Below are 56,274 nucleotides of genomic sequence, written 5' to 3'. Positions count from 1 at the left end.
AAACCGCAATATTCTGGTGCAAAAACGGCCTCCGGGCAAGCCGATGGCTGGGCTTTGGGAATTCCCCGGCGGTAAGGTCGAATCGGGTGAAACGCCGGAAAAGGCGCTTGTGCGGGAATTAAAAGAAGAGTTGGGACTGGCAATAGAGACTGACGCTTTGAAACCTGTCGCCTTTGCCAGTGAAGCTTTGGGGGAGAAGCATCTGCTGCTGCTATTGTATACGTGTCATGATTGGACGGGTGAAGCGCAAAACTTGGAATCGTCTGATATGAAATGGGTGCCCCTGCCGGAATTGCAGCATCTGGATATGCCGCCAGCCGATATACCCCTGGTGGCACAATTGATGACTGTCCTTTAGCCTCGTTTCAGTCCGAAGCGGGTTTGTTGAGAGCGTCCTTCAACGACATCTGGCCACTGCCACGGCGTGCCGGGACTGGCTGATCGGGGTGGGGTGCCCATCCGCATAGGTAGATGATTTCGATATGCTCGGTTGTCTTGCCGCCGTCTGCTGCGCCGTTTTCAAAATTCAGCTTGGCTTGTTCATAAACATTTCGAGGCAGTGAGCGAATCTGGTCTTTCAGGATATTGGTGCCGCCCATATCCCTGATATCGCTGACGAGCTTTTCCAACGCGCTGTAGCGCAGGCGCAGACCGTCGCTATCGATCACGGGTAGTGCAAATCCAATGCGAGACATCAAGTCGCCAGCCGTGCGGATATCAATTTGCGGATGGATGTGGACGGATACGCGGTCGCCCTCAGCCTTCATCAATAATGATTTGAGAGTTGTGAAACTTTCAGCGCCAACGAAAGACGCGAGAAATAATCCATCCGGTCTCAATATCCGTCGGGTAAGAGCCAGAGCGCCCGGCAGGTCGTTCACGCTATCCAGTGTTGCGACATTGATGACCAGGTCAAAGCTGTAATCGGCAAAGGGCAGGCGGTCTTCATCGCATTGGACGCCGCCAAAGGCAGCTGCGGCTAAAAAGCTGGCATCTGCGGCAATAGTTTCGATGCCCATATCGTTAAGCTGAGAACGCAGGCCATTAGCTGGTTGACCGATGATCAGGCATTTTTTGAAATCCCGCTTCACTAATGATAGCCGGTCCAGAATTTCTTCTGACATTATCTGGCCCAAGAAGTCCTTGCCTTCAGATCGGTCGTAAGCGCGATCACGGATCCGCCGTCTACGCTCGCGATCAAATATTTCCTTTGGTCCGTCGGTATTGCTCATACGGCCTTGTGCCCACCCCTTTAACGAGCGACAAGGGCAAATGGAAATTTTGTCGACCTTGCTCAAACCGGTTGTCGATTTTGCACTGCCGCCGCGTTGTCCAATCTGCGGCGTTACGGTTGAAGCAGATAACCGTTTCTGTTTGTCCTGTTGGAATAGTCTGAATTTTCTGACTGAGCCTTGGTGTGCATCTTGCGGGAGGCCTTTTGCTTTTGAGCAGGCGGAAGGAGCGCAGTGCGCAGCCTGTCTCAAAAAGCCGCCTGATCATGACGGGGTCCGGGCTGTTGTGGCTTATGACGACAATAGCAGCTTACTGCCGATGCGTCTTAAATATGGGGGGCGTCTGGGTTTTGCCGAATTAATTGCCGGTCAACTGGAACGTTTTTTGGGAGAAATTCCTTCGGATGCCTTGATCGTCCCGGTGCCACTTCACCGTTGGCGCTTATGGTCCCGCGGGTTCAACCAATCCGTGCTGATCGGTCGGGCCCTATCCGAGCGCAGCGGAATTGCGATGGAAACGGGCGTGCTCGCTCGCAAAGACGCAACACCGCCGCTCCGTTCGATGTCGGCAAAAGAGCGACGCAGACTTGTAAAGAACGCATTCGCGGTATCGCATGATGCACAGTCAAAACTAAAGGGAAGAGCAGTCATTCTGATTGATGATGTGTACACGACCGGCTCCACCGCCAATGCCTGCGCGAGAATATTAAAAGCGTCCGGTGCAGATCAGGTGACGGTTTTCTGTTGGGCGAGAGTATTGACCGAATATGAGCAGAGTTGAATTAGCAGGGCATAAGGTCCATCTGCATGGGTAATCGAAACATATTGGAAAGCTGTTATGGCAAAAGTCGAAATTTATACCAAATTCACATGCGGATATTGCTTTCGGGCAAAGGGCTTGCTGAAGAGCAAAGATGTCGCTTTTGAAGAGACGGACATTACCATGGGCGGTCCAAAGCGCGAGGAAATGATCCAGCGTTCGGGCGGCCGTACGACCGTGCCTCAGATTTTCATCAATGATCAGCATATTGGCGGTTCCGATGATCTTGCAGCTTTGGAAGATGCAGGGAAATTAGACGCATTGCTGGCGGCCTGATCGCAGATGCGTGTTGCCTTGGCCCAGATGTGCAGTGGTATCGATCCCGCTACCAATGCGAAAGCAATGCGCGCGCATATCGGTGAAGCGGCGGCCCAAGGTGCTGATATTCTGTTTACGCCGGAAATGACCGGTCTCGTTGACCGCGATCGAAACCGGGCAGCTGCCAATATCCATACAGAGCAGAAGGATCCGGTTCTGCAAGAAGCCTGCACTTCTGCCAAGAATGAAGAAATCTGGGTTGCACTTGGTTCGCTGGCGATAAAGCCAAGTGATTCAGACGCCGGTAAATGGCTAAATAGATCCTTTCTGATCGACCCATCGGGGACAATAGTGGCCCGCTATGACAAGATCCATCTTTTCGATGTTGATCTGGACACTGGCGAAAGCTGGCGGGAATCTTCTGCCTATCAGGGCGGAGCAGAAGCCGTTACGGCGCCTGTGAAAGAAGCTACACTTGGTCTTTCGGTTTGTTATGACCTGCGTTTTCCCGCATTATACGGAGCGCTGACCAACGCTGGAGCCGATATATTGTCGGTACCCGCTGCCTTTACTGTGCCGACAGGCGAGGCGCATTGGGAGATATTGCTGCGGGCGCGGGCAATTGAAGCCGGCGTTTTTGTGGTCGCGGCTGCCCAATCCGGCTTGCACGACGATGGTCGCACGACCTACGGGCATTCAATGGTGATCGATCCATGGGGGCACGTACTGTTGGACATGGATGCGGATACAGGCGTCGCGACATGCGATATTGACTTGGATGATATTGCGAAGGTACGCAGCCGCATTCCAGCGATCACCAATCGCCGGACTTTTGCGTCACCAAAAGGTGCTTTATGATTGTGTTTGATCTTATATGCCGCGACGGCGGCCATCAATTTGAGGGCTGGTTCGGTTCTTCAGGCGACTACGCTGAGCAGCAAGCTGCAGGACTGATCGATTGTCCCAGTTGCGGTTGTAACACTGTCGACAAAGCGGTGATGGCCCCCAATGTCGGTATTAAGGGCAACCAGCGCTCTGGTGTGAAGCCGGTCTCCGAATCGGTCGAATCGGGGCCTACTGAAATGGGCGCTTCCAAAGAAAACGAGCAATCAATGGCGAAAGCGGTCACACTCCCGGCCGAGGTTCAGGAAATGGTTGGCAAGCTGGTCAAAGCACAAGCGGAAATGTTGGAGCAATCAGAGTGGGTTGGCGGCGATTTTCCGGAGGAAGCCCGGGCGATCCACTATGGCGAAAAAGATGCAGCGCCTATCCACGGGACAGCATCTCCAGATGATGTCGCCGAGCTTGAAGAAGAAGGCATTGATGTTGTGCCACTGCCTTTGCCTGTGACGCCGCCCGAAGCACAAAATTGAAGCTGGTCTATCCGACCTGCACCCGTTAAATGACGGGCAAGCGCCCGTAGCTCAGGTGGATAGAGCATCAGATTCCTAATCTGGGGGCCACAGGTTCGAATCCTGTCGGGCGCACCAGTTTTTTCCGATTGATGTTGTTTAAAGGTCGAATGTCGTCCGAGACATTATTTCGACGGTTTTGTTTTCAAACACCGCGTCGCCGAGTTCCGCTTTCTTTTCCGCTAGCAGTTTGTCGCGTTCGTGCAGCATATCGATGATGGGATCATGAAAAACTTCCACAGCGGCAGTAAGCCAGTCGTTGACGAGCGGATCACCAGGAGCCTTTTTCATGGAAAAAAGCTTGAGCCGCGATGCAATGGCATCGGCGGGCATGAAATATTCGTAAGTGACCCAATAGTTGGTTGTGAACCAGCTCAATGGCATGCCATCCAGGCCAAAACTCAGTGCGCCGAAATGAACGACGCCTTGTGTTGGCTTGCCATTGGGAAGTTTTTTGGGAGGTTCGTAAAGCGCGTTTACGCCTTTGAACATCTCGAGCGGCAGAAACATGTGGAAATGGCCATGCTCGCCTTCTTCGCGTTCCTTGGGCTTGTGGGCATGGTAGAACCAGCGAGACTTGTTGCCGGGTGCAACACAGTCGCCCTTCGGATAATGTTCATATTGAACGAAAGGGGCGTCTGCCGGTACCACTCTGGGTACTAGCGAGACGCCCTCTTTAGCTATCTGGCCTGTTAGCTCAAACAGCTTTTCTATTGCATTTTCCAATGCGCTTTACTGATATTACTCAGTAGCGGCACATGCAGCGGCACACGCAGCATCACCAGCGGCACATGCAGCGGCTTCAGCAGCACAACCAGCAGCGTCAGCAGCACAACCAGCGGCACATGCAGCAGCACAACCAGCTTCTTCAGCAGCACAGCCAGCGGCACATGCAGCTTCTTCAGCGGCACATGCAGCACATTCAGCGGCACATTCTGCAGCTGCAGCAGCATCTTCAGCTTGCTCAGCACATGCTGAAAGAGCAGGAACTGCAAGAGCAAGACCACCAGCTACTGCCAGCATTTTGCGGAAACTTGTTTCGTTAGACATTTAAAATATCCCCTTTGGAATGAACTAGACTTTCCCCTCTATCTGCAAAGATATAGGCATGGCAAGCCTATTTGTGCGATATCCTAGAAAATGGCTGAAATTGTCGCTTTTTTGGGCATTCAAATAGTTAATTGCACAGAAATCAGGCGGTTAATCTGCCCGATTCTTCGTCTATTCACTTCTGATTTCTCGGCCTATTTCTCCACACCTCGGATTTTTCCCCATTGCCGCGCCATAGTGTAGCCAAGATAGCCGGTGCCAAATAAGGCGTATAGGGGCTCTGGAATACCAGTAAGATAAGCGTTCATGCCATTGGCGATATCATGGGCCGCTTGCGGCCTGACTGCCGCGATTAAACCCATGGGTAATGACCAGAGCAGCAATATATACATGACGTAGAGAAAGCTGGGCCGCGCGCGACTGGTCCAAGGGTCGGGAGATCCGGCCTCGGCTAGTATCGCCGACATCTGGATGCGAAGCTGCTCCATCTCCTGGCTGCCTTCAAGTTTGAGCAGCTCCAGCATTGCGCGATCACGGGCACCTTTGTCGGGAATGATCTTGTCGATAATTTTTGAAATGGGACCGACGAGGGTCGAGAGTAAAGACATGGTTCTGATTCCTTATATTGCAGAAGGGGAGGCCGGCCGGGTTTTCAACCCATGCGATGGGAGAGCCAGCCATAGAGAAATGCTTCATTGGCCGGGCGCTGTTCAGCCAGTTTTATGTAGCGTGCGCCCTGCAAAGCCTCGACGGCTTTCAATAGAACCGCCTCGCCGCCATCGGCGCGCTTCGCCAGGAATTTCTGTAGGGCGCCGATTGTCCTCGGACCGATTTGGCCGTCGGTTGCGATATCGGCAAAATCCTGGCCGTTGCGGTTTAGCGCATTAAGCGCCCGCTGCAGGAAACGGGCTGCAATCTCGGGCCCCATATTAATGCCGGTATCGAACAGTTCCCCGGCCAGTCGCGGGGCCAGTGCGCTGACTCTGTCAAATGACGGACGCAGCCAGTATCTGCGTTTATATATGGCGACGGCTTCGTCGTAGGGAAAATGCCGCATGTCACCAGCATAACCGTGGCTGCGCGCGACCGCTTCAGTGACGCCCCAGCGGGTGGGGCCCCCGCGGTCAGCGGGATGATTGGAATAATCGCCTTCTATGGCAATGACGTCGTCGATCAATGTGTCGATATCCATGGCAGCATCTTTCTTTCCAGAGGTTGAGCGCAAGAAATAACCTATTTGGTTATTTGTAGGAAAGAGCAAAATTTTGGCTATGGAATTTAATTGACTGATTAATTTCGATCAGGCCTATTCGGACAATTAGCTAGAGCAGTGATTCGTTAGATGATTTGCTGTGTCTGTTCGCCGCGAAAATAAGTTTTAAGGAGCTGGTAGATTGAACTTTGATTTCTCCGATGATCAGAAATTCCTGCGTGATGAAGCGCGCAAATTTCTTGAGGCCCAGTGCACCAGCGCCCATGTGCGCGCTGTGCTGGATGATGACGATGTCAGCCATAATGACGAGGTTTGGCAGAAAATTGTTGAAATGGGCTGGCTCGGTGCCGCCATTCCAGAGGAATTTGGCGGGCTTGGCCTGGGCATGCTGGAACTCTGTGTGATTGCGGAAGAGCTGGGCCGTGTGTTGGCGCCGGTGCCGTTCGGATCGTCTGCCTATTTCTTTGCCGAGGTGATCAAGCTGGCCGGAACCGACGAGCAGAAAGCCGAGTTTTTGCCGAAAGTGGCAGACGGCAGCATTGTCGGATGTCTGGCGACCACGGAAGGCCCCGGTGCTCTCTCCGCCTCATCGGTCCAAACAACTGCCAAGGATGGCACACTGTCCGGGACGAAAGTACCGGTGACCGATGGCGATGTTGCGACTCATGCCGTGGTGCTGGCGAAAGAAGGAAGCGGCACTGGCTTATACATAGTAGCGCTGGATCAGAACGGGGTTTCCCGCAATGCGCTCAAGACGATTGAGCCAACCCGCAGCCATGCCGAGATTAAACTGGATGGTGCCACTGGAGCTCGATTGGGCCATGAAAGCGGCAACGGCATGACGGTTCTCGATCAGGTGATGAACCGGGCGGCGGTGTTGTTGGCCTTTGAACAGTTAGGCGGCGCATCACGCTGCCTGGAAATGGCGACCGAATATGCCAAGGAACGCCATGCCTTTGGTCGTCCGATTGGCGGCAACCAGGCGATCAAGCATAAGCTGGCCGATATTTACGTGAAAAATGAAGTGGCACGCTCCAATGCCTATTATGGGGCATGGGCGCTGTCTACCGATGCGGCAGAATTGCCGGAAGCTGCGGCTGCGGCGCGGGTGGCTGCATCAGAAGCCTTCTGGTTTGCCAGCAAAGAGAATATCCAGACCCATGGCGGCATGGGCTTTACCTGGGAGGTGGATTGCCACCTCTATTATCGCCGCGCCAAACTGCTGGCGGTGCAGGCGGGCAGCCCGGCGGTATGGAAAGAGAAACTGGTTTCCGCGCTCGAAGCGAAAAACGCGGCTTAGTAGACAATATCCCGAGAAGGACAAGAAGATGGATTTTACAGATACAACAGAAGAAGCGGCATTCCGGGCCGAGGCCAACGCGTTTCTCAGCCAGCATCTTGAACCCAAAAAAGCAGCCGCGATCCGTTCCGGCCGGCGTGAAGACTATCTGAAGCGTGCGAAGGACTGGCAAAAGGTCAAAGCCGAGAACCAGTTTGCCCAGATTACGTGGCCGAAGGAAATTGGCGGTCGCGGAGGATCGCCAATGCAACAGGTCATCTGGAATCAGGAAGAATCCAAATTTGATGCACCAATTGGGCCCTTTGCCATCGGTCTTGGCATGTGTGTTCCGACCGTGATTGCTTTCGGTTCGGATGAACATAAACAGCGCTATGTTCAAAAGGCGTTGTTCGGCGAGGAAATCTGGTGCCAGCTTTTCTCCGAACCCGCTGCCGGATCCGACGTCGCTGGCCTGAAAACCAAAGCAGTCAAGGATGGCGATGATTGGTTGATTAATGGCCAGAAGGTCTGGACCTCTGGCGCGCATTATTCGGACTATGGCATCCTGTTGGTGCGGACCGATCCCGATGTGCCCAAGCACAAGGGCCTGACGATGTTCATCGTCGACATGAAGCAGGAAGGCGTCGATGTGCGCCCGATCCATCAGGCATCAGGCGGCAGCGAATTTAACGAGGTCTATTTCACCGACGTTCGTATTCCCGACAGCGACCGGCTAGGCGAACCGGGAATGGGCTGGAAAGTCGCTTTGGTGACGCTGATGAACGAGCGGCTTGCAGTTGGCGGTTCACCGGGACCGGATTGGGCTGAGATTATGGACTATGCCCGGTCATCCGGATCGATGAGTGATCAGGCTTTCCGCGCGAAATTGGCTGACTGGTATGTTGCGGCGCAGGGTTATAAGCTGACCAAATTCCGTACGCAGACAGCTCTGTCCAAGGGCGAAACACCGGGGCCGGAAAACTCCATCGGCAAGGTGATCACAGCGAACCATTTGCAGGATATCTGTAACAGCGCGATCGAGATGCAGGATCATTATGGAATTATCTCCGACAAGGATCATGCGCCAGCAGATGCAATTTTTCAGGAAAGCTTCATGTGGGCACCTGGCCTGCGGATTGCGGGCGGCACCGACGAGATCCTGAAAAATATCATCGCGGAGCGGGTGCTTGGACTGCCGCAGGATGTGCGGGTCGACAAGGACAAGCCTTTCTCGGCTTTCTAGGCGGCGATCAGGTCGCGGACTTGGGCGGCCAGTCCATAGGACTTCTCGCGAGCGGCTTGATCGAAGATCGAGCCGCAGACGATCAGCTCGTCCGCCTGTGTCCGATCGAGAAACGCCCGGACGCCACTTAATACAGCATCAGGTGCGCCAACTGCGCTGCCCTGCATGATCTGGGCGAGCATCGATTGAGCCTGGGGTGGCAGGCTTTCGCGATAGCCCTCGACCGGCGGCGGGAGTTTGCCCGGATTGCCGGTGCGCAGTGCTACAAAACTCTGCATCATCGAGGTTGCCAGATGCTCTGCTTCGTCATCCGTGTCGGCGGCAAAGATATTGAAACCGCACATCGCATAAGGTTCCGCCAACTGCGCGGATGGTTTGAAATCTCGGCGATAAATGGCGAGCGCCTCGTCCAGCGCTTGCGGTGCAAAATGAGACGCAAAGGCATAGGGCAGGCCGAGGGCCGCTGCGAGCTGCGCACCAAACAGACTGCTGCCCAATATATAAAGCGGGATTTTCGCGCCTGCACCGGGAGTTGCCTGAATGCCGAGTGCCGGGTCTCCTTCAAGCAGCGCTTGGAGTTCGACGACGTCGCGCGGAAATTGATTTGGGTCGGTGTTGAGATTGCGCCGCATGGCTTGCGCTACCCGCAGGTCGGAACCCGGTGCGCGGCCAAGGCCGAGATCGACCCGGCCGGGGAACAGTGCCTCCAACGTTCCGAATTGTTCGGCAATCACCATCGGCGCGTGATTGGGCAGCATGATCCCGCCGGCGCCGATGCGGATAGTCTTTGTGCCTGCGCCAATATGGGAGAGTGCAACCGAAGTCGCCGCGCTGGCAATCCCGGCCATGCCGTGATGTTCCGCCATCCAGAACCGTTCAAAGCCAAGCGCTTCACCATGCTGTGCCAGCGCAAGCGAGCGATCCAGTGCGGTTTTGACATCCGCCCCTTGCGGCACCGGCGATAGATCAAGAATCGAAAATTTCACGGCTTTGTTCATCACTTACCTCTTTTGCCCCAGCTGCCCGGCCACTTTAATCGCATAGCCGCTTGGGACTTTTCGAAAACCCAACGTTGGCAGTAACAACGTCCAAGCGCGGTCATTCCCATTTAGGAATAGTCGCGCGGTATAAAAGCCATTGCCCTCAAGCTTCATCGTCAATTCTTCCATGCCCGATCCGCTGGTAAGCGGCAGGACGAGCACGCCGTCCTCGCACATCGCATTGCCGAGCAGACCCTGTTTTAAATCCAGTCCCGGAATATTCGCATCAAGCGACAGCCGCACCTTGCCGCTGGCCGACTGACAGCGGCCACCGGCAAAGGCGACGCTGATATTATCCAGCGAGATATCGGAAGCGGGCAGGGGCGCGAGTGTTTCTCCGACGCGTAAGATCGTCGTGGCATTTTCCACCAGCAGCGCTGAACCCTGTTTCCCGATCGTAGCCGTAAGCCCGGTGTCTCCGGCAGTGGCAGGGCGTTCCAGATTCAGTTTTATCTTGCCGGTAAGCAGGGGGAAAAATTGCACGCCTGCGTCGAGATCACCCAATGCAAGCGGACCAAGCCGTGCCTGTTCGATGCGACCGTTCCAGATACTGCCGCTAATCTCCCGCGCCGAAAATTTCGATCCCTCCAATCCCGCCATGCTGACCGCGAGCTTCAGCGGCATGAAGATGAGAGCCAATAGGATCAGCCCGATTACAATAAAAATATAGATCAACGCGCGCGGCACCTGTTTTCCCATTTATCTCTGATTCACTATCACAGTTCGGGCGTAAACTGATCAAAATAAGAGAAGATTTCTTCTTCATCGCGGCTAGCAGCGTTTCGCCAAGTGGGTGCGGATTTCGGATTGAGCAAAGCGCCTTGTGAAGAGAGGACCAGCACGGTTGGGGTGCCTTTGATCTTTTCAATGCCAAATCGCTGGGCAATGTCGATATTGCGATCACGATGGCCGACATCGACATAGACGACTTCATATTTGGTTTTCAGCATTTCGGCAAAGCGCGGCTGTTCAAACCATCCGGCAAGCCCGCGACTATCGTGGCACCAGTTCGCACCCATGACGAGCAGCACACGCTTGTCTGCCGCCACGGCGCGGGCAAGGGCGGCATCGACATCTTGCGATGCCTTGGCGTTCTTTTCATATGGCTTGGCTTCAGGATGCTCTGCCACAGAACCATCCGCACTCGGCGCAGCAAGACCGGGAGCTGCCAACGATAGTCCGACAGCAAAGAAAAAATGTCTCAACATCTTATCCATCTGCCTGAGCCATGAGTTTCGGCAGGTTGCCCATCGCGGCCATGGCATTGGTCCTGAACTCGCCCAATATCGCCATTTTTTCTTCATCATCGGGGGACACGCCGAAAATCATTTTGCCGAAACCGTCGAGCCGGCTCTGGGTAATCCATTTGTTGACGACCTTGTCCTGCGACCATTGAAACTGGTTCATCATATTGACCATCGTCGCGGCGGGATAGGTATCAATGCCATCGGGCAGGGGGATCGGCTGTCCCAAACGGTTTTTAGTCTCGTCATCATCATAAGTGACTTCGAGAAACGCAGACAGCGCCGCACTGAAAGCCGGTTGCGGTACGCGGATCATCTGTAATGTGATGAGCCCCTCTTGGAATTGCGGTACAACGGGGCGACGTTCGACAGCAGTGGCGGTGCAATCAATGTAAAGGGTTTCTGCCGGCATCGGATAGTCGCCCTCTTTCAGATGCATACCGCCCTGATCGATGGTCTCGACATGACCCATGCGGACGACGTTCTTAATCTGCCGCAGGATATCGACCTCACCCTGCGAGATGGTGGCATAGTGGAACATGCTTGGCTTGGCTTCCGAATCGATCCGTAGCATCACGCCGCAGGCCTCGAGACGCAGGAACAGATCGTCGGCGGTTTCTGCCGCCGCCAGAGCGGCCATCAAATCTCTTTGACCGCCAATTGTTTGGTGGAAAAATTCCTGACCGGGCTGGGTATTGTTGCGATTGAGCAACCAGCTATCGCGCGGACAGACCCAGACGATATCATCCGCGTTCGCGCCGGAGCGCAGTAACCAGACGCCGACATCCATTGCGGTTTTGCCAGCGCCCAGGATGACGAATTTCTTGGGCAGTGGCCCTGCGCTCTGCCAAAGCTGGGGCAAGGCGTTGGGCGGGATCATCTTGGCGCCATCCTTCACCTCGAATTTCGGTGTGTGGGTGGATGGCACGGTGGTGCCATAATAGGTCGCGTCTACCGTTTTCTTTCGGATATTGATCTGGGTTTCCTTGCCCGACAGCAAGGACACAAATTTACCATCTCCCAGATAGTCGGACATTGGATGATAGCTTACCCGTCCGCTGGGCAGGAATCTCTGATGCATGACTTTTTCGAAATAGCTGTTCACCTCAGCGCCGGTCGCCAGCTCATAATAGCCTTTGTTGAGGCCGGTCGTATCGATTTCACCGCTGCCTAGCTGGGTCGAGTTCACCCCGTAAAAGGCGGATGGCTGGTGCAAGGACACGAACGGATAAGCGTCATTCCAATGTCCCCCCGGTTTTCCGTGCCGATCGACAATGGTGATATGCGCGTCGCTTTCTTCAAGCAATGTATCGGCAAAGGCCATGCCAACAGCACCGCTGCCGATAATCAGATAATCCGTTTCGGCCTGCGCCATATGAAAGTCCCTTCGCTGGATTCATCCAATTTCTTAGGGACTAAAGAGCAGGAGGGCAATCAAACTTCCAGCGGCGTGAGGGAGCATGCGGTCGTGAGGCCAAGACCGCGCTTCATGGCCGGATAAGCCCTGACCATCGCCGCAGCCATGGCAAGCTCCCGCCGGACGCCGCGCCCGAATTGCTGTTCGATGCGTAGCCCAAGCTCATCCGCCTCCGCAGATTGCCGCGCAATGGCCTGACCGAAATCAAAAGCCAGCTTGTTTTCACCGGACAGCTTGCCGGAGAGCATGGCGTTGACCTGATCTCTCGGCAATCCTTCCGCCAATGCCCCTTGCGCAGCGGTAATTGCGCAGGGTCCGCAATCCTCAACCAGAACCGCACCAATTCGAGTGGCAGATAACAGGTCTGCACTGGCTTCATAACGGTGATTGCTTGCGGGCATGAAATGTTTGAACTTCTCAAGCATGTGTCCGGGCGCACTGGCGACCTCGTGGATATAGGCGCTTTCGCCGGGGGATATCCGATCTACCATCGCCAAAAAGAGACGGTCGGGCACGCCTGCTGGCACGATGCGCTGACGAAAGAATAGAATAGCGACTGCGATCAACACGAGCAGCGGCGGACCCAGTACACCGGGAGCGTCAGCCCAGAAAATCGCGGGCGAACAGATGCCGACTGACACCTCGTATATATGTAGAACGCCATGCAAGGAGAGCCACAAGGCCCCGGCCAGCGCGCCGAGCCAGCGCATGTGCAAACTGGCCCCAGCATAGAGCAAGATGATTCCACAGGCCGCATAGGCAATCCCGATATCGCGAATGAAATGCTTGTTCGGCGGGCCAGTGGTGATGACGGTAGGGATCGCGGTGTACCAGTCGAGCGGACTGATGATCATGAACATCCCGAAAAACAATGAGCCTATGCCAACGGTGAGGACCAGTAGTTGCGCTAGCCTGTCGAGAAAGTCGGGTTTTCCGGTTTGCATGACAAATTCCCTATCTGAGTCTTTTTAATTCAGATAATAAATATCCGAATAAGAAATATTGTCAATATGAAGCCGGGAAATTGCCGCGGGGATCTTATTCGGATATGAAGTATCGGAATAAGGGAAGAAAACAGGTAGACGATGCAGATTTCCAAGGGTGTTGAATGGGCGGCGCACGCCGCCGCGTTGCTAAATGGCCTTCCCCCCGGTCGCGGTCTGAAGGCGGAAGCCCTGGCGCGCTATCATGGAGTGCCAGCGCCCTATTTGGCGAAGCAGCTACAAGCCTTAAGCAAGGCCGGGATCACGCAAACATCACGCGGCGCGCATGGCGGCTATCGCCTCGCCAAACCGGCTGACGAGATTACGCTATGGGATATTACCGCCGCAGTTGATGGGAAAGGTCCAGCATTCCGGTGCACCGAAATTCGTCAAAACGGCCCATGTGGTCTGAAACCCGAAGACTGCAAACGGCCCTGTCAGATCGCCGCTGCCTTTGCTTCTGCAGAGCAGGCGTTTCGAGACAGTTTGGCCGCAGTGTCGCTGGCTGATCTGGCGGGGCAGGTCGTTAACGACTCTCAGCCGGAACATCTCTTGGACATTGTGAGTTGGCTAACTGCAGAGGCCGAACCGCTGAGCGAGAAAAGCGCCTAGCCAGTCACATAAGCTTGATCATCGTTTCAAACCGCAAAGGCTCGGCCAGCCAATTATCATAATTATCCATCACCGCCTTGGTATATGGCTTGCTATGATGCTCTTTCAGGGCTGCTTCATTCTGCCATTCTTCATAGAGGAAGATGTGTCCCTGATCTGCATCCGTTAGAACGGTAAATTCGATGCATCCGAGTTCTGCACGAGTTTCCTCAACAATGGCCAGGATAGCATTCTGCGCGTCGGCACGGTGTTCGGATTTTGGGGTGATTTTGGCGAAGCCGAATAGGGTGTTCGTCATAGGTTCCAGACTTAATAATTGATTGGCCCCCTGTGTCAGTTATTTTCAACCTCTTCACGTATCGTTGCAAGCCAAAAGCCACTTGAACTAGAAATAAATAACAATATGTTATAACATAACATTTAGCAGGGGGTGCCTATGATTAATCCAAGCAACGCTCCAACATCTCGATTTTTGCGCGATGCCGGTTTGAAACCGGGCATGCGGGTTCTTGACATCGGCTGCGCGAATGGCCTTTTAACGCGCGAACTGGCTGAGTTGGTCGGGAAGAATGGTCATGCTCTTGGAGTTGACAGCAGTGAGGATCGGCTAGCAGAAGCAAAAGATCAGCCCGCTGAACCAGGCCAAGTCGACATCGCTTATGAGAATGTTGATCTTTCCGGCAGCCTGCCGGACTGGGAGCCGTTCGATGCCATAGTCGGTCGCCGGATATTAATGTATTTGCCGGACGCAGAAGAAACGCTCACGCGATTGGCTGCTTTGCTCAAACCGGATGGGTTGATGATCTTTCAGGAACATAGTGCGACCGGTATGCCCTTTGCGGCGGGGCCGATACCCCAGCATCGACAGGCTCATGACTGGCTTTGGCGTATGATTGCAGCAGAAAAGGGAACGATCACGATGGGTCTCGACCTTCCGAAACTTTTCGATCTAGTGGGTCTTGGTGTTGATCATTATCGCGCCGAGATGATCATGCTGGGTTCGGCGAGAGATCAAGGGATTGAAGATCTCGCAGATCATTTGGTGGCGAGGGTGGTCGATGCCGGTGTTGCGGACCGGGAAACGATCCAGCCCGAGGGTCTAAAGGAGCGCCTTGTTGCCGAGCGTCAGAAATCTAGCCCGATCGCTTGGGACATGGCGTATCTGATCAGCGGGAAAAAGCGGGCTTGAGTCTCAAGTAGCGAGAGCCGGTGTTTACTCCGCCGCTTCCACCTGTTCCGTCGCCGCTTCGATCTCGGCCGCTTTGGCTTCGACCAGCTTCACGATATGGTCGACCATATCGCCATCAGCGACATGATGATCGGTCACGCCGGACAGATACACCATATGTTTGCCCGCGCCGCCGCCGGTTATGCCGATATCGGTCTCGCGCGCTTCGCCGGGGCCGTTGACGACGCAGCCGAGAACGGAGAGCGACAAAGGAGTGCGGATATGCTGCAGGCGTTCTTCCAAAGTCTGGACAGTGCGGATCACATCAAAGCCTTGCCGCGCACAGCTGGGGCAGCTCACGACACGGACGCCGCGGGTGCGTAGGCCCAGCGCTTTGAGCATTTCATAGCCGACTCGAACTTCCTCTTCCGGTTCGGCCGACAGGCTCACCCGGATCGTGTCGCCAATACCGGCCCAGAGCAAGTTGCCCATGCCGATCGAACTTTTGACCGTTCCGCCAATCAGGCCGCCTGCCTCGGTAATGCCCAGATGCAGCGGACAATCCACCGCATCAGCTAGCTGCGAATAGGCGGCGACGGCTAAAAACACGTCTGACGCTTTGACCGCAACCTTACATTCGTGAAAATCATGATCCTGCAAAATCTTGATATGATCGAGCGCGCTTTCGACCAGCGCCTCAGGACAAGGCTCGCCGTATTTTTCGAGCAGGTCCTTTTCCAGACTGCCGGCATTGACCCCGATCCGGATCGCGCAACCGTTGGCCTTTGCCGCATCGACCACCTCTTTGACCCGTTCCGCGCTGCCGATATTGCCAGGATTGATCCGCAGGCAGGCGGCGCCCGCCTCGGCGGCTTCGATGCCGCGCTTATAATGAAAGTGAATATCCGCCACAATCGGCACCCGGCTGGCGCGGACAATCTGTTTCAGCGCGGTCGTGCTCTCGACATCGGGGCAGGACACACGAATGATATCGACGCCCGCCTCTTCGCAACGGCGGATCTGATCAATCGTCGCCTTGGGATCGCTCGTCAGCGTATTCGTCATGGTCTGCACGGTAATCGGCGCGTCCCCGCCCACCGGTACGTCACCGACCATGATCTGGCGGCTCTTGCGGCGCTCTATATCGCGCCACGGACGCAGGGAGGGATTATCGGCTGTCATGATGATGGGAACCTGTCACAATATTGCTCGTTCCATGCTATATAGCGGTTTCATACCGCTGGTGCGAGGGGCGATTGCGTCTTCATCCCAAAAAAGCACAATATTATAGAGGAAATAATCATGGGAACTGTTCTGATAACCGGCGCCAATCGCGGCATTGGGCTGGAAATGGCCAAACAATATGCAGACAATGGATGGGACGTCATCGGCACGGCGCGCGAACCGGAAAAAGCCACAGAGCTGAACGCGATCAACAATGCAAAGACGATGCAACTGGATGCGGCAGATGACGATAGTGTCGCAAGTTTCATGAACCAACTCGGCGACCAGCCGGTTGACCTTTACATTAACAATGCCGGTATTTTCGGTCCGCAGGAATTTGATCGCGATGGCTGGTTGGAGCTATTCAACGTCAATGTCGTCGCGCCGGTAAAGCTTGCCAATGCGCTCAAAGACAATGTTGCCAAGTCAAATGACAAGAAGATGGTCGTGATCTCCAGCCAGGTCGGCAGTATTGCTGAAAATGACAGCGGTGAGATGATGTATTATCGTTCCAGCAAGGCGGCGGTGAACCAGGCATGGAAGTCGCTTTCCAACCAGTGGAAGGACGAAGGACTGACCCTCACCATGATGCATCCTGGCTGGGTCCAGACCGATATGGGTGGTCCTCATGCCGACTTGACCCCACAGGAAAGTGTGAGCGGAATGCGCGAGGTAATCGATAATCTTGATCATGCGCAGACGGGAATGTTTCATGATTATAGCGGGCGCGAAATACCATGGTAATTTTTGGTGGCGCATTGACCATATCACAATGGTTGCGGCTCTGATTATTGGTGCTAAACCTTTGCCAAAAGGAACCGCATCATGTTCAAATTCGCAATTATCGCACCGGTTTTAACGATGGCCGCGCTGGCCCTCAGCAACAGTGCGTCAGCCCAAACGGATCGGGAAGTAAACTGGTCCATTGCCATTCATGGCGGTGCCGGGACGATTGAGCGTGAAAAGATCACACCTGAAAAAGACGCAGAAATCCGGACTGCCTTGAACAAGGCACTGGCCGAAGGATCCAGAATTCTGAAAGCCGGCGGCAGCGCGATGGATGCAATTACCGCAACCATAGTGCTTCTGGAGAATGACCCCAATTTCAACGCCGGTAAAGGCGCGGTTTTCACCTGGGACAAGACCAACGAGCTGGATAGCAGCATCATGGACGGCAGCGACTTGTCTGCTGGCGCCGTCGCCGGTGTCACAGCAACGAAGAACCCGATATTGCTGGCCCGGGCGGTCAAGGATAACAGCCCGCATGTCATGCTGTCCGGCAAGGGCGCCGACCAGTTCAGCCGTGAACAGGGCCTGGAGCAGGTGACGCCAGACTATTATGCCACGCCGCGTCGTCTCAAACAGATAGAAGACGTGTTGACCAAGCAGGTAAGCGTCACTGATGTCGATTATAAATTCGGTACCGTCGGGGCCGTTGCGATGGACAGCAAAGGCAATATGGCTGCCGGCACCAGCACTGGCGGGATGACTGGCAAGAGATGGGGGAGGATTGGTGACAGCCCGGTAGTTGGCGCGGGCACCTATGCTGACAATCGCAGCTGCGCGATATCAGCGACCGGTGCCGGTGAATATTTTATCCGGTTGGGTGTTGCCCATGAAATCTGCACACGCATCCGAATGCGCTTCCCCACCGCGATCGAAGAGGCGCAGACCACGGTGCCGAAGGACAAGGACGGCAACTATAGTTACTTGATCCATGCTAGCGAATTTATCCTGGACGACGCGGAAGTGCAGGAAATCGCCGATGATGTGATCGCGGAACTCGGGGGGATTGGCGGCACCGGTGGCATTATATTCGCCACGCCTTGGGGCCAGGCGGGTTATAGCTTCAACACACCGGGCATGTACCGCGGCCGCGCGACGAGCGATGGCGCTATGAGCGTGTCGATATATGGCGATGAGGAGTGAACGAAAGTGGCCCCATTGACCCGATAGTGCGGGTCTATGTGGCTATCTACATTGGGTATTACCACGCACGCCAAGCCATCCAAAAGATCAGTGATTCTATAGATTCTGGAACTGATACGGATGACTGTCAGGAGCTGTTTGAGATAGTTTCTTTGAACCAAAAACAGCGGGATCAACTTGAACGTGTGGAAGTACTTTTGAAGCAGTTTGTTGATCGTACTTACCCGGACTTTGATTTGAAAAGCCGAGAGGGAGAAGCAATCGCTATCTCATTTTGGATGAAACGGCTGCAAGAATATATCAACGAAGAATGCAAACCATGGGAATTGTGTCGTATGATTGGTCCAATCGAAGACCTGTATCAATTTCCGGAATGGTTAGGAGACATGTACAATTCTTGCGACTGGGTCGAACCAAATACTGACCGGAACGACTTTGAACATTTGTACAAAGACTGCAAGCGACTCTTGTCTGAGATCAAAGATATAAGCCATCCGGAACTGTATTGATGTAGAAACTTTGTATGTGAAATTTGTCCAAAGAGCTTTGATTCTTTGGGTTGGCGCTCGGTGACTTGCCTTATCGGCAACAAGAGTAGATTCCTGCTTCCCCTCACTTAACCACTCGGTTAAACCGAGGCCATGACATGGAAACCGGAAATTGAAGAGCTGCGCGAGCGGCAGCGGCTCGCAGAAAAAATGGGTGGCGAGGAGAAAGTCTCTCGCCAGCATGGGCGCGGCAAGCTTGATGCCCGGGCGCGGATAGCCGGAATTGTCGATGAAGGCAGTTTTCGCGAGATCGGCAAGATTGCCGGGCGCGGGACCTATAACGAAAAAGCGGAATTTGAGGGTTTTGCACCAAGCAATCTGATTTTCGGCCGTGCCAATATCGAAGGGCGACCGGTGGTTGCGAGCGCTGATGATTTCACGGTTCGCGGCGGCGCGGCGGATGCAGCGTTGCACCGCAAGTTTACCCAATGCGAGAAAATGGCCCATACGCTGGGCATCCCCATGATCCGCATGATTGATGGCACCGGCGGTGGCGGTTCCGTCAAATCGCTGGAGGATATGGGCTTTACCTATGTCCCTGCAGTGCCCGGTTGGGAAGATATTATCAAAAATCAGGAAACAGTACCCGTCGTGGCGCTGGCGCTAGGACCGACAGCAGGTATGGGCGCTGCCCGGACTGTGGCGAGTCACTACTCAATCATGGTGCGCGGGTTGTCGCAACTATTTGCCGCCGGCCCCGCTGTTGCCGCCGCAATTGGCGACAACCTGACCAAGGAAGAACTGGGCGGCAGCGAGATTCACACCCGAAATGGCGTTGTTGATGAGGAGGTTGGCAGCGAGGCCGAAGCTTTCGCCACAGCGCGCAAATTCCTGTCTTACTTGCCGAGCAGTATCAACCAGCGGGCCGAACGGGTGGTTACTGGCGATCCGACCAGCCGCCGCGATGAAGCCTTGCTCTCCGCTGTTCCACGCGGTGACAAGCAAGTCTATTCCATGCGCAAGATCATGGACTCGGTTTTTGACAAGGGATCGGTTTTCGAGATGGGCAAACGCTGGGGCAGGGCGGCTATTACGGCCTTTGCGAGATTGGATGGTTACCCGGTGGCGGTGCTGGCCAATGACCCCAGTTTTCTGGGTGGTAGCTGGGAAGCCAAGTCATCGGAAAAGGTTGAGCGTTTTGCAAAGCTGGCGGACCAGTTCCGTCTGCCGGTGGTACATCTGGTCGACAATCCGGGTTTCATGATTGGCGAAGATGCCGAACGCACCGGCACGATCCGCTATGGCGTGCAGGCGATGAACGCGGTCTATAAAGCAACCGTGCCATGGGCCAGCATCATCGTGCGGCGGGCCTACGGTATTGCGGGCAGCGCGATGTCCAATGCGGAAAATTTCCAATATCGTTTTGCCTGGCCGAGTGGCGATTGGGGGTCGTTGCCGATCGCAGGCGGACTGGAGGTTGCTTACAAGGCAGACATTGAAGCGTCTGAGGATCCAGCGGCCCGGCTGGAAGAGATCAAGGCCAAACTCAATCAGGTGACATCCCCGTTCCGCACGGCGGAACAGTTTAGCGTCGAGGATATCATCGACCCGCGGGAGACAAGACCGCTGCTATGCGAATTTGCCGATCTGGCGTGGCGGAAACTGGAAGTGGAGTGATGGGTTGCGCGTGATGTGCTCCGCACTTGATGCGGAGCCCAGGATGGCTGTTACGCCCGTCTACTCCAGGCTCCGCATCAAGTGCGGAGCACAACCGCTTAAACTTGAACCTGTTCCAACTGGCGATCTTCTGCCTGTCTTTGCCACATTTCCGCATAGAGACCCTCTTCGGCAAGCAGTGCACGGTGATTGCCACGCTCTGCAATCCGGCCTTCGTTGAGAACGATAATCTCGTCCGCATGGGTAATGGTCGATAGCCGGTGGGCGATGATCAGGGTGGTGCGGCGTTCCGAGATTTTGGCGAGTGTCGCCTGAATCTCGTCTTCGGTGCGGCTGTCGAGCGCCGATGTTGCCTCGTCCAATATCAGCACGGGCGGGTTTTTGAGCAAGGTCCGGGCGATGGCTACGCGCTGTTTCTCACCACCGGACAGTTTGAGACCGCGCTCGCCGACCTGCGTGTCATAGCCGTCAGGAAGCTTGGCGATAAAGCCATCCAGCGCGGCACCACGCGCCGCTTCTTCGATCTCCGCCTGGGTCGCGCCTTCGCGGCCATAGCCGATATTATAGCCGATCGTGTCGTTGAACAGCACGCTGTCCTGCGGCACGATACCAATGGCGCCGCGCAGGCTGTTCTGGGTGACATTGGAAATATCCTGACCATCAATCAGTATCCGTCCGGCTTGCGGATCATAAAAGCGGAACAGCAACCGCGCGAGGGTGGATTTACCCGCGCCGGACGGTCCGACGATTGCCAATGTCCCGTCTGGCGGTACTTCAAAGCTGAGGCCATGAAGGATGGCGCGGTCCTCATCATAAGCAAAAGCGACATCCTCAAATGCCACTTGGCCGGTGCTGACATTCAGTGTCGTTGCACCTGGTTTGTCGGTGATCTCGGGGTCGGTGTCGATCAGTTTGAACATCGCGTCCATATCCACCAGACCCTGACGGATGGTGCGATAAACCATACCCAGCAGATCCAGCGGCCGGAACAGTTGCATCAGGAGCGCGTTGACCAGTACCAGGTCACCGACCGTAAGCTGTCCATGGCTCCAGCCATAGACGCTGTAGCTCATCGCCCCGAACATGGTCAGGTTGGTGATGATCGATTGCCCGATATTGAGCATGCCCAGAGAATTTTCCGATTTGACCGCCGCATTGGCCCAATCCTGCATTGCCCGGTTATATCGTTCGCCCTCACGTTTTTCGGCGGTAAAATATTTCACAGTCTCGTAGTTAAGCAGCGCATCGACGGAACGGCCAATCGCCCGTGTATCCATATCATTCATTTCCGCACGCAGGGCATTACGCCAGTCGGTGACCTTGCGCGTGAAGGTGATATAGATGGCAACCATCGCCACGGTCGCGGCGACCAGACCAAAGCCGAATTTCACCTGAAAAATGACCAGCACCGCGATCAGCTCGATCAATGTCGGTGCGATGTTGAACAGCAGAAAATAGAGCATGATGTCTATACTCTTCGTTCCCCGTTCGATGACTTTCGTAATCTCGCCAGTGCGTCGACCCAGATGGAAGCGCAGCGACAGCTGATGCAAGTGCGCAAAGACATTTGTGGCAAGACGCCGCGCGGCTTCCTGTCCGACTTTCTCGAAGACGATGTTGCGCAGATTGTCGAACATCACCTGACCAAAGCGCGCCAGTCCATAGGCAGCGACCAAAGCGAGCAGCACGGTGAGCGCCGCCTCGGTTCCGGCGGTCATCCCGTCGACAACCGCCTTGTAGGCAAAGGGCATGGAAAGAACGGCTGCTTTGGCGCAGAGCACCAGCAATCCGGCAATGACAATGCGCACGCGCAAAGCCGGCTCATCCTTTGGCCACAAATAAGGCAGGAAGCGCTTTAGCGTCGGGATCATCGGCGGGTCGATCTGACCCTTTGTGCTTTGGTCTGGTGGCATAACTCGGATGTAGGGATGCCGTCGTCGCTTGTCTATGTGCGGTGCTATGGGACTTTAGAAACTGCCGCTGATGGTCAACCTGTACACAAGACCGAATCTCCGTGTGCGGTCTTCGATAAAGTCAATGGGTCCGTCTCGCCGATTAACATAATCGGTGCGCACAAAACGCTCGCCGCGATCGAATAAATTGCCAAGATTGGCGTTCACGGTCAGACCGAAAACATCCTTGTGCTCGACAAAGATCCAAGAATAGGGGGCCAGCGTATCAAAATCTGCGATCTGGTCGAGGCGAATACTTGCGACATCATCAAAATCTTCGATTCCGGCGCCCCAGGCCCAGTCTGTATCGGGAATATCGTGGCGAAGGGTGATCTCATAGCTGTAGCGATCATCCTGTCCGATCCGCCGGTTTCGAAGAGTAATCGGATCGCGAACACTGCTTTTTACGCTTTCGACTTCGATGTCCAGCTTCGCGCCTTTCCAACCGATCGGGTCAAACAACAGGCTAGAAACAAGTTCAATGCCATAGCGGTCCGCGCTGCCAATATTGCCGCGGGCTTCGCGTATGTCATCAATTGGGAAGGTATCGACAATATCATTGATCTTCTCTCCAAAAAACGTGACCGTGACAGAACCGAACGCGCCCAGTTTCTTGGTTGCTTCCAGTTCAGCCCGCCATTTTTGCGGCGGCACCAGATTGGTATTGCCTGCGGTCTGAACATCATTCGATACCTCGACCGAGCCGACAAAATCGAAAAAGTCGAGCTGATCCACTTCCCGGGACAATTTGAAACTGAGATCAAAATCTGCGGCCGGTCTCCAGGCCAGAGCAAGGGACCCTTTAGGCCGGATGAAAGACCGAGTGAGATCGCCTTGACTGATCTCGCTATACTCGCCTCCAAGAGCGGCTTGCAGCGTTAAGTTTTCAGACAAAGGTCGCCCATAAGTTGTTATGAATTCGCCTCTTTTCTCTTCAACACGGGTATTGCTATCGCCTCCTCTATCGGCCTGGCTTTCAAGGAAATTATATGCGCCCTCCAGGCTGAAACCCCAGTCGGTTCCGCCAGCGGTCTGCCAGCCATATTCGGCACGCAGCACGGATTCTCCTTCATCCACTGTGCGGTTAAAGGCGCTTATGAAAGGTTCAGTAACACCATCGGTAAAAGTACGGCTGAAAAAATCCCTGGTCGGGCTGTGCTCCAGCCGTTGCAGCCCTATCAGTTTCAACCGGCCGCCACCCAGATCAAATTCATAATCTGCGCTGAATTCTGCGTTCCATTCCCGTTCGCGGCGGGTAAACAGTTCGAAAATATCCGGTACTCCAGCCTGCGTCCGCAAAGTTTCGACGCGCTGGCGAAAATGATCGATTCCATATTCACCACTGATGTTGAAGACCGATCCGGCATCGCTGGTCCGGCTGTAGGAGGCATTGATCGTTGGAGCATCAGCCTGCGGCTGGCCGGTTTCAAAGCGCTCAAATAGCAGTTCGCCTTGTCCGTTGGTGACTCGCTCCGGTCCACGCGCTCCATTGCGAAAGCTTTCATTCTGGACGGCAATGGTAAAATCGCCTTTGCCGATCTTGCCGCTAACCGATACCTCACCGTCAAACCAGTCGCTTCCTGCCCGCCGCCATTGTGGTCGCCATTTGAAATTGCCGGTTATTCCTGTCGCACCGTCACTGCTGGTAACCAGATTCAACACCTGACCCGATAAACCGGAAATACTAAGTGTTGCACCATCGACAATCTCGACGCGCAATACGCTGGCAGCTGATATGCGACCCAAAACGGTGAAAGCGTCATTATTCTTGCCGGCAATCCGCGCGCCATTGATCAAGACATTTTCGTCTGCCTGTCCCAACCCGCGTGCATCTTCGTCACCAGTATCAATGATAAAGCCAGGTACTTGCTGCACGATATCCAGTGCGGTGCGGGGGTTGAACCGCGCAAATTGTCCGACATCGTAAATCTGACGCCCGTTTTCCGTCCGTGGTTGCAGGTTGCTATTGGTACTTGTTGCCGTTTGCGCCAATGCAGCGGATGGCACCGCGGAAATTGCAATAGCCAAAGATAACCACGTGGTTTTGTTCAAGATAATCCCCCCTTACCGGAATTAGGTCTCTTTATATTTCGTATGTTTCTTGTCCGTTTGCTATGGCCGGTTGGTTACACGAGATACCGTATTTCGACAAACTACATCTGTAGTCGGATCAACAACTTTGCAGTGCAATTTCACAAGATGCTGCAATAAACTGTTCTATCTTAATGTTTGTTTGAGAAGAGGACATATGCACCGGCGCAGTTGGCCAATGTGTAAATGCCATAGAAGAATACAGCGCTGAGCATCCCCATATTGGCGAAGATCAGGGCGGCGGCAAGCATTGCGAACTCCAATATATAGCTGCCATAGGGACCCAGCAGCTTCGAAAAACTACCCCGCGCTTCGGTGATCATCGGATGGTCGCTCTCCATCATCGCCTTGTGCATGGCGAAATTACCGATACCGCAGATAAAGATGATGAAAACATACATGGCCTTTATATAGGTATTCTTGGTGCTATTGTCAGTCATTCCCGGTGATAATTTGTCATGGTGGTTTTCATGTGACAGTCACCAGGTTTTGGGAGGGTGAAATGGAATTTGCAGGAAAGACAGCCGTCATCACAGGCGGCGCGACCGGTATTGGTTTTGCCCTGGCACGCGAGATGGGAAAGGCAGGTTCCCGGATCATCCTGTTTGAACCACGCGAAGACAGGCTAAAGGAAGCCGTTAGCCAATTGATCCAAGAGGGTGTGGACGCGAAATATCAAGTCGGCGACGTGACCAGGCCGGAAGACATCGAAGCACTGGCCGACTTTGCATGGGCGGAAAACGGTCGGGCGGATTTGTTGATCAACAATGCCGGCATTGGCGGCTCGATGAAATCGGTGATCAAGACTGACCCGGCGGAAGCGCGGCGAATATTTGAAGTGAATTTCTGGGGCATGTGGTCCGCCATTTCCGAATTTGGTCGACGCTTCCGGGCCGAGGAGAAGCCTTCCGCAATCTATTCTGTCGCCTCGGAAAACGCGCTGTTCAATGCCTTCCCATTCGGTGGCGGCGCCTATGTCTCAAGCAAGCATGCGATATTCGGCTTGATGGATGTATTGCGCCGGGAGGCACCTGACTGGCTGACCACCGGGGTCATCATTCCTGGCTGGGTGAAGTCCGAGCTGTCAGAAGCCAATCAGACAATCCCTGTTGCGATGGACGCGGCGGAATATGCAAAAATCATCGCGCCGCAGATCGAGGCCGGTGAATATTATGTTGTCAGCCACGGTTATAATGTCGTCCGCTTCGACGAGCGTTATGACGAAATGAAAAAGGCGTTCGACAAATATGCGCCGCGCAGCGAGGGGGACGAGGTTTATGATGTGCAGAGATTTTTTGAGGGGATGCAAAGCTGATGGATATTGATCTGCCCAATGGGCTAACCCGTGCCACGCCTGCTGATTGGCGCCAGCTCGCCGACATCACTGCCGAGGCCTTTGCCGATGACCCCGTAAACACATGGATGTTCGACAGCCAACAGGCCATCCACGCATCCTTTCGCGTACTCGCACGCGAAATCTATGCGCGGAATGGATTTTGCCACCTTGCGGGTAATGAAGGGGCAACCATGTGGCTTGCGCCGGATCAATCGGGGAATATGGGTTTGCTCGCAATGATCCGTTTTGCGGTTGGGCAATTGATTCACGGTAATGTTGGCGGCCTCAAACGGGCCATGGCAGCCGGCGAAATCATGGAGAAGCATCATCCCCGCGAGCCCCATTGTTACCTGTTCACTATCGGAACACGAAAAACGGCGCGCGGCACCGGGCTAGGCAAAGCCTTATTGGCGCCGGTTCTCCAGGCTTGCGATGCCCAGGCCATTCCCTGCTATCTGGAAAACAGCAACCCGGACAATCATGGTTTCTACTCCCATCATGGATTTGAGCGGCGAGAGATTTTTGCCTGTGGTGAAGGCGGTCCGCCGCTTGAAGCCATGTGGCGGGAACCAAGATAAACGGAACAGTCGGGCAGATGCCTAAAGGGTTGAAGCCAGCGCCATGGTGACGCCGATCCCGACAAGCAAAATGCCGGTAAGTTCGCCCCTGCTCAGTGGCTCTTTCAAATAGAAGCGCCCGAAACCCAGCGTATATAATATCTGCGTCTGGCCGACAATGCCGACCAGTGCGACCGGCGCATGGGCATAGGCAATGAACCAGCCCGCTGACGCGGTGGCGGCGAGCACACCCACTTGTGCCGTCACACGCCAGCGTTTCAACATTGCGCGGAACTGGTCCGGTTCGCGGATGATGACGTATAGGCCCTGCATCAAGGCCTGAAAGCCGAGCACCGCGGTAAGCACGATCAATCCGGCATAGGTGCGCTCCACTTCGGGGATGGCATTGGCGGATTGCTTGATGAAGATGGCGGTTAGCGCGAATAGGAACCCCGCGCTGAGCCCTGTAAGTGCTGCTGGTTGCTTAAGGCCGCGGAGCCATTGCAGCAGACCGCGCGCGCCGCCTTCGACGGATACCGACAAGATCCCGAGAAATGCGATGGCGATTCCCAACCAAGCCAGCGGCGCCAATGTTTCGCCAAGAATCAGCCAGCCAAGAAAGGCCACGATCAGGGTTTCAACCTTCATATAGGCGGTGCCGCTGACCAGATTACGGAAGCCAAAGGACATGATGATCAGGTTGGTCGCCAGCATCTGGGCAAAGCCGGCTGCCCATGCGAACCACCAGAAGGATGTGTCCAGCGGGGGCAGGGCGCTGCGGCCTGTCGCGGCCATATAGCTGGCGAGCATCGCGCAGGCGATCGGCCAGCCAAAGAAGAAACGCGACAGCGCCGCCGCATTGACCGACATCTCGGCGCGAATGCGCTGCTGCACCGCCATTCGCCACGCAAGAAACAGGGCGGCCAGCAGGGCCGCAGGTATCCAGATGGGAAAGGTCAAAGGGGCCGCGCGTCCACGGTCTTGGCAAGAAAATCCAGTATCTTCTGCGGCGTGCTGGGATCTTCCGGCGGATCATTGCGGGTCTTGTAGGCGGCGGTCAGGCCAATAGCGAGCATCACCGCCGGTATTCCCGAAAAGATCAGATTAAAAAATATCGGTGCATTATCGACGAACCATAAAAAGAGCGAGAACAGAAAGAATAAGCCAACAAAGCCATTCCAGAACAGGAAGAAAGGCATGGCCTTGCCCTGACGCATCGTGCCTTCAATCAAAGTGCCGCCGTCATGTTCACGCATCTTGGCCTTTAAATAAGGCTCCCCTCCATTTTTGAATCCCGGACGCCGATAGGTAAGGAACATCTTGCGCTCGGTTCCGCCGCCAAAGACATGATGGTCCTTGCGCTTCTTTCGCTTCTTCATTTCCGCTTTCAGCTTTTTGGCCAGCGGAATCGGCTTCATGGGAGAATAGAGTTTTACAAGTTCCATCTATTTTTCCCCTCGAGCAGCATTTTGCTCGATAATCTCTGCATCTAGGATCTTCGAGAGTTTTTCAATCAATCGATCATTCTCCCACCGGTCTGAAAGAAATGTCCAACCGATTCCCATCACAATAGCCAAAACTCCGATCGTGATAATTGCGATTGTCAAATAATGCTGAACGGTATTGATGCCATTATCAAGCGGCGCAAACCATGCTGATCCAAGCCAAATCATGACAGCCAGCATGAACAGAGACAAGAATACCGGAGTGAACAGCGCGAAGAAACCGGGAATGTAATACCCTTGAATTGAAGAACCTGAAGCCTCAGCACGGATTGAACCGATAAATTTTGGTTCGGATGATTTGTTTGACCAATCGAACGGATTTATTGTGCTTACAACGAACCGCTTATATAAAATGCTATTCGTGATATCAGCAAAGGGCAACAACTCAGCCTTACTGTTACGCTTTCGCAGTCTCCGAATACAGGTTTCTGGATCCAGACGAGAACGAAGAGTAATTTTTCGAAAGAAGACCGCCATATGTTCAGGCGCTCTCCAACAATCCCTCTTTCTTGATCTTCTCCTGCCAGACAAGCGGCGCAAGATGGTGGACGCTTTGGCCTTCGGCATCGACGGCGACGGTTACGGGCATATCCTGCACTTCAAACTCATAAATTGCTTCCATGCCGAGGTCTTCAAAGCCGACGACTTTTGATCCCTTGATCGCGCGGCTGACCAGATAGGCGCTGCCGCCCACGGCCATCAGATAGGCGCTTTTATGTTTCTTGATCGAGCCGACGGTATCGAGGCCGCGTTCGGCCTTGCCGACCATCGCGAGCAGGCCCTGTTCGAGCATCATGTCGGTAAATTTGTCCATACGCGTCGCGGTGGTGGGGCCTGCGGGGCCGACCACTTCCTCGCCGACCGGATCGACGGGGCCGACATAGTAAATTACGCGACCTTTAAACTCGACCGGCAGCTCTTCTCCCTTGTCGAGCATGTCTTTGATCCGTTTATGCGCGGCATCGCGGCCGGTCAGCATCTTGCCATTGAGTAATAGCCGGTCGCCATGGTTCCAGCTGGCCACTTCCGCTTCGTCGAGCTGGTCGAGATGAACGCGCTTCGCTTCAGACGACGGCGCCCAGTTCACGTCCGGCCATTCATCCAGCTTGGGTGCTTCCAGATAGGCTGGACCACTGCCGTCCAGAGTGAAATGCGCATGGCGGGTTGCCGCGCAATTGGGGATCATCGCCACCGGTTTGCCCGCCGCATGGCAGGGCCAGTCATTGATCTTGACGTCGAGGATAGTGGACAGCCCGCCCAGACCCTGCGCTCCGATTCCCAGCGCATTGACCTTGTCGAAAATCTCTATGCGCAATTCTTCAACATCATTGCGCGGTCCGCGTTCCTTGAGTTGCCCCATGTCAATCGGGTCCATCAGCGATTGTTTCGCGAGCAATACGGCGCGCTCTGCCGTGCCGCCAATACCGATACCGAGCATGCCCGGCGGGCACCAGCCCGCGCCCATTTGCGGGACCATGTCGAGTACCCAATCAACGATATTGTCGCTCGGGTTCATCATCTTGAATTTAGATTTATTTTCGGATCCGCCACCTTTGGCGGCGACATCGACGCTAACCTTGTCACCGGGCACCATTTCTACATGGAGCACGGACGGCGTATTATCCTTGGTATTGCGCCGGGTGAATGCGGGGTCGGTGAGGATCGAGGCACGCAGCTTGTTTTCTGGATGAAGGTAAGCGCGGCGCACGCCTTCATCGACAATTTCCTGCATAGATTGGGACGTGTCATCCAGCCTGCAATCCATGCCCCATTTGACAAAGATGTTTACAATGCCGGTATCCTGACAAATCGGCCGGTGACCCTCGGCGCACATGCGTGAATTTGTAAGGATCTGCGCAATCGCGTCCTTGGCAGCCGGTGATTTCTCCGCTTCATAGGCTTCGCCCAGCGCCCGGATATAATCCATCGGGTGGTAATAAGAAATGAATTGCAGCGCGTCGGCAACGCTTTCGATCAGGTCGGCGGTTTTTATCGTGACGGTCATCAGGGCTCCGGAATTGGTCTAAATATGCGATCCGGATGCCTTTTGGCCGATATGTTGAAAGTCGGCAAGTTTTGTATGATTCAGAACGTGTTGACTCGTACCGTTATGCCGATATCAGCACGCCGCGATACAGTGGATCTTCAAAGGCCTGGCCAGCACCCTTGGCGACACAGGTCAACGGATCGTCGGCAATTGTCACGGCCAGACCCGTCTGCTCTGCAATATGTTCATCAATGCGTCCGAGCAGTGCGCCGCCGCCGGTCAGGACAATGCCTTGATCGACAATATCGGCGGCCAGTTCTGGCGCGGTGTTTTCAAGGGCGTTGCGGACGCTGTCAGTTATCTGGCCGACTGGCTCTGCAATCGCATAGGCAATTTCGGCTTCGGTAATGATGATCTTTCGCGGCATGCCCCTGACCAGATCACGACCTTTTATGTGCATGGTCCGCCCGTTATCGACAGGGCTGACGGCGCTTGCCATTTCATGCTTGATTGTTTCCGCCGTCGTTTCACCGATTGCCAGATTGTGTTTGCGGCGGATATGCGAGGCTATGGCATCGTCAATCTTGTCACCACCCATACGGCCGGACGTACTATAAGCAAGTCCCTGCAAAGATAGCACGGCGACCTCGGTCGTGCCGCCGCCAATATCAACCACCATCGCGCCAATGGGTTCCGCCACCGGTATCCCCGCACCAATGGCCGCTGCCATCGGTTCTTCGACAAAGAAGATGCGTGATCCGCCGGCATTGGACGCAGCATCGCGAATGGCCCGGCGCTGCACATTTGTTGAACCGGACGGGATACACACGGCGATATCGAAACGCCTGAGCAGACCCGTTTTTTTATCATGCACTTTGTTGATGAAATGTTTGATCATCTGTTCCGCCACATCAAGATCGGCGATCACGCCGTCTTTCAGCGGTCGAATGACCCTAATATTGTCAGGCGTCTTGCCCATCATCAGCTTGGCATCAGCGCCCACGGCCCGCACCTTGGTTACGCCGTCATTGGTTTCCAGCGCGACCACCGACGGTTCATTGAGCACGATTCCCTGATCACGCAGGTAGACCAGTGTATTGGCAGTGCCGAGGTCGATCGCAATATCATGCGACTGAAGTTTGAAGAAACTACGCATATATAATAGGTTACTTTTGAAAAGGGGGATCACATCTATGATGTGACATATTTATGGACGGATAGTGACTTGGTACGAATGAACCTATGCTGTCTAGTTGAGCTGTGCTGAAAATAGGTTTGTTCCTGGCCATCTGCTAATGGGTGAGACTGGTTCGCATCAAAAGCGAGCGGCATAATGATGTGGGAGAGGACATATGCGTATCTTTATTACCGGCGCATCCGGTTTTGTCGGTGGGGCGGCCACCAAGGCATTTGTTGAGGCCGGGCATCGGGTCACCGCCATGTCACGCAGCGAGGCATCAGATGCAGTGATCCGCGACCTGGGAGCTGAGCCGGTGCGCTGCGATCTGGAAACGATCACCGCCGAACATATTGGTGATGCCGAGATTGTTCTGCACAGCGCCGCCTTTGTCGAAGCATGGGGCCCAAAGGATGCATGGCATAAATATAATGTGCTCGGAACGCAGGCGATGCTGGATGCGGCGCAAGCTGCCGGTGTGCAGCGGTTCATCCATATCGGGACAGAGGCGGGTATCTGTCATGGCCAGCATGTGCACGGCGCCGATGAGACGGTTCCGCTGGCGCCGGATTCGCCTTATCCCTATTGCGCGACCAAGGCGCAGGCAGAGCAGCGCGTTCGGGATGCCAATCTCGACGGCACGTTTGAAACAATTGTTTTGCGGCCGCGTTTCATCTGGGGTCCGGGTGACACGACTTTGCTTCCCATGGTCGAAGCCATGGCCAAAAGTGGTAAATGGATGTGGATCAATGATGGCAAGGCAATGACATCAACCACGCATATCGACAATCTGGTTCATGCCATAAATCTCGCTCTCACCAATGGCAGGGGCGGAGAGGCCTATTTCATATTGGATGACGGGACCGTCAGCATGAAAGATATGATCGGGGGGATGGCGCAGGCAAGACAGCTGACATTGGCGGACAAGTCCATTTCATCGGGCATGGCTGACTTTATCGGAGGCGCGTCGGAAAAAATATGGCGGCTATTGGGTTTGAAAAGCGACCCACCATTGACTGCCCATGCCGCAATGGTCATGTCGCGCGATTGTACATTGGATGGGTCAAAGGCGCAGGCCGATCTCGGCTATCATCCCGTCACGACCCGAGCGGAAGGATTGGCCGCTTTGTGACAGAGGCTGTCCGATTCAAAATTGGAAGCTTTGAAATAAAATTTCCGTCCGCTGAATCATTCAAACACCATATCTGGTGTCACAAATGAGTCATTCACACCTGTGCATGAGCTGTGGATATTTTTTTTGTAAAATTTGACCCTGCCTATTGCGTTCCGGTCAAGGCTTAGAAGGTCCACGCGTCGCTGCGCTGCAGCATGAATCGGCCGTCGACGAGGCGATTCATTTATACGACGAACAGAGTCGTTAAAATGTCATTTACCCTCTTGCATATAATTTTGATTCAGCCACTATAGGTTGTGGTTAAGCCAAGGGGGCACACCAACGTATAGTATTACTCGCCAGTAACGCCGACTCGGTGGATGGCTCCCTTTGGCCTGAATCGCAAGCGATTTATTCGGGTTTTTGGGCAAAAATAAATGCCCGCCCAGGCCGTAAAAATGTTATGTTAAACGGCTCGGCCGCAAGAGATTGTCCGAGTCGAACATTGCAAGAACAAATGGCCCGGTATTAAACCCACCAGAAGGCTGGCCAAAGGGCTGGCGAAACGATTGGTTTGGTAGTTTGATTAAGGGGGCTTTGATGGATTTTAGAGATAACCGGGAAGATGCCGGGAATAGTGGTAGAGATATGAGTGAGAGTGACATGGGCGCCGAGATTTTAGACACGCCAAAAGACAAATCCGAAGACCAGGCAGAAAACGCAACCAAAAAAGCACCGGTGAAAGAGCCGGAAGTCAGCAAAAAGGCAGAAGCCGAAGCGGCGGCGACAAAGAAAAATGACGAGAAAGAACTGAAGGCTGAACGGGACAGCCATAGCGTCGAAAAACGCCGGTTCAAAATCGTGCAGGATGACGCGCGCGATGATTTGCTGACCGACTTTGGCAAAGAGACGCTGAAAGACCGTTACCTGCTTCCGGACGAGAGTTTCCAGGACCTCTTCTCTCGCGTGGCCGATGCCTATGCGGATGATCAGGATCATGCTCAGCGGCTTTATGATTATATTTCCAAGCTCTGGTTCATGCCGGCAACGCCTGTGCTGTCCAATGGCGGCACCGGTCGCGGCCTGCCGATCTCCTGCTATCTCAACAGCGTTGACGACAGCCTCGGCGGGATCGTCAACACCTGGAACGAGAATGTCTGGCTCGCCTCAAAGGGCGGCGGCATTGGCACCTATTGGGGCAGTGTCCGCGGCATTGGCGAACCGGTTGGCCTGAACGGCAAGACATCTGGCATCATTCCGTTCGTGCGGGTGATGGACAGTTTGACACTGGCCATTTCGCAGGGCTCCCTGCGGCGCGGTTCGGCGGCTTGCTATCTCGATATCGACCATCCGGAAATCGAAGAATTTCTTGAAATCAGAAAGCCTTCCGGTGACTTTAACCGAAAAGCTCTCAACCTGCATCACGGCGTATTGCTGACCGACGAGTTCATGGAAGCAGTGCGTGATGGTGCCGAGATGGATCTGAAATCACCCAAGACCGGTGAAGTGCGCGGCACGGTGGATGCGCGCTCGCTGTTCCAGAAACTGGTCGAGACACGTCTCGCCACCGGTGAGCCTTATATCATCTTCAACGACACGGTGAACCGGATGATGCCAAAGCATCACCGCGATCTGGGCCTGAAAGTATCCACGTCCAACCTGTGTTCCGAAATTACACTGCCGACGGGTCGTGATCATTTGGGTGAGGACAGGACGGCAGTGTGTTGCCTGTCTTCACTCAACCTTGAAAAATGGGACGAATGGTCAGTCGACAAGGACTTTATCGAGGACGTGATGCGCTTCCTCGACAATGTCCTTCAGGATTATATTGACCGCGCACCCGATGAAATGGCGCGCGCCAAATATTCGGCGAGCCGCGAACGCAGTGTCGGTCTGGGCGTCATGGGCTTCCACAGCTTCTTGCAGGCTCGCGGCCTCGGCTTTGAAAGCGCGCTGGCAAAATCGTGGAATATGAAGATCTTCAAGCATGTTTCAGCCAAAGCGTCCGAAGCCAGCATGATGCTCGCCAAGGAACGCGGACCTTGTCCCGATGCAGCCGACCAGGGCGTGATGGAGCGCTTCTCCTGCAAGATGGCAATCGCGCCAACCGCGTCGATCTCGATCATCTGCGGCGGAGCATCAGCCTGTATCGAACCGATCCCGGCGAATATCTACACGCATAAAACGCTGTCCGGCAGCTTCGTGGTCAAGAACCCGCATCTCGAAAAATTGCTGCAGGAAAAATCGAAGGACAGCACCAATGTCTGGAACTCGATCCTGGAGCAGGGCGGCAGCGTCCAGCATCTCGACTTCCTCTCGGCAGAAGAGAAAGACGCGTACAAGACCAGCTTCGAGATTGACCAGCGCTGGCTGCTCGAACTCGCGGCCGACCGCACGCCCTATATCGATCAGGCCCAGTCGCTGAACCTGTTCATCCCGGCGGACGTCGACAAATGGGACCTGTTGATGCTGCACTTCCGCGCATGGGAGCTGGGCATCAAGTCGCTCTATTATCTGCGTTCGAAATCGATCCAGCGCGCCGGTTTTGCCGGACAGGAAGAAGCGTCCGACAGCAAAGGCGGCGGTGTTGAGGCGGACAATACGCTCGATCCGAAAAAGGTCGAGCTGATGACCACGCAAGGCAGCACCGACTATGACGAGTGTCTCGCCTGTCAATGATCAGGCGCCAATAATAGGCAGTTTGCCCACTGCCCCCTCCCGTTTGCTCCTTTAGGGAGGGGGCTGTTTTCTTCAAGACCATAAAGGACGCGCGGCCTATGGTGGCCAGATGATGTACACCCATATGATAATATGATGAAAAGTACGAAAGCGGAGTAACGGAAAAAATGTCACTTTTGGAAGCACGTAAAACCTACAAGCCCTTTGAATATCCATGGGCCTATGACTTCTGGAAGCGGCAGCAGCAGATTCACTGGATGCCGGAAGAAGTGCCCTTGGGTGAGGATTGCCGCGACTGGGCGCAGAAGCTGACCGACCATGAACGCAACCTGCTCACGCAGATTTTCCGTTTCTTCACGCAGGCCGATGTCGAGGTGCAGGATTGTTATCACGACAAATATGGGCGGGTCTTTAAACCGACCGAAGTCAAGATGATGCTGACCGCGTTCAGCAATATGGAAACCGTCCACATCGCGGCCTATTCGCACCTGCTCGACACGATCGGCATGCCGGAGAGCGAGTACTCCATGTTCCTCGAATATGAGGAGATGAAGGACAAGCATGACTATCTCGGCACATTCGGCGTCGATACGGACGAAGATATTGCCAAGACGCTGGCCATGTTCGGCGGCTTTACCGAAGGCCTGCAGCTGTTCGCCAGCTTCGCAATGCTGATGAACTTCCCGCGCTTCAACAAGATGAAGGGCATGGGGCAGATCGTCTCCTGGTCGGTGCGCGATGAATCGCTCCACTGCGAAGGCATTGTCAAAATGTTCCACACGTTCGTGAACGAGCGCGACTGCCTGACCAAGGCGGTCAAGGAAGACATTATCGACTGCTGCCAGAAAACCGTGCGCCTGGAAGACGCGTTTATCGACCTGGCGTTCAGCGACGGTCCGGTAACCGGTATGACCGCGAAAGAGATTAAGCGCTATATCCGCTATATTGCCGACTGGCGTCTGGGCCAGCTGGGCTTTGACCCGATCTACATGATCGAAGACCACCCGCTGCCATGGCTCGCTCCATTGCTCAACGGTGTCGAGCACGCCAATTTCTTCGAAACCCGCGCCACCGAATATTCCAAAGGCGCCACCCGCGGCAACTGGAACGAAGTGTGGGATTCATTTGACCAGCGCAAAGGCGGCAAGATTATCGGTATCGAGGAAACCGATAATGATGACGACGGTGAAGATATGTTTGAGCAGGCGGGGGTTGCTGCGGAGTAACACTCGGATATTAAGCAAGTTCGCCGCTACAGCATCATGGCGCCAAGCTTCTTGACAACATGGCTCCGCGCCTTGGCTGACAAAAAGAGTTTGGGTATCTTCATGAATGACGAACGATAGCGGAATTTTTCGAGATCGCGATCATTAGACTCAACAAATGCCGCTAGTTCGGTCGCCATTTCGCGATTAAAGGCCCAAAGTACGGATTCCTTATAAGTTATTGAAAAGTAAGCATCATCTGGCCAATTTAACACATGCTTTCGTCGCAAATCACATGAAGTGCAATAAACGGTTCCGTGATTTGTACCATGACCTCGGTAAAGATATTCGCTGTGATCCCAGAAAGACGGATCATAGCCTGTTGGCAAGTCGTCAATCAGCTCCAGCTGTCCGCGCCCTAAACCGTGATAGTACCATGCATAATGATGGAGACCCACTGACCCCTGCGTAGCCTTTTCGTAATCAAAATGCCGTGAATCTTGGAAATAGGTGATATCTTCACGATAACGAATCTGGATACGCTCCGCGAATTCAAAAGTCGCTTCCTTGGAGCAACTTGGGCAAGTAACGGCCACTCGATGGGGCATGGGATTCCAAGTGTAGAGCTCTGTCATGTAGGTAATTTATCGGATTGGAATAACCGGGTCCACAGCAATGACGGGATTACGGCGACGGTCCGCCAAAACTAGCAAACCATCACCGTCCCCGATCACCGCCAATAATCATCCCGCTCCGCTCCATCATAGCGGCCAGAGCGCAGGCAGCATTTCTTGAAATCTCTTCCCCGAACCACAGGGGCAGGGGTCTTGACGGCCTAGTTTCTCGGTGAGCTCGATGGCCCCGCCTTTAATCGTCCGCCGCCCTCGCTTGACCTGGGTCTCGCTGGGGAAGCCTTTGCGGCGTTTGCTTGTGACCTCGAAAACTTGGGGCTTCGTCATAGTGGTTGGGGTCATGATTGTTTTTCATTTTATCCTCCTGTTTATTTGGGCCCCTCTCCTTCAGGGGAGGGGATTTAAGGGGTGGGAGCGATGCGTTTGTATCGCTCGGGTTAGCGATTTTCTCTAATGGATTTCTCGACCCCAACCCCTCCTCTGAAGAGGAGGGGCCTTGATGTGTTCAACTCCATTCCACCGGCGTTTCTGCCGCTGGCTTGGCAATGATCTGGTAGTCATCACGGTACAATATTTGTCCCGGACGATTTGTCGCGAGCTTGGTGATGTTCACACCACAATCGCGCAGCAATGCGGAAAGGACGAAGGCGCGATAAATCATTTCATGTGCATCGTCATGGAACCAGCAAATACCATCCGACCGCCATGATTTTCGGGAACGAACTTCAAAACTGGTCGCTCTTGGCTTGGGCAAATGCTCGTTGAACCAGTCCAGCTCCTGCCGGATCGGCCAATAGACATGATGGGGCGTGGCATCGTCATAAACGATATCCAGCGCCGGTTGAAAAATACCCATATTGCCGCGCCGTTCTTCGAGCGGTTGAGGCGAAACAAATCGCACATACATAAAAAATACCCTCCCAGCGGACGGTACAGAGACCGGCCAGCCGAAATTCCAGAAATTGGAAATGTTCAAAATCCTGTCAGGCGTTGCCTGCAGGTCCTGTGTCAGGGGCCATCCGCGCCCCTATCGAGAGCTAGTGGCTCTGCTTAGCAGGAGGGCGGAGGTGTGAAATATGCGCGAAAAAACATCATACACCTCAATAGTTTGGAGCGTGGCAGTTAGGGCGGTCTGCAAATATTGTCAAGCTTTGGGAGGATGGTTCATTAGCTATTCCATTATATTCCCGCTCCCTTTTCGCCCGAATTAACCCAAAAAATGCACAAAACCTAAACCGGGCGAGGCTTATACTTGTTAAAATAACAAGTAAGGCATTCTCCCATGTTTCAGCTTGTCTATAAAAGCAAACCGGCGCCCGGCTATGATCCGGATGACTGCACCGAGATATTATTCCAGTCGCGCCGCAATAACCCGAAAATGGGTATCACCGGCGCGCTGCTCTATACCGGCTCCTATTTTGTCCAGGTACTGGAGGGCAGCGAAGAAGCGGTCCGCGACGTTTATGCCAAGGTGAAACGGGATCCGCGGCACCAGCAGATCGAATGCCTGTCCGAACATGAAGTGGAAGAGGCGGAATTTGGTCGCTGGACCATGGCTTTTCCGCGCACCAAAGTGAACGAGAATAGCGATCTGGAGCATCAGCTGGAGTTTATGACAGCCAATGCATGCGAAGAAACGCGGGCTTTATTCACCAAATTTCTGTCCAAAACCCGGCGGAAACAACTGCACTGATCACATGACAAATCTGCTGAGAATAGGGTGCGGTCAACCTGCGCGGTGAAATGCGCTGCCGGCTGTGGTCACGCTATGGTCAAATTGACTGGACAGGCCGCCCCTCAAAAAACCGCTTTCCTACACGCCCCCATCCATGGCTTAATCCGCGCCATGAAAAACCAACGCTCATCCCCCAAACCCGACCCGCGCAGCGCGGCTGTGCAGAATCGCCGTATCTCACGCATTCCCGCCTTCACACCCGCAGAGCTGCGCGGGCGGCATGACGGGTGGTCGCCGGTGCGGCAGGCGGAGTTTATCGGTTATCTTGCCGAGACACGCTGCGTCAAACAGGCGGCGGCGCTGGTGGGGATGAGCCGGGAGAGTGCCTATCGCCTGCGCCGTAAGCCGGGGGCGGAGGAATTTGCCGCCGCGTGGGATTTCATATTGGAAGGGCCGGGCGGTGCGGAGGGAAACGGCACGCGAAAACCAAAGGTCACACTAGAAAAGCTGTTTCAGCGTATCAGGGTGGGCCGCTATCGCCCGATGATGCGCGCCGGGCGCTATGTCGGGACATTGCAAAAGCCTGATGTTTCAGCGCTTCTGGCCGCCATATCGCGTCTTGACATGGTCGCGCCGCGGGAGGATCACTGGGATGATTTCCCGGCGGACCATGCCAACAAAAAGGGGGCTTCACTGTGAACTTGAATAAGCATTCCATCGCCCGCATCATCTTCGCGCTCGCCGCCCTTTACGGGATTCCGGTGCTGATCCTCGGCCTGTTCGGGGAGGCACAGTTTAACGCTGCGATGCCGCCCGCGATCACCCATCCGGAATTTTACTATGGTTTTCATGGGCTTGCGCTGGTGTTCCAGCTGATCTTCATCCTGATTGCCATCGACCCGGCGCGCTATCGCCCGCTGATGCTGGTGGCGGTGCTGGAAAAGCTCGCCTTTTTCGGTCCCGGGCTATGGCTCTATTCCAGCGGCCGCCTAGCCGAGGGCGGGGCGTTTTACGGTGCGATGATCGACGGAATCTGGGCGCTGCTATTCCTGCTGGCATGGGCACTGACCCGCCCGAAAGGCGGTGCAGGCACCTGACAGCGCTTCTGGCGCTCCCTGTTTTTGAACCGGTTGCCGACAGACCGTCTTGCCCCCGGGGCTCTCCTTCTGTACGCTCAGAGTTTCGGGGCTAGACTGATGAAGGGTTTCCTGATCCGGAGACGGATCGCACAAAGATAGGTTATTGGATTGAGCTTTTCCGAAATTATGCTTGCCCTGGCGTTGACCCACGCACCGGCAACCCCCACACCCCCACCAACCATTGCGGATCACTCCTTTGATATAGACAGGATCGAAGTGCAGGATCTGCGTGCGCCGGCTTCATCGGCGTCGCTATCACCGGCATCGTTATCGGCACAGGCGCAGCTATTCGGCGCGCTGGCCATCGCGCCGGGAGAAGCGGAGCCGTCAACCCAGCCCGGCCAGGTGCCATGGCCCGTGCCGCTGGAGCCCGTTCCATTGGAGCCAGCGCCGCTGGAAACAGCGCCACCGCCGCCGGTGCTGGACGAACCGCTCTTGTCTGTCGATCCTTTAAGCCCCGATGCCGATCTTGCGGCTGACCCGGCCGATGGCAATGAAATCGTCGTCACCGCCCGCCCGCGCGCGCCAAAGATTGACCCGCTGCAGGAGCTGAATGCCGACAGTTTCGAGATTATTCAGGATGTTGACGATGCCGTGGTCGGCCCCGTCGCGCTGGCTTATGAAGATACCGTGCCCAGCCCGGTGCGCAGCGGCATCTCCAATTTCCTCAGCAATTTGGGCGAGCCGATTGTTTTCCTGAACTACCTGCTGCAGCTCAAACCCGGCAAGGCGATGGAGACACTGGGCCGCTTCACCATCAACTCGACCATCGGGATTGGCGGGCTGGTGGATGTTGCCAAAAAGCCGCCGTTCAACCTGCCCAAGCGTAATAACGGCTTTGCCAATACGCTGGGCTATTATGGTGTGGAGCCGGGGCCGTTTCTGTTTCTGCCGCTGATCGGACCGACGACTGTCCGCGATCTGTTCGGCAGGGTGGTCGATCTGTCGGTTCTGCCGGTCGGGGTCGGAAAGCCGTTTAACGAGCTGGTCTATACTCTCCCGGCGGGGATTATCACTTCGCTCGATACCCGCGCCGAGCAGGACGAGCAGTTCAGGAAGCTGCGCGAAGCCGACGATCCCTATATCGCGACAAGAGAGCTTTACCTGAAACAGCGTCAGGCCGAAATTGATGCGCTGCGCGGGAAAGAACCCGAAGACAAATAGGACGCCGATGGCCGGGTCCTGCTGCGGGTCCGGCCGCTTCCCGAACAGTCTCCCGCCCGATATTTGACCTGGATCAAAGCGATCCCGGCGGGTCGCTGCCACCATGCTGTCCGACATGGAAGGAGATGCGATATGTCGGAGCATATGATGCAGTGGCCGGTGCTGCTATTCATCGGGATGGTGGCCTTTTTCGGTCTGGGTCTGATCTACGGGACCATCGCCGAAACGCTGAATGAACGAAGAGAATAGAAAGCGGCCCCTGTCGAAATGGGGCTTTTTGAAATCGGTCAGGATGGGGCTTGTTCAAGCCAGCCTCCGGTAATTCGCGCCACGGCCCATTTACTTTTCACAAAACCGTCATGAAACTGTCTTGATGTTTACACTGAGACATGAACTGGCGATCTACACCGCTGCCGGGCTTGGGATCCTGGCGCTGGCCGCCGTGTCAGTGGACTTTCGTCACGGGCCCTTTTTCAAGGAGGATGGCGTTGTCGAAATGACGGCGGCACTGCTGTTTCTTGCGGCCTTGGTGATCGGTGTTCATCGCCGATTGTTTCGCACCTGGATGGGGCTTGCCTTTTGCGCGCTCGCCTTGCTCGCCTGTTTGAGCGAGATCAGTTTCGGCGCCCGTTTTCTCGACTTCACCATGCCCGCAATGGCGGGCGGCGGCGAGCTGGACGGGGCGCAGGATCTGGTGATGCTCGCCTATCGGGCAGCCGCCGGGGAAGGCTTCCTGCTGCTGGCGGCGGGGCTGGCTGTGATCCTGCCGGTGCTGGTTTTGATACTGGCCTGGCGTAGCGGACATCTGGCGCAGGTAGTAGCATGGTTTAATGCTGATGATGGCCGGTCCACGCTGGCTATTGGCCTGGCTGTTATTGGGCTGGCGGTGATCCTCGATGTGATGGAGGCGGTTCGCTTCGCAGAAGAAACGCTGGAGCTTTTTGGTGCCGCACTGTTTGTCACAGCGGCTTTGCGTCTCGACCGATAATGTAATCAGGGCCTCGCCCCTACCAAACAGAAAAACAGAAATAGAACCAATATGAGTCTATTTCGGTTCGTCTTACAATCGGGTGTCGGCGCAAAACTGCCATTTGATCGGACTATAGCGCTAGGGCCGTTCGTGCTTGCTAAACCAGACTTCTTGATCTTACGTGAATTTACCCCATTATGAGTCATTCCGGGGTTAACAAGGGGCAATTCACAATGCTAAATTATTGGTTATGTTAGAAAAATACTCTCGCTTCGTTGCTCTGGCCACCGCTGCGCTGGCCATGACCGTCTCACCAGTTTTTGCACAGGCAACCAATCCGCCATCGGCAAAAGAAGAGCTCGTTCGACCGGACATTCCATCGCGCGAGCACTATCCCGATGCGGGGCAGGCTTTCGGGATGACGTGGTATTATAACAATGATAGCGACAACCCGTTTGTCGCCTTTCAGGTTCCGGAAACTGACAATCAGCTATGGACAATGTCTTGCCGCAAGCAAAAAGACGGAAGCGTGCGCATTGCCAATATGATTATTGCCACGCCGAAAGAGCTGGTCGCAGAAGATCGCTTTGGGTTCACGGTCAGGGTTGATGATCGTCGGTCGATCGGCGTGCTGGCACGGATGTTGCCGGCCAATATTGAGGGCGAAGATTATCACATGCCGCAATTTTATCTGCCAGCCAGTCATGCGCTTTTTCCAGCGCTAGCCAAGGGCAATCGGGCCTATGTAAATCTGAATGGCAACAAGTTCAGCTTGCACCTTAATGGATCCGGTGATGCGCTGACCAAATTTCTAAAGGCCTGCCAATAATCAACCATTGGTCGCAGCTGAAAAACCGGCTGGCGACAATTGTAGAGGATGAATAGTCCTGTTGGGTTTTGTTCATATTTCTCCCGTTATTTCTGACAATCAGACATAACGAAGGGAGTTTGACATGAAAAAAACGATTCTAAGCCTAACCGCCGCGGCGCTGTTTTTGCCTGTTACGCCAGCACTAGCTGATGCGGGTGGCTATACTGATCATGGTGGCCCTGTCGCCGGTTTCTATCGGGTCAGTGATGATGACTGGGACGATGATGATGACGATCGCTATTACAAGCCCCGCCGGTTGAAACGCGGGGATCGCTACTGGCGTGGTCGTGACGGGCGCTATTATTGCAAGCGCAAGGACGGCACGACGGGACTGATTATTGGTGGCGCCGTCGGGGCGCTCCTTGGTCGGGAAATTGATGGTGGTCGGGACCGGACGGTTGGAACTGTGCTTGGTGCTGCCGGTGGTGCGCTTCTGGGCCGGGAGATTGATCGCGGAAAATTGCGCTGCCGCTAATTGATCGGACGGCAGAGCTTCCCTGAGCCTATAAATGAAATGAAAAACCCGGTCCTGATGGTCTTCAGGGCCGGGCTTTCATTTGGGGGAAAGGGAAGGGGGATTTAGATGATCAGGGATGCGGCATTTTGTGTGGCGGGGACAATGCTGGCACCAACAAAAAGGGCAGAAGAGATAAGGGCGGCGATGGCGGCTGTGATTTGGGCGGTGAAATTACGGGGCATGATGAAGTCCTTTGGGGTTTGAGAGCCGGTCGCCTGATCAGATAATCAGGGACGTGGCATTTTGGGCGGCTGGACCGACGCTGGCGCTAATCATTACTGCTGCAGAGAATAGAGCGGCAAAGGCGGCGAGAACCTGGTTTTGAACGTTGGTGGTCATGATGAATTTTCCTTTTGAATTCTGGTTAGAGATTAAGCGATGAATGAAGCGGTGTTTTGAACGGCTGGGCCAACGCTGGCGCTGATCAGGATAGCTGCGGAGAACAGAGCGGCGAAAGCGGCAACAACTTGGTTTTGGATATTTACGTTCGACATTTTAAATTCCTTCTGGGCTAAATTTGGTTTTTCGCGGTTGTGTTTGCGAAGATGTCCATAGCTTTGCATAGGGCGTGCCAGTTTTGATAAACCTATATAATACAATAGGTTATTCTTGTTCTTCATCACTAAGAGTTTTATTGAAAACTAATAAGTGGGAAAATAAGCCAATAAATGGTTTTCATTGTTGGGATATATCACCAATCAGCCTGTTCATGACCTTGCTGCTGTTGCAGGCACAGGAACGGACCAGATTTACTCGTGTAAAACCGGAGGATATTCCCACAGGATGGGTTTAAGGCAGTTTGCAGGTTTCGCCTGACGGCGGGTGCTATGAAACTGCGATTGCTTTAGTAGGGCGCTGTTCCGCCGTCGACGCTCAGTGCTGCACCGGTAATCCCGGTACCAGCATCAGAGGCAAGCAGCAATGCCATCGCAGCGACTTCCTCCACCGTGTTCGGTCGTTTAAGCGCGCTTTCTTGAGAAAACATGTCGATCATTTCCTCGAATGTCATGCCGAGACCTTCGGCCGTGGTCGGCCCGTTATCGAGAATGAGATCGGTCAGTACCAGGCCAGGACAGATGGAATTGACGGTAATGCCCATTGTGCCCACTTCCTGGGCCACGGCCTTGGTCATGCCGATTATGCCGTGCTTGGCGATTGTATATGGCGCGAAAGTTGGCTTTCCCATCTTGCCTTCGGTCGAACTGATATTGATGACGCGACCGGATTGCTGAGCGATCATGGGCTTTAGTGCCCGGCGGGTTGCCCAGAATGTCGCGTAGATATTCCACTTCATCGCTTCATCAAAGGCCTCATCGGTCAGATCGACGAGCGGAGCGAGATCACCAGCACCGCCGGCATTGTTGACGAGAATATCGACCGTACCGAAATTTGCGACCGTCTGGTCCACAAAACCCTCAACTGACTCTTGCTGCATGACATCGCCAGCGATGAAAATGGCGCGATCACCGACGTTCAGTTCTTCGATAACCTTTGCGCCCTTTTCAGGATTACGGGCAAATAACGCAACATTTGCGCCCTCCGCCAGAAAGATCTCCGCTATGCCGCGTCCTATACCCGCAGTGCCGCCCGTAATAGCGGCAGTTTTGCCTTTCAGTTGCATGACCTTCTCCCAAAATTTCTTGCCATCTAGTTATCGGTGGAAGGCGGTAGCAGCAATCATTCAAAAGGTTAGGAGCGAAAAATAGGACACTCAAGACATTGGTAGATAAGCGAAACTTTCAATATGTTCATAAAAATGGCATTGAATATGAACCTCAGATAAAACCAACATTCAGCAAGCGGTCAATCCACTTCACATAGAACCAATCTCGTCGGGCATCAAACGAGTCGGATCACGACAATCCTTTTGGAGTAGAAGCAATGATCAACAAGGTTTTAGGAACACTCGCCATCACCACCGCTGCTATTTCGGCGATGGCCTTCGCAACGCCCGCTGAAGCGCGTGGTGGTTATTATCAAGGCTATAACGACGGCTATTATCAGCATGTTGGTGATGACCGCCGCTATTATCGTCGTGGCGATTATTACCGGGATGACCGTTATTATGACCGCCGGGATCGTCGTGCTTATCGTGAAAAGCGTCGTTATTATCGCGACAAGCGTCGTTATCGCAATGATCGTCGTCGTTATCGCGGATGTGATCGCGGTACGGGCGGCACCATAATCGGTGCTATTGCTGGCGGACTGCTGGGCAATGAAGTGGCTGGCCGCGGCAGCAAGACCGAAGGCACGATCATTGGCGGTGCAGTTGGTGCGCTTGCCGGTCGGGCGATTGATCGCAACTGCTGATGGGATCGCATGGAGATTTAAGATAAGCCCTCTGTATTCTGTCTTTGAATACAGAGGGCCTATATTCCTCGCGTCGCGTATCGAGGAAAGGGGACCGTGGTCGTAAGCTCCGGTCCCCGTTTCTTTGTCAGTCTATCCGATGTATCACCGGCGCGCCAGCATTGGCGGTACAGGGCCGATCCAGTCCGATAAATCAACCTCGTCCTTCACGAAATAGGGCTTGCCCTTACTGTTGAGATAAAAGCGCTGCATTTCACTGCGGGTAAATGGCCGGGAGCCTAGCCGACCAAACACAGCCATCTGTCCGCCGGTTTCATCCACTGCCCGGTCACGATCTAGTCCTTTGGACAAGGCTAATGCGGGTTTGGGGGTACGGGCAAAGGCAATTAGTTCCGGCATCGGCGGCGGTGAAAAACCATAATAGTTCGGCTGGCTGTCTGGAGAAGTCAGCTGAATGACTTTCAGACCATTGCGGCCGTCGGCGACATAGGCAAACAGAGTGGCATTGGTCGAACCGACAATGACGTCTTCTGCGTCATTCATCTGGCCGCCAAATGTTTCCTTGCGATAGATAACTGGTGCTTCCGGCTTTGTGATATTGGCAATCACCAAACCTTCGTCTTTTGCCGCGATGTAAGCATAGGTGCGGGCCAGATAGAGACGGCGTGCATTGTTGAGTGGGATTGTCCCGGACTCTACCGGAACCGGCTTTTCCATATCTGTCACATTGAACAGCTTCACGCCATCAGCATCGGTTACCCAAAGATAGCGGAACTGCAAGGCTGACGCCCGGGCATCTGTCATCGGCACGGTGATGATATGGCGGGGTTTCAACGGGTCGTTGAGGTCAACGACGACCAACCCGCTCGCGGCGGTAATGTAGGCATAATGACCGGCCAGCGTGATGTGTTTGGCGCCGTTCAAGACCCCGTCCGCATTCCAGGTAACGGCGCGCTTGAAGAAATTGTTGCGGAACTCGCCGTCGGCCAGCGTATTGATGTCCACGAGAATTAAACCTTCTTCGCTGTCGGTCACAACGGCATAATTATAAATCGGATGGAACGCCTGTTCCTCATTAATCTCGCGGAGCTCGGCCGTGTTGCGTTCCGGTGCAACTGGCTGGTTGGTCGACAATGCCATGCAGGTCGCGTTTTTCGTGTCGACATGGGTGTCATGACCCAGGGAAGAGAAGGGGGCCTTGACGATCCGTTCGGAAAAACCCTTGTTGCCGATCGAGGCAACGTCATAGGCGCGGAACCCGCCTTTACCCTCAGCGACAAACATATATTCACCGCGCAGCTGCAAACAGCGGACGCTGTCCCCGGTGCCCTGCACAACATTGGCAAATTCTTCCAGAGCTTTGGTCTCGCCAGACAGATTGGCATCGAGCCGCTCGCCGCGCACCCAGTTGATGAGTTCGCGCCCATTATCTTCCACATGCATCCGCCAATAATCGGGATACGCATATTTTTGCAGGTAAGAACCGATGACTGCTTGGGGTTCATCCCATTCTGTCACACGTACCGCTTCAAAGCCCTTGTCCATGCCTACCCAGGCATGCAGGCCGACGAAGTTCACGAAATTCGTGCCCTGCAACAGCAGCTGCGACATGATGGCATTATTGTCATTGGCTTCGCTCAAGTGACAATCGGAACATTGCTTGGTCTCGGTCTTGCGAACGGTGTGCGGGAAGTGCGGTGCAAAGGCTTGGCTGGAGAAACCGATGGCCGATATGGGCGGCTGCTGCACATAGATGCGTTCTCGGTTGATATTGGTTGAGGAGAGCACCAGCGCCGAGGTTGACCGTACCGGTGCGATAATGCTGCCCTTGGTCGTCTGGTGACGGCCAAGCTGGAACATCTGATCACGGGCGACCTGCGGGTTATAGGTGGCGTAGTTACGTGTGGTGCCGCCTTCATATTTGTGGCTTTCCGTTTGCCAGTTGGCTTCAATCGGCAAATGGCACCCGCCACAGCTGGTTGTCCAGCTCAAGTGACAGGTGAAGCACACCATATTTTCATCTTTATGGGCCCGATCAGTAGCGGGTACGCCAGTACCAAAACTGTATTTGCCCGTCTCGGCGCCGGTCTTGGACATCAGCTTGGCGCGTGCCGACTTCAGATTAAAGTCAGGATGCGAACGGTCAACGCTGTCTTTGACCAAACTGACCCGCCAGCTGAGTTCAGGGTCCACGATGGAACGCTGGATCAACACACGCTTGCCATTGGCATCCTGCATCCATTCAAAGCGGCGTTGACCATCTGCATTGCGCAGCAGGTTCAAGTTCTTGCCTTTTGGTCGAGCCGCTAGATTGGATGTCATCAATGTCGGATATTCATCGGCCGTACCATGGCAGTCTTTGCAGTTTATCTCCACCGCATTGGCGACCTCGCCATAGATCAGACCATTGCCATGGCTGTCCTGGGCGAAATGACAATCCGCGCACTGCATGCCGACTTCGGCATGGATGCTCATCATATGGACGGACTTGCCCGGATTGATCCCGGGTTCAACAAATTTCTCTTCGTCCTCGCGGCGGAATTTTTCCGGATCATCATTGTCGACAATATCGCCATCTGCATCAAGCAGATTGCCGTCACGATCACGTTTCAATATGGCGCGGAAATTCCAGCCATGACCGTGATAGTCGGCAAATTGTGTATCCTTGGCCTCGCTGTTGAGATCATAGACATTACGCAGGAAATCGAGATCACCCCAAAGACCTTTAGGTGAAGCGGCTTCCGGATTACGGTCGAGGATCTTGCGTACTTCTTCGGCATCAGGATATTTCTGCTGTTTATAAGTTTTCTGATATTCCTCATCACTCATGCCCTCGGGCCGCGGCGTGGTGTTATTCGGCCCGGGCCACATCAGAGGGGCATCGGACTCATAGTCCCACATCGTATAGCCGAGGAAGCTGTTCAGGAAGATATTCGGCTGATGCATGTGACAGTTCATGCACTGGGCGGTTGGAATGGCGCGGGTGAAGGCGTGCTGGATAGGATGCCCCTTTTCCCGTTTCGCCGGGTCTATGTCGGTGCTGTGATCATTGCCATGTCCGTCATCATGGTCGTCCCCATGATAGTCGGCTTTCTTATCATGGTCCCCCTTTTTGCTATAGGAAGCATCATAAGTTCCAAATTTGCCGACGCGATGCTCACCCTCTTTCAGGTTACGGATCGTTGGATCTTTGGTTTGCGTCTGTCCGTCGCGACCATATTTGGCCCAGATCAGGCTGTGGCGCGGCTCGCGGTCATTGGCATAGACCACATGGCAACTGGCACAGCCAGACTGGCGATAGTCACCGGGCTGATCATTGGTACCCATGAACCATGTGAACGGATCATTGAGCCGGGTCTTGTGAATGTTGAGCGCAGGTATCGCGACACGCAAACCGGTGCCGGGACCGCGGTTGGATTGTTTGAGATCCGGACGGCCCGGTTCCTCAAGACGCTGTATGATGCCCCCGATATTGGGCAGGCCGATTTCAGGGAATTGCGTATTGATATTGCGCCCACCGCGTTCGAACACACGGAACACATCGCCCGGCGGAATGGTGTGCCAGATGGGCAGGGGATAGAGAATGGGCAAGGCACCGCGCTTCTTTTGCTCTTCCGTTACTGTGCCATGCGGATTGCCAGGTGATTTGATCGTCGCAGGCAAGCCCTTGCGCGTATAGGCTTCGCCGAACACATAATTTTTAAATGGTACGATGCCGTTGTTATAGGCAGCGCCGCCCCATAGCATGGCCCCAGTGGCCATCAGCGATCGTTCTGAAGCCTCGATAATCTCCATATGGCAGGCGCCACATGCCTCGCGCGCAACGCGATAATCGGACGGATTGACGAAACGAACAAATTCCGGTGATTCCTTGTTCAGCAATGTATAGCTGCGCTTCGGATTGGCGGAAGACGGCCAATGCCAGCTTTTTGGATATTTGGGGAGGACATGCGCCTTTTTAAGCGCATACATATATTGTGGGCTTTTCTTGCCCCAGGCATTGTCGCCGGTAACGCTGGCATCACCGCCATGACAGTCGACACAGCCAAGCACGACAGCGGGCGTTTCATGCATGGTTTTCTGATCGCTGTCTGTATGACAGGATACACAGCCTGTGCTTTTTGTGTTTGCAGCATCCCATGTCTGGTTCTGCGGCGCTGGTGGTGTGAACGTATAGTCAATCTTCTGAGGTTTCTCTTTTCCTGCGGCAAGTAGCGCCGGTGTTCCTGCAACGCTCAGTCCAGCGACGCCGAGTCCAGCGATGAAGAAACGCTTATATCGGGAGAGAAGATTGAGAGACCGCATATCAGAAAGCCAGTATCGCGTTGAAGAGAATGGAATAATGGAAATCGCGCTTGTCTGTTTGATCGAACAAGTCTTCAAAGCCTTTGCCGGGGAGCAGCGCCGCACCTGATAAGCGGAAAACTAAGTTCTGGTTGGCGTTGGGACGATAAATGGCTGCCGCTGACAAATCCCAGCCGATATCTTTAGGTATCGACCCCTCGACGCGCAGCGCTTCAAGGCTTTCCGTCTTGTGGAACCAAAGATGATTGGCATTGGCCGATAGACGGAAATCCGGCGTCAGATCGGCATCAACGCCCACGCCTGCTAATATGGTGCCGGGGTTGTTGAAATTGCTCTGCCCCTGCTCCTTGGATGATCGCAAGGAATTGAGGATACCGTTTCGGCCATTAATGCTGATTGCCCGTCCACCACCGGCAAACGGGATGGTCTGCCGGATCCAGTAACTGGTATCAGCGCCGGCAAAGATCGGGTTTTCAAAAATGGCATCGAACCCGGCTTCCGTATTATTATAGGGATTGCCGTCTCCGCTGGCGAACAGGCCGGATGCCCGAAAGCGCAGGAAGTCGACATCATAGCTTGCTTCCGCCGCCGCGAAATAGGCAGCGATTTTGGCTGGTTCGCTGGTAAAAATGCTGTTGCGATCTTCGCCAAAAGCACCATAAAGCTGGCCGGTCACGTTAATTCGTCCGATCCGACCATCCACCGCATAGCCGGGATAAACAACATCGTAGGCGCGGCCGCGCAGGTCGCCGATCAGGGCAGGGCGAACCGGGAAACCGTTATCGTCAATCTCGATGTCGTTCTTTTCCCGGTTCATATTATACGTGACGCTGAACTGGCTGGTCAGGCCGACAAAAGGCAAATCCTGACGATAGAGATTGGCGAAGAAAATATAACTTTCGCGCGGCGTTTGGGTGATATCATTGAGGCCGCTGTTCGTATCTTTTTCCAGCTGCACGAAGGCGCCAAGATTATATTGGACGCGGTTATTGTCACGCGTGCCGAACAGGCGGAAACCGAGTTGATTATCCTGAAACAGGAAGCCGCGGAAATCGGCCTGCATCGGTTGGATACCGATACGGAAGCTGTCAAAGTCATAGCGCGCGGAAGTGTTGCGGATATGATAGTCGAAAAACGCTTCCTGCACGCCGACGAACCAGTCGGTGCGGTTGGAGGTTTTTGAAGGTTCCACGAACAACACACGGCGTTCGGGAACATTAACATGATTGATCTGCGTTGCCAGGGTCAGGCGATACTCTACATCAGGCGGCTTGTAGGCAGTAGAGCCTTTGATCAGCGCGAAACCTGTGATGAAGGTTTGGGCGTAGACTTCGGAACCGGAGCGACCGAAAACATCAATGCTATTGTCTCGCTCTGTTGTTTGCACACCGACCGGGATCGGGAAGCTGCGCGGCTCGATGACGGTGTCCGAAATCGCGTTGACGACAAAGAACCAGTCATCGCCCTTCAGGAAGGACGGCTTCTTGTCGGCCGGAATAGGCTTGTCGCCCTTCAACACATTTTGTGCATATGGGTTGGACGTATTGCTGCAATTATTCTTCAGCGCGCCGAAAACTTTATAGATCGACTGATCACCGCCTTTTTGCGGGCATAGGGTCTGCAATATCCGCCAGCGGTCGGGGACGGGAAATTCGTCGGTCGGAAATGCCTCAGGCGGCGGCGCACTCACCGCGCCGGGATTATTCTGGGTGATGCGGTCTGGCAGTTCCTTAGGCACGCCGGGACGACGGCGACCATCGATTAACGCCTCATCGGCTTCCAAGCCGTCAAAATCCATTTCCAATTGTTCTGGCTGGGCAGCCTCGGTTTCTACGATTGCGGAATCTGTAGCTGGTGGTTCAGCCGTTTCGGCTGCGGCTTCTTCTTCGGGATCGGGCCCGCCGACGGCCAACATGCCAGCGCCTGCATCTATTTCAGCAAGGTCAAAATCCGAATTCTCGACACGTATCCAATCAAACTGCTCGCTTGCCAGCAAAGCTGTGAGCGAGCTTTCCATTTCTTCAATGGAGAGGCGCTGAGCTTCCATCTGTTCGGCCTGACCCGACATCACCGTCATAATCGGCAGGAAAGAGGAGGATAGTGCAGGCACTTTCTTTAAAGCCCCTCGCAGACATTTTGGTCATCAGTGTCGAGAAACGGCGCAAACGGACAGTTTACATAGCGTAAACGGACCTGTGCATCGCCAAGATCAACCACGACATTGTCGGCGCGAATGGCTTTTGGCGCATTGCCAATGCCACCTACCCGCAGCCCGGCATTGTGCAGGCCAAGAAAGCTGATCATATCATCCTGGTCGATGCCATCTCCGGATACGCCGAGGCCGCCGACAAGCTGGTCACCACGATAGATCGGAACGCTGCCCGGGAAAATCTGGATGCCATTTTCAAGACGGTTCTGCCCTGCCACGGCATCCGGCGTGTTGGTGCAGCGTTCCGCTGTGTCGGTTGCCGAAACGCCGGAAATGAAATTGAGATGGCCAGCAATATTACCGATGGTGAGCGCGACTTGCAGTCCGGTTGCAAATGGATTGAACTGGTCAATCGGTCGCGACAAGGGGCCATTGGGCCGCCCCAACTCGCCATCAGGGAAATAGGGACGGGCCAGATTGCCGCCGGACCGGTCGGCAAAGGCCACGGTTCCGGTGAGGGCGTTAGGATCATTTAAAAACGTACGCACGCGTCCAACAAAGGCAGCGACATCACCATCCGGATTACCCAAAAGGTCGGCCGCAGCAACACTGTTCGAAAAGAAGGATGCCGTTCGCGCTTTTTGTAACGATACATCGGTGCCGAAAATCGGTGCGTCGGGAGAACGGACAATGCCCAAAATCTCGCCATGGGTATCAACAATGGAAATTGAAACTTGTGCGCGGCTGTCCAATGGTTGTCGGATTTGCGCGCGAGCACGACTCATGATGATAAAGGACTCTTCCAAAATTGCCCTGGTTTCTGCGGCCGTGAGCGGGGTCGCGACATTGGCGCCATCAGTTCCGGCTCGAATTGGAAAGCGATTGGTGCCGGTGCCGTCGGTCAAAACAAAGGCATCGCGGTTCTGAAACTCTGCGGCCGTTGATGCACGGATGCCGGAACTTTCTGTGCCATAAGCCGAACCAGCGACTATGGTTCCATCGCTATAGCCGGTCACCGGGACCAGATTACCAGATGTACCGTTAATTGCGGCAAAATTACTTTGCAACGGTGAGAGATCATCAACCACCATGTCACTGAAACGCAGCGACGTTCCGTCAACGGATATCCGGTTTGCAGTTATCGAAGCGGAGGGAGCAAAGCCCTGTATACCGGCCAGTGCTATTGCTTCTTCATCGTCGACATCGGTGTCGAGAATATTTGGGTCAAAGCCATAATCGCTGTCACCCATCACGCCAATGGCACCGACGACGACACCATTTTTATATAGTGGCAGGCCGCCCGGGTCTGCGGCAAGACCGATTGGAGAGCGTTTTGGCCCAATCAGTGCGCTGGCTCCTCCACCAGCACTGAAGCGCTGGTTCAGGTCCGAACAGGGAAGTTGGCTGAATTGAACGCCGAACAACGGACCACTTTCAAGACCAGCGGTCGTCGGAGCGGGCGGAAAATGTTCCTGTACAATCTGGCTTGCTGTTCGGGTGGAGAAAGCATTTCCGGAACTTGACAGATAAGCGCCCGTGACAGCCTTGGCGATGGCAGCTGCTTCAGCGGGAAAAACCACGCCCTGTGCATCCATGGGCGTGGGATTGGGGCCGGCGGACGTCGATATGCTGGTAGTAGCCGTTGCGGCCGCGCCGTTCATACGAAAAACGGCCAGTACGTTACCGACCCGATCGGTAACGGCGATAACCGAAGGTAGGTTGCGCGCAGTTGCTTCTCCGACAGCTTGCGCAATGATGGTTTGCACATCCGTAACGCTAAGCGATTCTTGGGCAGGAGGCGTAAATGCTCCACCGTTGCCATCAATTGGTGTTGGCGTTGGCGTGGGGGCAGGAGCTGGTGCGGGGGCTGGGTCCCCGCCAAAATCATTGCTGCCACCACCGCCACCGCAAGAGGTCAGGATCAAGGCAGCTGCCGAAATTGCAGTAGTGAAACGGATGTTCCGCATTATCGTAATGCCCTTATCGTTCTCACCGCACTGCCGAGCGCACGGCGGAATTGCAGCGGTTTATAGCTATTGGGATCATCGACAGCCTTATAGGCCACGTTGATCTGGCCGCGCAGGCTGGAGGCAGCAGACTCGCTGACCTGACCACCGTTCACCAATCCGTTGAGCAACGTATCGATTGCCATCACGGCCTGTACGCTGCCTTCATAGTCGGTGAAGCGCGGCGAGATTGCCTGTCCGGCGATGGTTTCCATGATCTGGAAAGTTTGATTTCGGCCAAAACTGGCGCGAGAGAAACGATCTGCCAAAACCCGCGCGGTCTGACGCAGTCTGGCAGCAGCCTGGACGGCCGGTCCGCGGCCTTGGGTCATCGCCGCGTGGAAAGCCTTGGATCGGGTTTCGAACTGCTCCGCCATATCCGGAGCTGCGACTTTAATGGCCGCACTCAGCATGATCATGTTTTCATCATTATAAGGCGGCATGCCCTCTGGAATGGGGCGACCGGGATTGTTGACGGACGTCGGACGCGCCGATGCTTCGTCATAGATGCGGCGGTGGCAGCTATGACAATCGTAGAAATAGAATTCGGGGAAAATGCCTTCTTGTGCCAAGGCAGGTTTTGAAAAGAGGCTCAGTGAACGTTCTAATGCCATCGATTGTCCGACGGCCCAAAAACGCACTGCGTTAGTCTTTCCCTTGCGCCGGATGTAATCGACATCTTCGTCATGATGCTGCTGCAGGGTGGAGAAGAGGTCGAGTTCAAAGGAAATGCGGGGGTGTCCCGCGGCCATGATCCGGTGATCGACAAACTGACCGCTTTTTGCGCTGCCAAAGTGACAATCAAGGCAATTATCAGCGCGGACTTTGGGGTTGTCCAGCGGTTTCAATCCGAGCGAAACATTGCGGGCATGGTTGGCGCCAACGGCATAATGGGCCGAAAGCCAGCCGGAAGATGGGCCATGGCAGGCTTCGCAGCCAACACCGTCGCTAAGCTGGAAGCGGGGGCCTTTTTTTGCTGCTGGTGTACTGTGACATCCAAGGCATTGCTGGGACGAGGATGCATCTTTTATCCCAAGCCGCTTGGCCATCGCAATGCTGCGGGGTTCGCGTAGCACACGAAAGGCGCGGCTATGGGCACCGCCCGGGGTAGACTCCTCCTGCCAGCGCATCAATTCGTCCTGCCGCACCACTTCGCCATCGGCTTCCTGGCGCCCATGGCATGTTGTGCCGCCGCAAGATGCGACACCCATGTGGGTCCCGCTCGCAAAATCCTGGGCAGCTTCAACCGGTGCCGGTGTTGCGATAGAAGATATGAACAGAGCTGCGCCAGCAAGCGCAAAACAGAATAGACTAGCGGCCAGCACGGACCAGCTACGTCTCCACGACAGATTCTTCCCCATTTGCATCGTTGCTTTTCCTGATCCGGAGATCAGGCCCCTCTGTAAGCTCGACGCGACCCAAGTCGTTAACTATGTAATACGCCCTCTATTATGCTTCATTGAAACCTCAATGCAACGGTAAAAAGCCTCGAATATGGCGGTATTTCTATGACTTGCATCACTTTTTTTGCTTTACCCACCATACAAACGTTGCCGATTTACCACTTTTTGTACTTTGATTGTGACCCGGCCAATTCTGTTGCGATCTGATTCGATAGACTAGACTTTCCGCCGGATGACCAGATTGCGAATTTCCGTCATATCCTCCATAGCGAAACGGATACCTTCTCGTCCAAGCCCGCTATCCTTGACGCCGCCATAGGGCATATTGTCGACGCGATAGGATGATACGTCATTGATCACCACACCACCGACATCAAGCCTGTCCCAGGCATCCAGGGTCTTGAACAGATCACGGGTGAAGATGCCGGCCTGCAAACCGAATTTGCTGTCGTTCACTTCGTCCAGTGCAGCGTTGAAATCGCTGAATTTGGAAAGCAGCGCCAATGGGCCAAATGCTTCCTCGCGATTGGCCGCCGCATTGCTGTCTACATTTTCCAGTAAGGTCGCTTCCAGCATATTGCCAGTACGGTTGCCACCGCACAGCAACGTCGCTCCGCCAGCAACGGCCTCATCTATCCAGCCATGCAGGCGTCTGGCTTCGCCTTCGGAAATCATCGGACCGATAAACGTATCCCGGTCCTTGGGATCGCCGGCAATCAGGCTTTTGGTTCGGGCAACCAGCATATCCTTGAATTTGTCATAGACGGACTCATGAATAATGATCCGCTGGACACCGATACAGCTTTGGCCGGATTGATAGAAAGCGCCGAAGATGATCCGCTCCAACGCGTCTTCCAGATCAGCATCATGATCAACAATAACCGCAGCGTTGCCGCCCAGTTCAAGGATGACGGGCTTCTTTCCTGCCTTTGCTTTGAGATCCCAGCCGACACCGGGGGAGCCGGTGAAAGACAAGAGCTTCAGGCGCTCATCCACAGTGAACAGGTCCGCACCATCACGGCTGGCGGGCAAGATCGAAAACGCGCCTTTGGGCAAATCGGTTTCGGCCAAAACTTCGCCCATGATGATCGCGCCGAGCGGTGTCTTGGAAGCCGGTTTCATGACAAAGGGGCATCCTACCGCGATAGCCGGAGCAATTTTATGTGCCGCCAAATTCAACGGAAAGTTAAAAGGTGAAATGAAACTGCATGGCCCAATCGGCACGCGCTTCCACATGCCCT

At 54.5% G+C, this 56,274-nt stretch carries 56 protein-coding genes and 1 tRNA gene (2 of these 57 running past the window's edge); 27 read left to right on the top strand and 30 right to left on the bottom strand.

Annotation, left to right across the window (positions count from 1 at the left end):
• Positions 1 to 358, top strand: the 3' portion of a protein-coding gene (locus AC6I9Z_RS15150; RefSeq protein ID WP_461456685.1) for a (deoxy)nucleoside triphosphate pyrophosphohydrolase. It extends 53 nt beyond the left edge of the window; 358 of the gene's 411 nt are visible here — the last part of the coding sequence; its start codon lies beyond the left edge, outside the window; the stop codon is at positions 356 to 358.
• A gap of 7 nt (positions 359 to 365) precedes the next feature.
• On the opposite strand, the gene AC6I9Z_RS15145 is transcribed toward AC6I9Z_RS15150, so the two are convergent.
• The gene (locus AC6I9Z_RS15145) at positions 366 to 1,232 is read right to left on the bottom strand and encodes a class I SAM-dependent methyltransferase (protein ID WP_461456683.1); all 867 of its coding nucleotides are present in this window, start codon (positions 1,230 to 1,232) and stop codon (positions 366 to 368) included.
• Positions 1,233 to 1,272: 40 nt separating this feature from the next.
• On the opposite strand from AC6I9Z_RS15145, the gene AC6I9Z_RS15140 reads away from it, so the two are divergent.
• The 5 genes from AC6I9Z_RS15140 (at position 1,273) to AC6I9Z_RS15120 (ending at position 3,800) form a co-directional block, all read left to right on the top strand.
• The gene (locus tag AC6I9Z_RS15140; RefSeq protein WP_461456681.1) at positions 1,273 to 2,013 is read left to right on the top strand and encodes a ComF family protein; all 741 of its coding nucleotides are present in this window, start codon (positions 1,273 to 1,275) and stop codon (positions 2,011 to 2,013) included.
• A 57-nt stretch (positions 2,014 to 2,070) separates the two neighbouring features.
• Positions 2,071 to 2,328: a glutaredoxin 3 gene (gene grxC, locus AC6I9Z_RS15135; RefSeq protein WP_109356381.1), complete on the top strand. Its 258-nt coding sequence runs from the start codon at positions 2,071 to 2,073 to the stop codon at positions 2,326 to 2,328.
• Between the two features lie 6 nt (positions 2,329 to 2,334).
• Positions 2,335 to 3,168, top strand: a complete 834-nt coding sequence (locus tag AC6I9Z_RS15130) for a carbon-nitrogen hydrolase family protein (RefSeq protein WP_461456680.1) — start codon at positions 2,335 to 2,337, stop codon at positions 3,166 to 3,168.
• Positions 3,165 to 3,683, top strand: coding sequence for a DUF1178 family protein (locus tag AC6I9Z_RS15125; protein WP_461456678.1), 519 nt, complete (start codon positions 3,165 to 3,167; stop codon positions 3,681 to 3,683). The genes AC6I9Z_RS15130 and AC6I9Z_RS15125 overlap by 4 nt, the downstream gene beginning before the upstream one ends.
• A 40-nt stretch (positions 3,684 to 3,723) precedes the next feature.
• Positions 3,724 to 3,800: transfer RNA gene (locus AC6I9Z_RS15120), tRNA-Arg, on the top strand.
• A 21-nt stretch (positions 3,801 to 3,821) separates the two neighbouring features.
• Here AC6I9Z_RS15120 and AC6I9Z_RS15115 read toward each other — a convergent pair.
• From AC6I9Z_RS15115 to AC6I9Z_RS15100, 4 genes are all read right to left on the bottom strand, one after another.
• Entirely contained in the window at positions 3,822 to 4,448 is a 627-nt protein-coding gene (locus AC6I9Z_RS15115; RefSeq protein ID WP_461456677.1) for a DUF6969 family protein, read from the bottom strand.
• Positions 4,433 to 4,729 (bottom strand): hypothetical protein, encoded by a 297-nt coding sequence (locus AC6I9Z_RS15110; protein ID WP_461456675.1) that lies wholly within the window; start codon positions 4,727 to 4,729, stop codon positions 4,433 to 4,435. Before AC6I9Z_RS15110 ends, AC6I9Z_RS15115 begins: the two co-directional genes overlap by 16 nt.
• A 237-nt stretch (positions 4,730 to 4,966) precedes the next feature.
• Positions 4,967 to 5,380, bottom strand: coding sequence for a holin family protein (locus AC6I9Z_RS15105; protein WP_461456673.1), 414 nt, complete (start codon positions 5,378 to 5,380; stop codon positions 4,967 to 4,969).
• A gap of 44 nt (positions 5,381 to 5,424) precedes the next feature.
• Positions 5,425 to 5,964 (bottom strand): glycoside hydrolase family 108 protein, encoded by a 540-nt coding sequence (locus AC6I9Z_RS15100; protein WP_461456671.1) that lies wholly within the window; start codon positions 5,962 to 5,964, stop codon positions 5,425 to 5,427.
• Between the two features lie 202 nt (positions 5,965 to 6,166).
• On the opposite strand from AC6I9Z_RS15100, the gene AC6I9Z_RS15095 reads away from it, so the two are divergent.
• A complete protein-coding gene (locus tag AC6I9Z_RS15095; RefSeq protein ID WP_461456669.1) occupies positions 6,167 to 7,285 on the top strand; it encodes an acyl-CoA dehydrogenase family protein in 1,119 nt (372 codons plus the stop codon).
• A 28-nt stretch (positions 7,286 to 7,313) separates the two neighbouring features.
• On the top strand, positions 7,314 to 8,507 hold the full coding sequence (locus tag AC6I9Z_RS15090; RefSeq protein WP_461456667.1) for an acyl-CoA dehydrogenase family protein: 1,194 nt from the start codon (positions 7,314 to 7,316) through the stop codon (positions 8,505 to 8,507).
• Here AC6I9Z_RS15090 and AC6I9Z_RS15085 read toward each other — a convergent pair.
• Genes AC6I9Z_RS15085 through AC6I9Z_RS15065 form a run of 5 tightly spaced genes read right to left on the bottom strand, consistent with a single transcriptional unit; the run spans position 8,504 to position 13,152 of the window.
• A complete protein-coding gene (locus tag AC6I9Z_RS15085; protein ID WP_461456665.1) occupies positions 8,504 to 9,505 on the bottom strand; it encodes an LLM class flavin-dependent oxidoreductase in 1,002 nt (333 codons plus the stop codon). The genes AC6I9Z_RS15090 and AC6I9Z_RS15085 overlap by 4 nt on opposite strands.
• 3 nt (positions 9,506 to 9,508) lie before the next feature.
• Positions 9,509 to 10,246: a type II secretion system protein N gene (gene gspN, locus AC6I9Z_RS15080; protein ID WP_461456663.1), complete on the bottom strand. Its 738-nt coding sequence runs from the start codon at positions 10,244 to 10,246 to the stop codon at positions 9,509 to 9,511.
• A gap of 17 nt (positions 10,247 to 10,263) precedes the next feature.
• On the bottom strand, positions 10,264 to 10,755 hold the full coding sequence (locus AC6I9Z_RS15075; RefSeq protein ID WP_461456661.1) for a thioredoxin family protein: 492 nt from the start codon (positions 10,753 to 10,755) through the stop codon (positions 10,264 to 10,266).
• Between the two features lies 1 nt (position 10,756).
• Positions 10,757 to 12,166: an NAD(P)-binding protein gene (locus AC6I9Z_RS15070; protein ID WP_461456659.1), complete on the bottom strand. Its 1,410-nt coding sequence runs from the start codon at positions 12,164 to 12,166 to the stop codon at positions 10,757 to 10,759.
• A gap of 59 nt (positions 12,167 to 12,225) precedes the next feature.
• Positions 12,226 to 13,152, bottom strand: coding sequence for a hypothetical protein (locus tag AC6I9Z_RS15065; protein ID WP_461456657.1), 927 nt, complete (start codon positions 13,150 to 13,152; stop codon positions 12,226 to 12,228).
• Between the two features lie 141 nt (positions 13,153 to 13,293).
• Here AC6I9Z_RS15065 and AC6I9Z_RS15060 point away from each other — a divergent pair, with 141 nt between their 5' ends.
• Complete coding sequence (locus AC6I9Z_RS15060) at positions 13,294 to 13,803, top strand: RrF2 family transcriptional regulator (protein WP_461456655.1); 510 nt, start codon at positions 13,294 to 13,296, stop codon at positions 13,801 to 13,803.
• 4 nt (positions 13,804 to 13,807) lie between these two features.
• Here the strand turns inward: AC6I9Z_RS15060 and AC6I9Z_RS15055 are convergent, their stop codons facing one another.
• Positions 13,808 to 14,101, bottom strand: a complete 294-nt coding sequence (locus AC6I9Z_RS15055; RefSeq protein ID WP_461456653.1) for a putative quinol monooxygenase — start codon at positions 14,099 to 14,101, stop codon at positions 13,808 to 13,810.
• A 138-nt stretch (positions 14,102 to 14,239) separates the two neighbouring features.
• Between AC6I9Z_RS15055 and AC6I9Z_RS15050 the strand changes: the two genes are divergently transcribed.
• Positions 14,240 to 14,992, top strand: a complete 753-nt coding sequence (locus AC6I9Z_RS15050) for a class I SAM-dependent methyltransferase (protein ID WP_461456651.1) — start codon at positions 14,240 to 14,242, stop codon at positions 14,990 to 14,992.
• Between the two features lie 24 nt (positions 14,993 to 15,016).
• On the opposite strand, the gene ispG is transcribed toward AC6I9Z_RS15050, so the two are convergent.
• Entirely contained in the window at positions 15,017 to 16,153 is a 1,137-nt protein-coding gene (ispG, locus tag AC6I9Z_RS15045) for a flavodoxin-dependent (E)-4-hydroxy-3-methylbut-2-enyl-diphosphate synthase (protein ID WP_461456649.1), read from the bottom strand.
• A 120-nt stretch (positions 16,154 to 16,273) separates the two neighbouring features.
• Between ispG and AC6I9Z_RS15040 the strand changes: the two genes are divergently transcribed.
• From AC6I9Z_RS15040 to AC6I9Z_RS15025, 4 genes are all read left to right on the top strand, one after another.
• Positions 16,274 to 16,939 carry an SDR family oxidoreductase gene (locus tag AC6I9Z_RS15040; RefSeq protein WP_461456647.1) on the top strand — a complete coding sequence of 222 codons (666 nt, stop codon included), beginning with the start codon at positions 16,274 to 16,276 and terminating at the stop codon, positions 16,937 to 16,939.
• Positions 16,940 to 17,020: 81 nt separating this feature from the next.
• Positions 17,021 to 18,124 carry an isoaspartyl peptidase/L-asparaginase family protein gene (locus tag AC6I9Z_RS15035; protein ID WP_461456645.1) on the top strand — a complete coding sequence of 368 codons (1,104 nt, stop codon included), beginning with the start codon at positions 17,021 to 17,023 and terminating at the stop codon, positions 18,122 to 18,124.
• Positions 18,121 to 18,633: a hypothetical protein gene (locus AC6I9Z_RS15030; RefSeq protein WP_461456643.1), complete on the top strand. Its 513-nt coding sequence runs from the start codon at positions 18,121 to 18,123 to the stop codon at positions 18,631 to 18,633. The genes AC6I9Z_RS15035 and AC6I9Z_RS15030 overlap by 4 nt, the downstream gene beginning before the upstream one ends.
• Before the next feature lie 132 nt (positions 18,634 to 18,765).
• Entirely contained in the window at positions 18,766 to 20,289 is a 1,524-nt protein-coding gene (locus AC6I9Z_RS15025; RefSeq protein ID WP_461456642.1) for an acyl-CoA carboxylase subunit beta, read from the top strand.
• 98 nt (positions 20,290 to 20,387) lie between these two features.
• On the opposite strand, the gene AC6I9Z_RS15020 is transcribed toward AC6I9Z_RS15025, so the two are convergent.
• The 3 genes from AC6I9Z_RS15020 to AC6I9Z_RS15010 form a co-directional block, all read right to left on the bottom strand.
• Entirely contained in the window at positions 20,388 to 22,202 is a 1,815-nt protein-coding gene (locus AC6I9Z_RS15020; protein WP_461456640.1) for an ABCB family ABC transporter ATP-binding protein/permease, read from the bottom strand.
• A 54-nt stretch (positions 22,203 to 22,256) separates the two neighbouring features.
• Positions 22,257 to 24,293: a TonB-dependent receptor plug domain-containing protein gene (locus tag AC6I9Z_RS15015; protein ID WP_461456639.1), complete on the bottom strand. Its 2,037-nt coding sequence runs from the start codon at positions 24,291 to 24,293 to the stop codon at positions 22,257 to 22,259.
• 170 nt (positions 24,294 to 24,463) lie between these two features.
• Entirely contained in the window at positions 24,464 to 24,772 is a 309-nt protein-coding gene (locus AC6I9Z_RS15010) for a hypothetical protein (protein ID WP_109356402.1), read from the bottom strand.
• Between the two features lie 62 nt (positions 24,773 to 24,834).
• On the opposite strand from AC6I9Z_RS15010, the gene AC6I9Z_RS15005 reads away from it, so the two are divergent.
• Both AC6I9Z_RS15005 and AC6I9Z_RS15000 read left to right on the top strand, forming a co-directional pair.
• Positions 24,835 to 25,647 (top strand): SDR family NAD(P)-dependent oxidoreductase, encoded by an 813-nt coding sequence (locus AC6I9Z_RS15005; RefSeq protein ID WP_461456637.1) that lies wholly within the window; start codon positions 24,835 to 24,837, stop codon positions 25,645 to 25,647.
• Entirely contained in the window at positions 25,647 to 26,246 is a 600-nt protein-coding gene (locus AC6I9Z_RS15000; protein ID WP_461456635.1) for a GNAT family N-acetyltransferase, read from the top strand. Before AC6I9Z_RS15005 ends, AC6I9Z_RS15000 begins: the two co-directional genes overlap by 1 nt.
• A 21-nt stretch (positions 26,247 to 26,267) precedes the next feature.
• On the opposite strand, the gene AC6I9Z_RS14995 is transcribed toward AC6I9Z_RS15000, so the two are convergent.
• The 5 genes from AC6I9Z_RS14995 to AC6I9Z_RS14975 form a co-directional block, all read right to left on the bottom strand.
• Positions 26,268 to 27,185, bottom strand: a complete 918-nt coding sequence (locus AC6I9Z_RS14995) for a DMT family transporter (protein WP_461456633.1) — start codon at positions 27,183 to 27,185, stop codon at positions 26,268 to 26,270.
• On the bottom strand, positions 27,182 to 27,670 hold the full coding sequence (locus AC6I9Z_RS14990) for a hypothetical protein (protein WP_461456631.1): 489 nt from the start codon (positions 27,668 to 27,670) through the stop codon (positions 27,182 to 27,184). Before AC6I9Z_RS14990 ends, AC6I9Z_RS14995 begins: the two co-directional genes overlap by 4 nt.
• Positions 27,671 to 28,207 carry a hypothetical protein gene (locus AC6I9Z_RS14985; RefSeq protein WP_461456629.1) on the bottom strand — a complete coding sequence of 179 codons (537 nt, stop codon included), beginning with the start codon at positions 28,205 to 28,207 and terminating at the stop codon, positions 27,671 to 27,673.
• Positions 28,208 to 28,211: 4 nt separating this feature from the next.
• Positions 28,212 to 29,735 (bottom strand): fumarate hydratase, encoded by a 1,524-nt coding sequence (locus tag AC6I9Z_RS14980; RefSeq protein WP_461456627.1) that lies wholly within the window; start codon positions 29,733 to 29,735, stop codon positions 28,212 to 28,214.
• 103 nt (positions 29,736 to 29,838) lie between these two features.
• On the bottom strand, positions 29,839 to 30,873 hold the full coding sequence (locus tag AC6I9Z_RS14975; RefSeq protein WP_461456625.1) for a rod shape-determining protein: 1,035 nt from the start codon (positions 30,871 to 30,873) through the stop codon (positions 29,839 to 29,841).
• Between the two features lie 196 nt (positions 30,874 to 31,069).
• Here AC6I9Z_RS14975 and AC6I9Z_RS14970 point away from each other — a divergent pair, with 196 nt between their 5' ends.
• The 3 genes from AC6I9Z_RS14970 (at position 31,070) to AC6I9Z_RS14960 (ending at position 35,913) form a co-directional block, all read left to right on the top strand.
• A complete protein-coding gene (locus AC6I9Z_RS14970; protein WP_461456623.1) occupies positions 31,070 to 32,026 on the top strand; it encodes an NAD-dependent epimerase/dehydratase family protein in 957 nt (318 codons plus the stop codon).
• A 582-nt stretch (positions 32,027 to 32,608) separates the two neighbouring features.
• Positions 32,609 to 34,687, top strand: a complete 2,079-nt coding sequence (locus AC6I9Z_RS14965; protein WP_461456621.1) for a ribonucleoside-diphosphate reductase subunit alpha — start codon at positions 32,609 to 32,611, stop codon at positions 34,685 to 34,687.
• A gap of 167 nt (positions 34,688 to 34,854) precedes the next feature.
• Positions 34,855 to 35,913: a ribonucleotide-diphosphate reductase subunit beta gene (locus tag AC6I9Z_RS14960; protein WP_108810802.1), complete on the top strand. Its 1,059-nt coding sequence runs from the start codon at positions 34,855 to 34,857 to the stop codon at positions 35,911 to 35,913.
• 26 nt (positions 35,914 to 35,939) lie between these two features.
• On the opposite strand, the gene AC6I9Z_RS14955 is transcribed toward AC6I9Z_RS14960, so the two are convergent.
• From AC6I9Z_RS14955 to AC6I9Z_RS14945, 3 genes are all read right to left on the bottom strand, one after another.
• Complete coding sequence (locus tag AC6I9Z_RS14955; RefSeq protein ID WP_461456619.1) at positions 35,940 to 36,527, bottom strand: hypothetical protein; 588 nt, start codon at positions 36,525 to 36,527, stop codon at positions 35,940 to 35,942.
• Positions 36,528 to 36,653: 126 nt separating this feature from the next.
• The gene (locus AC6I9Z_RS14950; protein WP_461456618.1) at positions 36,654 to 36,851 is read right to left on the bottom strand and encodes an SEC-C metal-binding domain-containing protein; all 198 of its coding nucleotides are present in this window, start codon (positions 36,849 to 36,851) and stop codon (positions 36,654 to 36,656) included.
• 178 nt (positions 36,852 to 37,029) lie between these two features.
• Positions 37,030 to 37,431: a hypothetical protein gene (locus AC6I9Z_RS14945; protein WP_461456616.1), complete on the bottom strand. Its 402-nt coding sequence runs from the start codon at positions 37,429 to 37,431 to the stop codon at positions 37,030 to 37,032.
• 375 nt (positions 37,432 to 37,806) lie between these two features.
• On the opposite strand from AC6I9Z_RS14945, the gene AC6I9Z_RS14940 reads away from it, so the two are divergent.
• From AC6I9Z_RS14940 to AC6I9Z_RS14910, 7 genes are all read left to right on the top strand, one after another.
• Positions 37,807 to 38,217 (top strand): BLUF domain-containing protein, encoded by a 411-nt coding sequence (locus tag AC6I9Z_RS14940; protein WP_461456615.1) that lies wholly within the window; start codon positions 37,807 to 37,809, stop codon positions 38,215 to 38,217.
• A 153-nt stretch (positions 38,218 to 38,370) separates the two neighbouring features.
• On the top strand, positions 38,371 to 38,898 hold the full coding sequence (locus AC6I9Z_RS14935) for a hypothetical protein (protein WP_461456613.1): 528 nt from the start codon (positions 38,371 to 38,373) through the stop codon (positions 38,896 to 38,898).
• Positions 38,895 to 39,296 (top strand): hypothetical protein, encoded by a 402-nt coding sequence (locus tag AC6I9Z_RS14930; RefSeq protein ID WP_461456611.1) that lies wholly within the window; start codon positions 38,895 to 38,897, stop codon positions 39,294 to 39,296. The genes AC6I9Z_RS14935 and AC6I9Z_RS14930 overlap by 4 nt, the downstream gene beginning before the upstream one ends.
• Before the next feature lie 150 nt (positions 39,297 to 39,446).
• Positions 39,447 to 40,502, top strand: coding sequence for an MlaA family lipoprotein (locus AC6I9Z_RS14925; protein WP_461456610.1), 1,056 nt, complete (start codon positions 39,447 to 39,449; stop codon positions 40,500 to 40,502).
• Between the two features lie 373 nt (positions 40,503 to 40,875).
• Positions 40,876 to 41,490, top strand: coding sequence for a hypothetical protein (locus tag AC6I9Z_RS14920; RefSeq protein ID WP_461456608.1), 615 nt, complete (start codon positions 40,876 to 40,878; stop codon positions 41,488 to 41,490).
• Between the two features lie 232 nt (positions 41,491 to 41,722).
• Positions 41,723 to 42,301, top strand: a complete 579-nt coding sequence (locus AC6I9Z_RS14915) for a hypothetical protein (RefSeq protein ID WP_461456606.1) — start codon at positions 41,723 to 41,725, stop codon at positions 42,299 to 42,301.
• Between the two features lie 124 nt (positions 42,302 to 42,425).
• The gene (locus tag AC6I9Z_RS14910; protein WP_109356415.1) at positions 42,426 to 42,818 is read left to right on the top strand and encodes a glycine zipper 2TM domain-containing protein; all 393 of its coding nucleotides are present in this window, start codon (positions 42,426 to 42,428) and stop codon (positions 42,816 to 42,818) included.
• Between the two features lie 413 nt (positions 42,819 to 43,231).
• Here the strand turns inward: AC6I9Z_RS14910 and AC6I9Z_RS14905 are convergent, their stop codons facing one another.
• Together AC6I9Z_RS14905 and AC6I9Z_RS14900 are read right to left on the bottom strand one after the other, a co-directional pair.
• Positions 43,232 to 43,423: a hypothetical protein gene (locus tag AC6I9Z_RS14905; RefSeq protein ID WP_461456604.1), complete on the bottom strand. Its 192-nt coding sequence runs from the start codon at positions 43,421 to 43,423 to the stop codon at positions 43,232 to 43,234.
• Positions 43,424 to 43,704: 281 nt separating this feature from the next.
• The gene (locus tag AC6I9Z_RS14900) at positions 43,705 to 44,481 is read right to left on the bottom strand and encodes an SDR family NAD(P)-dependent oxidoreductase (RefSeq protein ID WP_461456602.1); all 777 of its coding nucleotides are present in this window, start codon (positions 44,479 to 44,481) and stop codon (positions 43,705 to 43,707) included.
• Positions 44,482 to 44,741: 260 nt separating this feature from the next.
• Between AC6I9Z_RS14900 and AC6I9Z_RS14895 the strand changes: the two genes are divergently transcribed.
• Positions 44,742 to 45,170 carry a glycine zipper 2TM domain-containing protein gene (locus tag AC6I9Z_RS14895; RefSeq protein ID WP_109356418.1) on the top strand — a complete coding sequence of 143 codons (429 nt, stop codon included), beginning with the start codon at positions 44,742 to 44,744 and terminating at the stop codon, positions 45,168 to 45,170.
• Between the two features lie 144 nt (positions 45,171 to 45,314).
• Here the strand turns inward: AC6I9Z_RS14895 and AC6I9Z_RS14890 are convergent, their stop codons facing one another.
• The 5 genes from AC6I9Z_RS14890 to AC6I9Z_RS14870 form a co-directional block, all read right to left on the bottom strand.
• Positions 45,315 to 49,475, bottom strand: a complete 4,161-nt coding sequence (locus AC6I9Z_RS14890) for a hypothetical protein (protein ID WP_461456600.1) — start codon at positions 49,473 to 49,475, stop codon at positions 45,315 to 45,317.
• A 1-nt stretch (position 49,476) separates the two neighbouring features.
• Positions 49,477 to 51,273, bottom strand: a complete 1,797-nt coding sequence (locus tag AC6I9Z_RS14885; protein ID WP_461456947.1) for a hypothetical protein — start codon at positions 51,271 to 51,273, stop codon at positions 49,477 to 49,479.
• 317 nt (positions 51,274 to 51,590) lie between these two features.
• On the bottom strand, positions 51,591 to 53,591 hold the full coding sequence (locus tag AC6I9Z_RS14880; RefSeq protein WP_461456598.1) for a GlcG/HbpS family heme-binding protein: 2,001 nt from the start codon (positions 53,589 to 53,591) through the stop codon (positions 51,591 to 51,593).
• Positions 53,591 to 54,991 (bottom strand): multiheme c-type cytochrome, encoded by a 1,401-nt coding sequence (locus AC6I9Z_RS14875; RefSeq protein ID WP_461456945.1) that lies wholly within the window; start codon positions 54,989 to 54,991, stop codon positions 53,591 to 53,593. The genes AC6I9Z_RS14880 and AC6I9Z_RS14875 overlap by 1 nt, the downstream gene beginning before the upstream one ends.
• A gap of 258 nt (positions 54,992 to 55,249) precedes the next feature.
• A protein-coding gene (locus AC6I9Z_RS14870; protein ID WP_461456597.1) for an aldehyde dehydrogenase family protein crosses the window boundary here: on the bottom strand, positions 55,250 to 56,274 show its 3' portion. Its footprint extends 412 nt past the window's final position; 1,025 of the gene's 1,437 nt are visible here — the last part of the coding sequence; its start codon lies off the right edge, out of view; the stop codon is at positions 55,250 to 55,252.

Source organism: Parasphingorhabdus sp. (assembly GCF_059726685.1).
The sequence above is the reverse complement of the archived record's forward strand: the minus strand, read 5'-3'. Positions and strand labels throughout refer to the sequence as shown.

Coding starts and splice junctions, on each gene's coding strand:
- AC6I9Z_RS15145 (WP_461456683.1), bottom strand. CDS start 1,232: ATGAGCAATACCGACGGACCAAAGGAAATATTTGATCGCGAGCGTAGA.
- AC6I9Z_RS15140 (WP_461456681.1), top strand. CDS start 1,273: ATGGAAATTTTGTCGACCTTGCTCAAACCGGTTGTCGATTTTGCACTG.
- grxC (WP_109356381.1), top strand. CDS start 2,071: ATGGCAAAAGTCGAAATTTATACCAAATTCACATGCGGATATTGCTTT.
- AC6I9Z_RS15130 (WP_461456680.1), top strand. CDS start 2,335: ATGCGTGTTGCCTTGGCCCAGATGTGCAGTGGTATCGATCCCGCTACC.
- AC6I9Z_RS15125 (WP_461456678.1), top strand. CDS start 3,165: ATGATTGTGTTTGATCTTATATGCCGCGACGGCGGCCATCAATTTGAG.
- AC6I9Z_RS15105 (WP_461456673.1), bottom strand. CDS start 5,380: ATGTCTTTACTCTCGACCCTCGTCGGTCCCATTTCAAAAATTATCGAC.
- AC6I9Z_RS15100 (WP_461456671.1), bottom strand. CDS start 5,964: ATGGATATCGACACATTGATCGACGACGTCATTGCCATAGAAGGCGAT.
- AC6I9Z_RS15090 (WP_461456667.1), top strand. CDS start 7,314: ATGGATTTTACAGATACAACAGAAGAAGCGGCATTCCGGGCCGAGGCC.
- AC6I9Z_RS15085 (WP_461456665.1), bottom strand. CDS start 9,505: ATGAACAAAGCCGTGAAATTTTCGATTCTTGATCTATCGCCGGTGCCG.
- gspN (WP_461456663.1), bottom strand. CDS start 10,246: ATGGGAAAACAGGTGCCGCGCGCGTTGATCTATATTTTTATTGTAATC.
- AC6I9Z_RS15075 (WP_461456661.1), bottom strand. CDS start 10,755: ATGTTGAGACATTTTTTCTTTGCTGTCGGACTATCGTTGGCAGCTCCC.
- AC6I9Z_RS15070 (WP_461456659.1), bottom strand. CDS start 12,166: ATGGCGCAGGCCGAAACGGATTATCTGATTATCGGCAGCGGTGCTGTT.
- AC6I9Z_RS15065 (WP_461456657.1), bottom strand. CDS start 13,152: ATGCAAACCGGAAAACCCGACTTTCTCGACAGGCTAGCGCAACTACTG.
- AC6I9Z_RS15060 (WP_461456655.1), top strand. CDS start 13,294: ATGCAGATTTCCAAGGGTGTTGAATGGGCGGCGCACGCCGCCGCGTTG.
- AC6I9Z_RS15055 (WP_461456653.1), bottom strand. CDS start 14,101: ATGACGAACACCCTATTCGGCTTCGCCAAAATCACCCCAAAATCCGAA.
- AC6I9Z_RS15050 (WP_461456651.1), top strand. CDS start 14,240: ATGATTAATCCAAGCAACGCTCCAACATCTCGATTTTTGCGCGATGCC.
- ispG (WP_461456649.1), bottom strand. CDS start 16,153: ATGACAGCCGATAATCCCTCCCTGCGTCCGTGGCGCGATATAGAGCGC.
- AC6I9Z_RS15040 (WP_461456647.1), top strand. CDS start 16,274: ATGGGAACTGTTCTGATAACCGGCGCCAATCGCGGCATTGGGCTGGAA.
- AC6I9Z_RS15035 (WP_461456645.1), top strand. CDS start 17,021: ATGTTCAAATTCGCAATTATCGCACCGGTTTTAACGATGGCCGCGCTG.
- AC6I9Z_RS15025 (WP_461456642.1), top strand. CDS start 18,766: ATGACATGGAAACCGGAAATTGAAGAGCTGCGCGAGCGGCAGCGGCTC.
- AC6I9Z_RS15020 (WP_461456640.1), bottom strand. CDS start 22,202: ATGCCACCAGACCAAAGCACAAAGGGTCAGATCGACCCGCCGATGATC.
- AC6I9Z_RS15010 (WP_109356402.1), bottom strand. CDS start 24,772: ATGACTGACAATAGCACCAAGAATACCTATATAAAGGCCATGTATGTT.
- AC6I9Z_RS15005 (WP_461456637.1), top strand. CDS start 24,835: ATGGAATTTGCAGGAAAGACAGCCGTCATCACAGGCGGCGCGACCGGT.
- AC6I9Z_RS15000 (WP_461456635.1), top strand. CDS start 25,647: ATGGATATTGATCTGCCCAATGGGCTAACCCGTGCCACGCCTGCTGAT.
- AC6I9Z_RS14990 (WP_461456631.1), bottom strand. CDS start 27,670: ATGGAACTTGTAAAACTCTATTCTCCCATGAAGCCGATTCCGCTGGCC.
- AC6I9Z_RS14985 (WP_461456629.1), bottom strand. CDS start 28,207: ATGGCGGTCTTCTTTCGAAAAATTACTCTTCGTTCTCGTCTGGATCCA.
- AC6I9Z_RS14980 (WP_461456627.1), bottom strand. CDS start 29,735: ATGACCGTCACGATAAAAACCGCCGACCTGATCGAAAGCGTTGCCGAC.
- AC6I9Z_RS14975 (WP_461456625.1), bottom strand. CDS start 30,873: ATGCGTAGTTTCTTCAAACTTCAGTCGCATGATATTGCGATCGACCTC.
- AC6I9Z_RS14970 (WP_461456623.1), top strand. CDS start 31,070: ATGCGTATCTTTATTACCGGCGCATCCGGTTTTGTCGGTGGGGCGGCC.
- AC6I9Z_RS14965 (WP_461456621.1), top strand. CDS start 32,609: ATGGATTTTAGAGATAACCGGGAAGATGCCGGGAATAGTGGTAGAGAT.
- AC6I9Z_RS14960 (WP_108810802.1), top strand. CDS start 34,855: ATGTCACTTTTGGAAGCACGTAAAACCTACAAGCCCTTTGAATATCCA.
- AC6I9Z_RS14955 (WP_461456619.1), bottom strand. CDS start 36,527: ATGACAGAGCTCTACACTTGGAATCCCATGCCCCATCGAGTGGCCGTT.
- AC6I9Z_RS14950 (WP_461456618.1), bottom strand. CDS start 36,851: ATGACGAAGCCCCAAGTTTTCGAGGTCACAAGCAAACGCCGCAAAGGC.
- AC6I9Z_RS14945 (WP_461456616.1), bottom strand. CDS start 37,431: ATGTATGTGCGATTTGTTTCGCCTCAACCGCTCGAAGAACGGCGCGGC.
- AC6I9Z_RS14940 (WP_461456615.1), top strand. CDS start 37,807: ATGTTTCAGCTTGTCTATAAAAGCAAACCGGCGCCCGGCTATGATCCG.
- AC6I9Z_RS14935 (WP_461456613.1), top strand. CDS start 38,371: ATGAAAAACCAACGCTCATCCCCCAAACCCGACCCGCGCAGCGCGGCT.
- AC6I9Z_RS14920 (WP_461456608.1), top strand. CDS start 40,876: ATGTTTACACTGAGACATGAACTGGCGATCTACACCGCTGCCGGGCTT.
- AC6I9Z_RS14915 (WP_461456606.1), top strand. CDS start 41,723: ATGTTAGAAAAATACTCTCGCTTCGTTGCTCTGGCCACCGCTGCGCTG.
- AC6I9Z_RS14910 (WP_109356415.1), top strand. CDS start 42,426: ATGAAAAAAACGATTCTAAGCCTAACCGCCGCGGCGCTGTTTTTGCCT.
- AC6I9Z_RS14905 (WP_461456604.1), bottom strand. CDS start 43,423: ATGCAAAGCTATGGACATCTTCGCAAACACAACCGCGAAAAACCAAAT.
- AC6I9Z_RS14900 (WP_461456602.1), bottom strand. CDS start 44,481: ATGCAACTGAAAGGCAAAACTGCCGCTATTACGGGCGGCACTGCGGGT.
- AC6I9Z_RS14895 (WP_109356418.1), top strand. CDS start 44,742: ATGATCAACAAGGTTTTAGGAACACTCGCCATCACCACCGCTGCTATT.
- AC6I9Z_RS14890 (WP_461456600.1), bottom strand. CDS start 49,475: ATGCGGTCTCTCAATCTTCTCTCCCGATATAAGCGTTTCTTCATCGCT.
- AC6I9Z_RS14885 (WP_461456947.1), bottom strand. CDS start 51,273: ATGGATTTTGACGGCTTGGAAGCCGATGAGGCGTTAATCGATGGTCGC.
- AC6I9Z_RS14880 (WP_461456598.1), bottom strand. CDS start 53,591: ATGCGGAACATCCGTTTCACTACTGCAATTTCGGCAGCTGCCTTGATC.
- AC6I9Z_RS14875 (WP_461456945.1), bottom strand. CDS start 54,991: ATGGGGAAGAATCTGTCGTGGAGACGTAGCTGGTCCGTGCTGGCCGCT.